Raw genomic sequence first — 57671 nt, 5'->3', positions numbered from 1 at the left:
CGAGCTGGCCGACGACGTCGAGGTGATCGACGCCGCGAAGATCCCCTACGGCCGGACCGTCACCCAGAACAAGATCAACGACTACCTCGTCGAGCACGCCAAGCAGGGCAGGTTCGTCGTCCGGCTCAAGGGCGGCGACCCGTTCGTCTTCGGCCGCGGCGGCGAGGAGGCGCTGCACTGCGCCCGCAACGGCGTCCCGGTCATGGTGGTCCCCGGGATCAGCAGCTCGGTCGCGGTGCCGTCCGCCGCCGGCATCCCGGTGACCCACCGCGGCGTCGCGCAGGAGTTCCACGTCGTCTCCGCGCACGTCCCGCCGGGGCACCCCGAGTCCACCGTCGACTGGGAGGCGCTCGGCCGCGCCCACGGGACGCTCGTACTGCTGATGGCGGTCGAGCGGATGGCGCTCATCGCGCCCGCCCTCGTGCGCTATGGTCGGTCGTCCGACACGCCGGTCGCCGTCATCCAGGACGGCACCCTCCCGGGCCAGCGGACGCTGACCGCGACGCTGGGCACCGTGGCCGACGAGATGGCCGCCGGCGGAGTCCGGCCCCCGGCGATCGTGGTCGTGGGCGACGTGGTCGACGTGGCGCGAGAGATCGACATGATTCGAGCCGACTTGGGACGGGATCCGTGACACCCCCCGCAGAGCGAAGCGCGGTCCACGACGAGGAGGCGGGCACCGGACGCGGAGGCGAGGACTCCGCGAAGCCCGCGTCCGGCGACGCCATGCCCGAAGAGCCGGACACCGACGCGTCCGCCGAGAAGGCCGCCTCCGACGGTGAGACGGCCGACGCGGCCGAGACGGCCTCGGGCGGCGAGACGGCCGAGGAGAAGGCGTCCGGCGGCAAGGCGCGCGGGGGCGGTGCGCCCCGGCCCCGGCCCGCGCCGTCCGGCGGCGCGACGGTCCGGCAGGGCGAGCTGGTCAGGGCGCTGACCGCGCTCCGCGAGCAGCTCGGCGCCTTCGACTTCCTGCTGGAGGTCCCCGGCGTCCAGGAGGCCCGCGAGGCCCGCGACGAGCTGCGCAACCAGCTCGACGACTACGTCCTGCCCCGCCTGCAGGCGGCCGGCGCGCCGATGCTGGTGGTGCTCGGCGGATCGACCGGCGCGGGCAAGTCCACGCTGGTCAACACGCTCGTCGGGGCCCGAGTGAGCGCCACCGGCGTGCTCCGCCCCACCACCAGCAGCCCGATCCTCGTCTGCCACCCCGACCACGTGCAGTGGTTCATGGAGGGGCCGATGCTGCCGGGCATGGGACGCGTCCGCGGCCCGGCGCCCGACGCCATCGCGGGCGACCAGCTGGTCATCATCGCCAGCGAGGCCCTCCCGCCCGGCCTGGCGCTGCTCGACAGCCCCGACTTCGACTCCGTCTTCGAGGACCACTACGAGTTCGCCACCAAGCTGATGGCGGCCGCCGACCTGTGGCTCTGCGTCACCACCGCCGCCCGCTACGCCGACGCGCAGGTGTGGCAGATGCTCCAGCGCGCCAAGGAGAACGGCGCCACCATCGGCGTCGTGCTCTCCCGCGTCCCGCAGGGCGACGGCCCCGGCGGGCGCGCCGGATCGGTCGGGCAGGGCAGCTCCGACGTCGTCGAGCACTTCGGCGAGATGCTCGACGAGCACGAGGTCGGCGACGCCCGCCGCTTCACGATCCCCGAGACCCGGATCGAGGAGAGCCGGCTCCCCGAGGAGACCGTCGAGGACATCCGCGCCTGGCTCACCGGCGTCGCCGAGGACGTCGAGGACCGCGAGATCGTCATCAGCGACACTCTCGCCGCCGTCCTCGACAGCTTCCGCACCCGCGTCCCCGAGCTGGCCCGCCAGGTCGAGGCGCAGGTCGAGCAGCGAGCCGAGCTCGCCCAGCAGGTCGAGGCCGCCTACGGCACCGCCCTCGCCGAACTCGACGAGGCCACCCGCAACGGCTCGCTGCTGCGCGGCGAGGTCCTCGCCCGCTGGCAGGACTTCGCCGGCACCGGCGACCTGCTGCGCGCCCTGCACGTCCAGCGCGCGCGCCGCGGCCGGGGCTCCAGCCGGCGCCGCCGCAGCCCCGCCCGTGTGCGCGCGCTCAAGGCCGCGCTGCGCAGCGGGCTCGAATCCCTGATCATGTCGTCCGCCGAGCACGGCGCCGAGCAGGTCGTCGCCCGCTGGCGCGACCACCCCGCCGGCGGCACCGTGCTCGCCGGCCGCGGCGACGAGATCGGCCACGTCTCCCCGGAACTGTCGCGCCGCGTCACCCGCGCCGTCAGCGCCTGGCAGGACCACGTCCAGGAGCTGATCCGCACAGAGGGGGTGACCAAGCGCTCGGTCGCCAAGCTCGTCTCGTTCGACACCGAGGCGGTCTCCCTCGTCCTGATGATCGGCCTGCTCGGCTACGGCACCTCCGACGTCGCCGTCGAAGGCGGCAACAGCGCCGTCCCGCAGCGGCTCCTCAAGGCGCTGTTCGGCGCCGAGTCGCTGCGCGGCATGGGCGCCAAGGCCCGCGCCGACCTGCGCAGCCGCATCGGGATGCTGTTCGACGAGGAGGCCATCCGGTTCGGGCAGGTGCTCGACGGCGCCGGCCTGCCCGACGAGACCGTCCCCGTCCAGCTGTACCAGGCCACCTACAACCTCGAGGTCGCCCGATGACCACCTCGGCCCTGCCCGCCGGCTCGCCGACGAGCCCCGGCGGCATCCCGGTCCCCGCCACGGACGTCCTCGGCGCGCACCCGGCGGCGCCCGCCGAGCGCGCCGAGCCGGCCGCCCCCACCCTCACCGACCGGCTCAACGGCCTGGACCGCCTCGTCCAGGCCGGCACCGGACGGCTGGACCGGCCCCTCCTCGAGGACGCCGACGCGCTGCTCGACCGGGCCGGCCAGCGGCTGCGGCTGTCCGGCGAGCACACCGTCGTCACCCTCGCCGGCGGCACCGGCAGCGGCAAGTCGTCCCTGTTCAACGCCATCTGCGGGCTGGAGCTGTCGCCCACCGGCATGCGCCGCCCCATGACCTCCAAGGCGCACGCCTGCGTCTGGGGCCTCGACGGCGCCGGCCCCCTGCTGGACTGGCTCGACGTCGACAAGCGGCACCGCTACGCCCGCGCCAGCGCCCTCGACCTGGAACGCGCCGACAGCTCCCTGCAGGGCCTCGTCCTGCTCGACCTGCCCGACCACGACTCCATCCAGGCCCTGCACCGCGCCGAGGTCGACCGGTTCGTCACGATCGCCGACCTGCTCGTCTGGGTCGTCGACCCGCAGAAGTACGCCGACGCCGCCCTGCACCGCAACTACATCGTCCCCTTCGCCCGGTACGCCGGTGTCACCCTGATCGTCCTGAACCAGGTCGACCGGCTCGCCCCCGACGAGATCGACGACTGCGTCGCCGACCTGCGCCGCCTCCTGGAGGCCGAGGGCCTCGCCCAGCCGCGGATCATCACCACCTCCGCCGTCGCCGAGGACGGCGTGCACGGCTTCCGCGACGTCCTCGTCGACACCGTCGCCGCCCGCCGCGCCCGCAGCGAACGCCTCGCCGCCGACGTCGACCGGGTCGCCGAGCGCTTCGCCGAGCACCGCTTCGCCGCCGAGCCCCCCACCACCGTCGACGAGGGCCGCCGCACCGAGCTCGTCCAGGCCCTCACCGACGCCGCCGGCGCGCCCGCCGTCGCCGAGGCCATGGAGAGCGCCTACGAGCTGCGCGCCGCCGACTTCGTCGGCTGGCCCGTCAGCGCCCTGATCACCCGGCTCCGCTCCGACCCGCTGCGCCGGATGCGCCTCACCGAACTCCGCGAGGAGCTCCGCAACGCCTTCACCGGCCCCATCGGCGCCCAGCAGGGCGACGTGGACAACGCCCTGGCCGGCGTCACCGACGGCATCACCGGCGAACTGCCCGTCCACTGGGCCCGCTCCGTCCGCGCCGCCGCCCGCTCGCACGCCACCGAGATCCCCGAGGCGCTCGGCGAGTCCCTCAAGGAGGCGCTGCCCACCTTCAACCAGGTGCCGCGCTGGTGGTGGCTGATCAAGACCTGGCAGTACTTCCTGGTCCTGGTCGCCGTGCTCAGCGTCGTCTGGATCGGCGTCCTCGTCGCCTACGGCGTGCTCAAGGTCGGCGGGGACGACCCGGGCGGCTTCATCGGCCAGGCCGGCCTCATCCCGTATGTCGCCGTCCTCGTCGTCTGCACCCTCGGCATGGGCTGGCTCACCGCGTCCGCCTGCCGCAACCTCGTCGCGCTGTCCTCGGCCAAGCACGGCGACAAGATGGAAGAGCACATGCGCGAGGGCATCGAGCGCGTCGCCCGCGACAAGGTCATCGAGCCCGTCGCCGCCGACCTGCGCGTCTACGCGGGCTTCCGGCACGACGTGGACATCGCCCTCGGCCGCCCGCCCGCATAGTTATCCACATTTTCCACGGAGCCGTCGCCGCGCGTGACGGGTCGGGCACCGTTGGTTCTCGTAAGCCACGAGAACCAACGGAGGACCCGTGAACGAAGCGCACGTCACCGTCATCGGCTGGACCGCCGCCGAGCCCTACTACACCGTCACCGGCAACGGCACGCCGTTCCTGTCCCTGCGGGTCGGCTGCACGCCCCGCCGCTACGACCGCGAGACCGGCTCCTGGCAGGACCTCGACACGATGTTCCTGACCGTCAACTGCTGGCGCGGCCTCGCCGACAACGTCAACGCCTCCGACTTCCGGCGCGGCACGCCCGTCCTGGTCACGGGCCGGCTCCGCGTCCGGCAGTACGAACGCGACGGGCAGTGGCGGTTCTCCGCCGAGATCGAGGCCAACACCGTCGGCCACGACCTCGGCCGCGGCACGGCCGACTTCCGCCCCGTCCAGCGGGGCGGCGCCCTCACCGACGAGGACCGCCAGGCCGCTCGCGACGCCGCCGACCAATGGGCCCTGACCGCCCCACCCGACGCCGAAGACACAACCCCTGCCGAACCCACCCCCCAAGCCGCCTAGCCCAACCCCTGCACAGGCGCACCGCTGCGAGGCCGAACGTAGGGAGGTGTCAAAGCCGAGAGCCCCGCCGAGACCGGCCCCCAGCCGCCTAACGCAACCCCTGCGCCGGCGAGCCCGCGCGCGGGCGCACCACTGCGAGAACGAACGTCGGGAGGTGCGGAAGCCGAGAGCCCCGCCGAAGCCCCCCAGCCGCCTAACTCAACCCCTGCGCGGGCGAGCCCGCGCGGGCGCACCACTGCGAGAACGAACGTCGGGAGGTGCGGAAGCCGAGAGCCCCGCCGAAGCCCCCCAGCCGCCTAACTCAACCCCTGCGCCGGCGAGCCCGCGCGGGCGCACCGCTGCGAGGCCGAACGTCGGGAGGTGGAGTGTGAGGAAAGTCGAGAGGTGGCGCTGGGTGACCGGGATGATGCGATGGGTGAGAGGTGGTGTGCATGGGGGGCGGGCGCTGGGGCGTCCGGGGCGGAAGGCGGGACTTGAGCGGACGGGGGCGTGGCCGGCAGGTCGAACGCTGCCGGTCTTCGCCCCCGCACCGTCGGGGTCCTGCGGCCTGCCTAGATCCAGGAAACGCCGCGCATGGTATTGCCCCCCTCAGGATGTGCCGAGGTCCGCGGATCCGCGGCCTCCTATGCATGGTGCCCAGAACGGTCACCAGCATGTGCCCTACCGAAGGTACCTGTTTCCCGCCCGTTCCGCACACGTTGCAACTATCGTGTTACACAACGTGATGCGTGTAAGGGGGAAGGATGACGGCAGTGCAGTCGTCCGCCGAGGACCGGGGCGGGGAACTCACCCGCGTGCCCCGCCGCCGATCGCTTCTGGGGCGCCCGTCCCTGCTCGTGGTCTATGTGCCGGCGGTCGTCGCCGTCCATCTGGGGCTGATCGTCGCCCTGCTGTTCCGCACGCCCTTCCGGCTCCACGACGTCGTGACGTTCGCGGCGCTGCTGGCGTGCGGCGCGGTCTGCATCGAGGCGTCCCGCCGCCTCGGCATGCCGGCCGGGGTGGCGCGGGACCTGCTGTCGGCCTGGTGGCTGCCGGTGGCGCTGCTGCTGCCGCCGCTGTACGCGCTGCTGATCCCGATTCCGCTGCAGGCGCTCCTGCAGTTCCGGGTGCGCCGGACCCTCGTCTACCGGCGGGGCCTGGTGGCCTCGGCGCTCGGCATCGCCGGGGCATGTGCGTCGCTGGTCTTCCATTGGGTCGTTCCAGAGCCGCTGGAGGGCGCGCCGCACTGGGTCGTGCAGGCGTATCCCGGCATCCCGGCGGCGGTGGGCTGCGCGGCGCTGTTCACCATCGTGAACACGGCGCTGGTCGCGGTCGCCGCGCACGCCGCCAACCCCGAGAGCCGGTGGCGCGACGTCCTCTGGACGCGCGAGAGCCTGCTGCTGGACGTCGTGGAGCTGTGCGTCGGCATCCTCGTCGCGATCACGAGCGCGCTGACGCTCGGGCTGCTGGTGCTGGCGCTGCCGCCGGTGATGCTGCTGCAGCGCAGCCTGATGCACCAGCAGCTGCAGGCTGCCGCGCGCACCGACGCCAAGACCGGGCTGCTGAACGCGGCGGCCTGGCAGCGGGAGGCCGACACCGAGCTGTCCCGGGCCCAGCGCACCCACGACGCCCTGGCGCTGCTGCTGATCGACATCGACCACTTCAAGCGGGTGAACGACACCCACGGCCACCTGATCGGCGACCAGGTGCTCGTCGGCGTGGCCAGCACCCTCTGCCACCAGCTGCGCGACTACGACGTGGTGGGCCGGTTCGGCGGTGAGGAGTTCGTGGTCCTGCTGCCGGGTGCCGACACCGTGGAGGCATGCCGGGTCGCCGAACGCCTGCGCGGCCGCGTCCGCCGCCTCGCCGTCCCCGCGGAGGAGGGCACCGTCACGGTCACGGTCTCGGTCGGCGTGGCGCTGTTCCGCACCCACGGTGAGGACCTCATCGAACTGCTGGCGGCCGCCGACCTCGCCCTGTACCGCGCGAAGGAGTCCGGCCGCGACCGCGTCTGCCTCCCCGCCGTAGACACCCCCCGCCCCGGCAACGACACCTGACCCACAGCACAACGTCCAATCCCTCCCCACCACCCGCCCCACACCCGCCAGCCCACCCACCCCCACCACCCCAAACCCCACCGCACGCCTCGCCCCCAGCGGCGGCCTGGCCCCGCTGTGGTTCAGACCCCCTCGTGCCTTGGTCCTTGCGGTGGGCTGGGGCCTTGTGGTGGGGCGGTTTCGTGCTGTGGGGCGGTTCGCGCTGGGTGGGTCGCTCTTTGGGGGTTTGGTTCGGGGTGGTGGGTGGGTGGGAGAGCGACGAAACGGTGGTGGCGACCCCCTAGTCTTGAAACATGGCCGAGTACATCTACACGATGCAGCGTGTGCGCAAGGCACATGGCGACAAGGTCGTCCTGGACGACGTCACCCTGCATTTCCTTCCGGGCGCCAAGATCGGCGTTCTCGGGCCGAACGGCACCGGTAAGTCGACGCTGCTGCGCATGATGGCCGGTCTGGAACAGCCGTCCAACGGTGACGCGCGCCTCATGCCGGGGTTCACCGTCGGCATGCTCCAGCAGGAGCCCCCGCTGAACGAGGAGAAGACCGTCCTCGGGAACGTGCAGGAGGGCGTCGCCGAGACCAAGGCGATGCTCGACCGGTTCAACGAGATCGCCGAGAAGATGGCGACGGACTACTCCGACGAGCTGATGGAGGAGATGGGCAAGCTGCAGGAGCAGCTCGACCATCGCAACGCCTGGGACCTCGACAGCCAGCTCGACCAGGCGATGGACGCGCTGCGCTGCCCGCCCGGCGACGCCGAGGTGTCCAAGCTGTCCGGCGGTGAGCGCCGCCGCGTGGCGCTGTGCAAGCTGCTGCTGGAGTCGCCCGACCTGCTGCTGCTGGACGAGCCCACCAACCACCTGGACGCCGAGAGCGTGCAGTGGCTGGAGCAGTTCCTCGCCAAGTACGAGGGCACCGTCCTGGCCGTCACCCACGACCGGTACTTCCTGGACAACGTGGCGACCTGGATCCTGGAACTGGACCGCGGCCGCTGCTTCCCCTACGAGGGCAACTACTCCACGTACCTGGAGAAGAAGGCCGACCGGCTGAAGGTCGAGGGCAACAAGGACGCCAAGCGCAAGAAGCGCCTGCAGGACGAGCTGGAGTGGGTCCGCTCGAACCCGAAGGCGCGGCAGACGAAGAGCAAGGCGCGTCTGGAGCGCTACGAGGAGATGGCGGCGGAGGCGGCCAAGACCCGGAAGCTGGACTTCGAGGAGATCCAGATCCCGCCGGGCCCGCGCCTCGGCAACACCGTGATCGTCGCGGACAAGCTGGGCAAGGGGTTCGGCGACCGGGCCCTGATGGACGACCTGTCGTTCAACCTGCCGCCGAACGGCATCGTCGGCGTCATCGGCCCGAACGGCGTCGGCAAGACCACCCTGTTCCGCATGATCGTGGGGGAGGAGCAGCCGGACTCCGGCGAGCTGCGGCTCGGCGAGACCGTCAAGATCTCCTACGTGGACCAGGGGCGCGGCGGCATCGACCCGAAGAAGTCGGTGTGGGAGGTCGTCTCCGACGGCCTGGACCACATCAACGTCGGGCAGGTCGAGATGCCGTCCCGCGCGTACGTGGCGGCGTTCGGGTTCAAGGGCCCCGACCAGCAGAAGCCGTCCGGGGTGCTGTCCGGCGGTGAGCGCAACCGGCTGAACCTGGCGCTGACCCTGAAGCTCGGCGGCAACGTGCTGCTGCTGGACGAGCCGACCAACGACCTCGACACCGAGACGCTGTCCAGCCTGGAGAACGCGCTGCTGGAGTTCCCCGGCTGCGCCGTGATCACCTCGCACGACCGGTGGTTCCTGGACCGCATCGCCACGCACATCCTGGCGTGGGAGGAGGGCTCGAACTGGTTCTGGTTCGAGGGCAACTTCGCCGACTACGAGAAGAACAAGATCGAGCGGCTGGGCGCGGACGCCGCCCGCCCGCACAGGGTGACGCACCGCAAGCTCACCCGCGACTGATCCGCTGACGGACGGCCGCGCCGGCACCGCACATGGGTGCCGGCGCGGCCGTTCGCTTTACAGCGGGGGCGCCTCAGGGCGGCAGTTGAGGATCATGCCGGCCCAGGTCGTGGCGACGGCGCGCAGGAGCCGGGACGACAGCAGCGCGACTCGGCCGCGTTCCGGGCGCTCACCCATCTCCGCGGGTACCGATTGATTCAGTGCGGGCATCGGACGATGCGCAAACAGTGTTGGACGGGTATCACCGCAGGCTCCTATCGTCCCTGGGGTGGGGTCGACGGGGGCAGCCGGGAGGTCGGGACGACGATGAGCACGCCGAGGATCACCGAGATGCGGGTCGTGCCGGTCGCCGGCCGCGACGCCATGCTGCTCAACCTCAGCGGGGCGCACGCGCCGTTCTTCACCCGGAACCTGCTGCTGCTCACCGACGAGTCCGGTGCGACCGGCGCCGGCGAGGTCCCGGGCGGTGAGGCCATCCGGCGGACCCTGGAGGACGCGCGGGAGCTGGTCGTGGGCCGCCGGATCGGCCGGTCCGACGAGGTGCTGAACGGGGTCCGGGCCGCGTTCGGCCACCTGGACGCGGCCGGACGCGGTCCGCAGACGCATGACACGAGGGTCGCCGTGCACGCGCTGACCGCGATCGAGTCGTGCCTGCTCGACCTGATGGGCAAGCATCTGGACGTGCCGGCGGCGGCGTTGCTCGGCGACGGCGTCCAGCGCACGCGGGTCCCGGTCCTCGGCTACCTGTTCTACGTGGGGGACCGGCGCCGCACGGACCTGCCGTACCCGGAGCCGGAGGACGGCGCGGACGGATGGCTGCGCGTCCGGCACGAGGAGGCGCTGACGGCGGACGCGATCGTCCGGCAGGCGGAGGCGGCGCGGGACCGGTACGGGTTCGCCGACTTCAAGCTGAAGGGCGGGGTGCTGCGTCCCGACGAGGAGGCGGAGGCGGTGGTGGCGCTCGCCGCGCGGTTCCCGTCCGCGCGGATCACGCTGGACCCGAACGGCGCGTGGCCGCTGGACGAGGCCGTCCGGGTCGGCCGGGACCTCGCGGGCGTGCTGGCCTACGCGGAGGACCCGTGCGGCGCCGAGCGCGGCTACTCGGGCCGCGAGACGATGGCGGAGTTCCGGCGGGCGACCGGGCTGCGGACCGCCACCAACATGATCGCGACGGACTGGCGGGAGCTCGGGCACGCGATCCGGCTCGACGCGGTGGACATCCCGCTCGCCGACCCGCACTTCTGGACGATGCGCGGGTCGGTGCGGGTGGCGCAGCTCTGCCAGGCCTGGGGGCTGACCTGGGGGTCGCACTCCAACAACCACTTCGACGTGTCGCTGGCGATGTTCACGCAGGTGGCGGCGGCCGCGCCCGGCGACATCACGGCGATCGACACGCACTGGATCTGGCAGGACGGGCAGCGCCTCACCCGGGACCCGCTGCGGATCGAGGGCGGCGAGCTGGCGCTGCCGGAGGCCCCCGGCCTCGGCGTGGAGATCGACGAGGAGCGGGTCGCGGCGGCGCACCGGCTGTACGTCGAGCACGGCCTCGGCGACCGCGACGACGCGGCGGCGATGCGGTACCTCGTACCCGGATGGACGTTCGACCCGAAGCGCCCGTCCCTGGTCCGGGACGTCCCGGTCTGACCCGGGCGTCCGGGGCGGCCGCCTGGCGCGCGGGCACCGGCCGGTACCATCGGGCCGACCGGTGGAGACCCCCGTCGCCGGACCCAGGCACCCGACCCCCAGGCGAGGACATGCAGCAGACCGACCTGCCCGCGGCCGAGTACCGGCACGTCTACGAGTTCAACATCCGGTTCGGGGACATCGACTCCCAGGGCCATGTGAACAACGTCAAGTTCCTCGGCTACCTGGAGGACGCGCGCCTGGAGATGTTCCACGGCGACCCGGTGCGCAAGGGCGAGCAGCCGGTCCGCGGCATGGTGATCTCCCGGCACGAGATCGACTACAAGCTGCCGCTGCTGCCGACCGTCTACCCGATCCGGGTCGAGACGTGGGTGACCGAGGCGCGCGCCGCGTCGTTCAAGCTGGCCTACGAGGTGCGCGACGACGAGAACGTCTACGCGACCGCCACCTCGACGCTCGTCGCGTTCGACGTGGAGGCCAACCGGCTGCGCCGCTTCACGCCGGAGGAGCGCGAGTTCATCGGCCGGTACCTCGTTCCCGCCGAGTGACCCGCGGCGCCATGCGCCGCCCGCCGCCCGTTTCATCCCCTAATAATGGCGTCTGACCTGGACGTCCTTTTCTGCTGCGCCGCCCGCCGGTCCGTCCGGGTGATGACCGCGCCGTCACGGATAAATAACAAGGGCACCAGCATTCCGCTTTCGCCGCACATATCCCTCTAGTGTCGCGTCGCGAAATGTGGCGAACCCACGTGGAAGGGATGAAATGCGGCGCATCTCACGAGGAGCGATCGCCCTGCTGCTCGCCGCGGGCATGGCCGGCACCGGCGCCACCGCGGCGCAGGCGGCGACCCCCGCGACGGCCGGCAAGGCGGCGCAGTCGGACGACATCCTCGCCCGGCTCAAGGCCATCCCCGGCATGCAGGTGACGGAGAAGGCCTCCACGATCCCCGGCTACCGCTGGTTCTGGCTCGAGTACCGGCAGCCCGTCGACCACCGCGACCCGAACGGGAAGTGGTTCGAGCAGCGGATCATGCTGCAGCACAAGTCGGCGGACCGGCCCATGGTGCTCTACACCAGCGGCTACGACACCCCCGAGACCATGTTCACCGCCGAGCCGACCGCGCTCGTCGACGGCAACCAGATCTCCGTCGAGTACCGCTACTTCACCCCGTCCCGGCCCGAGCCCGCGGACTGGAAGAAGGACACGATCTGGCAGGCCGCCACCGACGAGCACCGCATCGTCGGCGCGCTCAAGACGATCTACAAGGGCAAGTGGATCTCGACGGGCGCCAGCAAGGGCGGCATGACCGTCGTCTACCACAAGCGCTTCTACCCCCGCGACGTCGACGGCAGCGTCGTGTACGTGGCGCCCAACGACGTCGACAACAACGCCGACGGCGCCTACGACAAGTTCTTCAAGACCGTCGGCACCGACCCCGCGTGCCGCACCCACGTCGAGGCGCTCGCCCGCGAGTTCCTCAAGCGCCGTCCCGCGATGCTCGAGCGGTTCAAGGCCGCCGCCGCGCAGAACAAGTGGACGTTCGACATCCTGCGCACCCCGGACCGCGCGTTCGAGAACTCCGTCATGGACTACGTCTGGGGCTTCTGGCAGTACCACCTGCAGTCGGACTGCGCCTCGCTGCCCGCGGTGAACGCCTCGGACGACGACCTCTACAAGACCCTCGACGACATCTCCGGGCTGTCGTTCTACACCGACCAGGGTCTCGCCCCCTACATCCCGTACTACTACCAGGCGGGCACCCAGCTCGGCTGGCCGTCACCGAAGTTCAAGTACCTGCGCCCGCTGCTGCGGTACGAGAGCAGCTACCAGCCGCGCACCTACGTCCCGCGCGACATCCCGATGCGCTTCGACAACGGCAAGGCGATGCGCGACATCGACGGCTGGGTGAAGCGGCACGCCGACCACATGCTGTTCCTCTACGGCCAGAACGACCCGTGGGGAGCCGAGCCGTTCCGCCTCGGCAGCGGCAGCCGCGACTCCGCCGTCTACGTCGCCCCCGGCATGAACCACAGCGGTCGCCTCATCGCGCACCTGCCCGACGCGCAGCAGGCCGAGGCGAAGGCCGACGTGCTGCGCTGGGCCGGCATCCAGGCCCAGGCCAGGACCCTCACGACCGGCCCGTCCGCCGACGACCCGCTCGAACTCCAGCGCCCGCCCATGTAGCCCAGGGGGCGACCCCCTGGAACCCCCGTCACGGTTGGCAGGCTGTTCCCGCTCTGCTAGCGCTCCGCGCGAAACAGCCTGCCAACCGCCGGGCATGCCCGCTCCACTCGCTGGCGCTCCCTCCCCGTGCCTGCCTGTGCCGCCGGCCGAGCTTCGACCCGCCGGGACCGAGCTTCGACCCGCCGGGGCCGAGGCTCAATCAAGGGGCCGGGATTGCAATCAATACAGCCAGGCCGCCGCGTTGCCGGGGAGGAGGTCGCCGTACATCGGCATGGTCGTGAGCAGCGGGCGTCCCGGTGGGAGCCGGACGGGGTTCTCGCCGCAGTTGACCGCGCAGGTGAGCGGCCCGCGGGTGAAGAAGACGGCGGTCTCGGGGGAGTCGAGCCACTCCAGTTCCTCGGGCAGCTCGTCCAGCAGGTCGCGGCGTTGGGCCAGTGCCCGCCGGTAGAACGCCAGCATGGAGGACGGCTCGTCCGCCTGTGCCTCCGCCGTGAGCGACGCCCATCCCGCCGGCATCGGCAGCCACGGCCGGACGCCGTCCGGTGAGAAGCCGTACGGCTCCGACGTCCCTGACCAGGGGAGCGGGACCCGGCAGCCGTCCCGTCCGGGCTGGCCGCCGCCGCTGCGCTTCCAGATCGGGTCCTGGCGGGCGTCGTCCGGCAGATCCCGGACCTCCGGCAGGCCCAGTTCCTCGCCTTGGTACAGGTACGCCGACCCCGGCAGTGCCAGCAGCATCAGCAGGGCCGCCTTGGCGCGCGCGTACTCCATGCCGGGCACGCCGCCCGGCCGCTCGTACCGGGTGAGGTGGCGGACGGAGTCGTGGCTGGACAGCACCCAGGTGGGCGCGGCACCGGTCGGCGCGACGGCCTTCAGCGCCGCCTCGATCACGTCGCGGAACGCGGGGGCCGACCACGGCGCGAGCTGCAGGTCGAACTGGAACACCTGGTGGAGTTCTTCGGGGCGCAGGTAGAGCGCGAGGTCTTCGGGACCGTCCGTCCACACCTCCCCGATGGCCATGCGGTCGCCTTCGTACTCGTCGAGGATCCGGCGCCACCGCCGGTAGATCTCGTGGACCTCGGGACGGCTGTAGATCGGCCCGTTCGCGACGCGCCGGCCCCGGCCGTTCAGGTCGCCGAGCGAGGCGTCCTTGACCAGCCCGGCGGCGACGTCGATGCGGAAACCGTCCACGCCGCGGTCCAGCCAGAACCGCAGGATGTCCTCGAACTCGGCCCGGACCTCCGGGTTGCGCCAGTTGAAGTCCGGCTGCTCGGCCGCGTACAGGTGCAGGTACCACTCGCCGTCGGGGACGCGCGTCCAGGCCGGTCCGCCGAACGCGGACGGCCAGTCGTTCGGCGGATCCACCTCGCCGGGAGTTTCCCCTGCCCGCCCAGGACGGAAAATGTAGCGGTCCCGCTCCGGTGAGCCGGGCGGCGACGCCAGCGCCTCCTGGAACCACCGGTGCCGGTCGGACGAGTGGTTCGGCACGATGTCCACGATGAGCTTGAGCCCATGCGCGTGCGCGTCGGTCACCAGCGCGTCGAAGTCCGCGAGCGTCCCGAACCGGGGATCGACGTCCCGGTAGTCGGCGACGTCGTAGCCGCCGTCCGCGAGCGGCGAGGTGTAGAACGGCGTCAGCCAGAGCGCGTCCACGCCCAGGTCGCGCAGGTACGGCAGCCGGGACCGGATCCCCTGGAGATCGCCTTCGCCGTTCCCGTCGGAGTCGGCGAAGCTGCGGACGTAGACCTCGTACACGACGGCGTTGCGCCACCAGGGGGTTCGCGTCATGTACAGCGATCTACCCGCTCAGGAGGGCGCGTTCACCATGCTTCGCGCCGCCATCGTGAAGTAGTCCCAGAGCATCTTCTCCAGCTGCTCCGGCAGCTCCAGCTCGTCGACCGCGACCCGCATGTGCTTCAGCCACGCGTCACGCTCGGCCTCGCCGATGACGAACGGGACGTGCCGCATCCGCAGCCGCGGATGACCGCGCCGCTGGCTGTAGGTGTTGGGGCCGCCCCAGTACTGGATGAGGAAGAGCCGGAGCCGCTCCTCGGCGGGGCCGAGGTCCTCCTCCGGGTAGAGGGCGCGAAGGTCGGGGTCTTCAGCGACACCCTGGTAGAAGCGGTGCACCAGCCGGTGGAAGGTCTCCTCGCCGCCGACCGCTTCGTAGAAGGTCACCTGTTCAGTCATGGCGCTGCCCACCCTATGCGATCGGCGGCCCGGTGATCAGCCGCTCCGTGATCGGCCGCCCCGTGAGCAGCCGCGCCGGTGTTCAGCCGCACTGAGGGCCGCCGGGCGCCGGCGGTCAGGTCGTGGCCGGGGTGGCGACGGAGACGCCAGCGTCGTCGAACGCGTTCTTCACCCGTTCGCGCAGCTCGCGGGCGATCTCGCCCTGCTTGCCGGGCGCGGTCTTCAGCACGACGCGGATCACGAGCGCGTCGCCGGCGAGCGCCTGCACGCCCCACACCGACGGCGCCTCGAGGACCATGTCCTCCCAGCCGGGGGAGGCCGCGAGCTCGTCCGCCGTGGCCTGCAGGATCTCCTTGACCTTCTCGGTGTCCTCGCGGATGTCGACCGGGATGTCGAGGACGGCCCGGCCCCAGTTCTGCGACTCGTTCCCGACCTTCTTGATCTCGCCGTTCGGGACGTACCAGACGACGCCGTTGACGTCGCGCATCCGGGTGACCCGCAGGGTGACCGCCTCGACCGTGCCCTTGGCCGAGCCGACGTCGATGAAGTCGCCGACGCCGTACTGGTCCTCCAGCAGCATGAACAGCCCGGCGAGGAAGTCCTTGACGATGTTCTGCGCGCCGAAGCCGACCGCGACGCCGATCACGCTCGCGCTGGCGAGGATCGGCGCGAGGTTCAGCCCGAGCCGGCCGAGGATGCTGAACGCCGCCGTCCCCAGGATCACGATGGACGCGATCGAGTTCAGCACCGAGCCGAGCGTCTTGGCGCGCTGCGCCCGCCGCTGGTTCAGCAGGGCGGGGCTGCCCTCGAAGACCGTCCGGGACCGCTCCTTGACCTTCTCGGACATGGTGCCCTCGGCCATCCGCACCGTCACCTTGGTGATCATCCGGTGCGCGACGTTCCGCACGACCAGCGCGAACACGAAGGTGAGGATGATCGCCAGGACGGTGCCGAGGGGCTTGTCGAGCCACGTCGCGTAGAAGTGCGTGAAGTCGGTGCTGTGGGAGACGTTCCAGACCAGCCGGCAGCCGGTGCTCGGCGACTGGTCGCGGCACGCCGCCTCCGGCGTGCCGTCCTGCGCCCAGGGCAGCAGCGACTGAGCATCGGCCAACATCTCGGGCAGACCCTCCCCGGCCTTTGTGGGTGTCTCGACACCTCGCCGTGGACCTGCGGCGGGTACGAGCCCGATCGTAGGGGACGGTAACGACCGGTTCGTACTCCGCCTGCGACGTGTCTTGACAAGGCCGGGGAGGGGCTGTTCCGGCGAGCGTGCCCCGCGGGGTCCGCGGCTGCCGCGCCGTTCCGGCCACGGCCCCGCGGGGCACGCCCGGCTCTAGGGGCGGCCCGCCGGCCGCATCGCGCGGGCGGACCGCTGATCGAGGGGCTGCAGGACGTGCGCGAGCTTCACGGCGGCGCCGCCCACGTCGTCGACGCGGTGCATGCGCTCCCCCCAGGACCACCAGAAGTAGTGGTCGTGGCTCTCGGGGGCGGGAGCGCAGGTGACGTCCTCGGCGAGGCTCGCCGCGGCCGGGTTCACCACCCGCAGGAAGGCCGGGCCCGACCGGGTCCGGACCACGCGGGCGACCAGCCCGCGGGCGTCGAGCTCGCGCTCCAGCGCCCTGAGGTAGCCGACGCGTCTGTCGGTGACCACCTGCGTTCCCCCTCCCTCCGCCGTGCCCGGCGCCGCTGCGCCGGTCCGCTCCTGTGCCGCCGGTTCCTGCGTCGTCTGCATCGCCGATCCCTCGTCGCCGGCCCCGGCGTGCGCGGCGCGTGACCGCGCGGCCGCCGGGACGGCCGGCAATTGATCAACCCTCTGGATCCGTTCCGTTGCTCCCGGTGAGAATTGCAACTCTCACGGTGGCGGGTCAAGGGCACCCCCGTCCCGCGAAGTACCGGATTCCCCCACCTCAGGGGAAGCTTCACACCCGGCGGAGGAAGAATCTCTACCCTGGGGGGTGAGGACGCATCCGAAGCCCTTGTCTTTCCCGGGAATCGCTTGGCCCGCCCCGCCGTCAGGGTTACGCTGCGTGCGCGAGAGATTATCTGTCGTGGCCATCTATTGACCGGTCGCCGTGGCCCGGACGACCGCCCTTCCCCCGGAGGGGCGCCGCCCGGCCCGACGGTGAGGAGGCCGGAATCGATGTCGGACCCCCCTCGGAAAGAAACGGACGTGGCTCGCAGGATCCGTGCGCACGCTCTCGCCCGGGGGCGCAGCCCGCAGGAGATCGCGCACGAGATCCACGAGCAGTGCGGCCCCCTGTTCGGCACCAGCCGGGTCAAGGCGCACCGCCTGGCCCACGGGGTCGCGCTGTCCGACATCGTGGCCCAGGTCAGGGCCCTGTACGAGGTCGACGGCAAGCCGCCGCCCCGGCTCGGGGAGACGCTGCTGTCGGCCTATGAGAGCGGGTACAAAAGACCCGGACCCGAGTATCTGCACTACCTGTGCGCCGTGTACCGCGTCGAGCCCGATCAGCTCGACTACAAGAGCCCCTGCATCTGCGGACGGGGACACGCCGTGCGGCCGGGGGCCGCCACGGTGCCGCAGCCGCGGGCTCCGGAACGGCACGCGGCACAGCAGCCCGACGTAACGCTCGTCGGGTCGATCATCCCCAGGGCGGAGGACCGCCACTGGGTGGAAGTCAACGACCTACGGGGCCCTGACCGCGCCGACGGCCCCCTGTCCATTGACGTGGGAGAGGAGGACATCGTGCTTCGTAGGACCCTTCTGCAACTTCTGGCCGGAGCGGGCGTGGCGCTCGACGGTCAGTTCCTGGGTGCGGTCGACGGCATTCGACGCAAGATGGACGACACGCTGGTCGGTGCGACGGTCTCGCCGACCATGCTCGACCAATGGGAGGAGACCACCTACGGCTACGGCCAGCAGTACCAGGCGACGCCGTCGCTGCGGATGCTCTGCGATGTGCTGCTGGACTTCAGCGAGGTGCGCCGCATGTGCGACAAGCGGCAGCCGGTCGAGCTGCAGGAGCGGCTGTGCCGGATCGCGGCGCAGCTGTCCGGGCTGTCCGGGCTGATCATGATCAATCTGGGCGACCACCGGCTGGCCCGCTCGTTCTTCCGGACCGCGCGCACCGCGGCCGACGAGACCGGCGACCGGCAGCTGCGCGCCTGGGTGACCGTCCGCGAGTCGCTCGTCCCGATGTACTACGGCGACCCCCGCGAGGCGCTGCACCTGGCCCGCAAGGCGCAGGACCTGGCCGGCCGCACCCCGGGCGTGGCGGCGGCCATGGCGCCCGCGGTGGAGGCCCGCGCGCTCGGCATGCTCGCGTTGCGCGGACGCGGCGACGCCGCGCCCAGCGCCCGCCGGGCGCTCGTACGCGGGCGCTCGGTGTTCGACCAGTTGTCCAAGACCGACACGAGCGACCTGGTGTTCGGCTTCACCGACCGGCAGATGGCCTTCTATGAGGGCGACACGTTCACCAATCTCGGCGACCACAAGCACGGCGACGAGGTGCTGAGCCACGCGCTGACGCTGTACGCGCCGACCGACCGCGTCGACCTGACTCTCGTGCGCCTCGACCGGGCGATGTGCAAGCTCCACGCCGGGAACCCGGACGCGGCGCTGGCCGGCGGCCAGGAGGCGATCCTGGACCTGCCGCCCGACCACCGGTCCGACATCCTGGTGCACCGGGCCCGCCAGATCGGCGTCGCCGTGCAGGCCAAGCACGGCGAGATCGCCGGGCTGCGGGAGTTCCGCGAGGCGCTCGCGGGGCCCTGGGTCACCAGCCCCACCAAGGAGCCGTCCCCCACCGGGGAGCGGCCCCCCGTCCCCCCGACCGAGCAGGTCTGACCGGGCATGGGAACGCCTGACAGCGCCTCCTGGCAGGATCGGCCCGCGCCCGGCGCGGAACCCGCGGGCCCGGAGGCCGGGCCCGCGCCGTCCGCCGCGGATCCTCGCCCTCGCCGCCGCGCCCTCGTGCGGCTGCAGGACGATCCCCCCGTCTGGAGCTTCGGGGAGCTGCGGCTGCGCCGGTACCGGGCCCGCGACCACGCCACCGTCCTCGCGCTGCACCGCGAGGGCCTGGCGCAGGTGGGCCTGCGTCCCGGCGACGGCGTCTACTACGACCACGACTTCTTCCGGATGGAGGACATCTACCTGCGCAATGACGGCGAGTTCCTCGTCGGCGAGGTGGACGGGCAGATCGTCGCCATGGGCGGCCTGCGCCGCGCCGACCTCGTTCCCGGGGGCCGGGCACGCGCGTTCGGCGGTTACGCGCCGGGCGACCCCGTGCTCGACGCGGTGGAGATGGTGCGGCTGCGGGTGCGGCCGTCCGCGCAGCGGCGCGGTTACGGCGCCGCCGTCGTCTCCGCACTGGAGGAACGCGCCGCCGAGTACGGGTACCGGGTCCTGCGCGGCGACACGACCGAGCTGCAGGCCCCGGCGCTCGCCCTGTACCGCAAGTTCGGCTGGAGGGAGACGCGCCGCGAGGTGATCGGCGGCATCGTCAACATCTACATCGAGAAGGAACTCTGCTGACCACGGTGCCTGCGCGGGCTTAGCCCGGCGTGCTCGCCGGCTGAGCGTGCCCGGGCGCGCCCGCGAGCCGGCCGGTGGGGCGTCGCCTCCGGGGGACGTCCCGCCGGCCGGGCTGCGCGCTTCTGCGTGAGCGAGGTACCACCCGGGCCGCTGCGACCCCGGCCCACGGGGACGCGAGCAGCGCGGCGGCGAGACCTCCAGCCGACGAGACCCTCAACCCTTTCCAGGACCCCCGAGCCGCGGGACGGCGCGTCCGCGGCGCGGCGCGACGCGCGAGCGCCCGCGGCTCGGGCCGCACTCACGCGCGCCCGGGAGGCTCAGGCGTCCGGGAGGCTCAGGCGTCCGGGAGGCTCAGGCGTCCGGGAGGCTCAGGCGTCCGCGAGGCTCAGGCGTCCGGAAGGGTGCCGCCCACCAGCTGCATGAGGGGGTAGCGGCGCCGCCGGATGCCGGTGAACCCGCGGTCCGCGAGCGCCCCGGTGACCTCCCGGTCGCCGAACACCGTGAAGCCGGTGGCCCGGCGGATCAGCTCGCCACCGACCTTCGAGGCGTACAGCGGCGTCAGCCGCCGCGAGGTGAGGATGATCAGCCGGCCGCCCGGCCGCAGCACGCGGGTCATCCCGTCGACGGCCGTCCACGGGTCGTCGAACAGGTACAGGGCCCCGAAGCAGCAGACGGCGTCGAACGTCGCGTCGCGGAACGGCAGGTCGACGGCGTTGCCGCGGACATAGCAGACCTCCCCGCCGGACGGGGTGTCGGCCTCCGCGCGGGCCAGCATGGTGGCGGAGGCGTCCAGCCCGACGACGAGGCCGTCCTCGCCGACGCCCTCGGCGAGCGCGCGGGTCACGTTGCCGGGGCCGCACGCCACGTCCAGCACGGTCGCCGCCGGACGGTCCGCGTCGCCCGGCTGCCCGAGCCCGAGCCAGTCGCGGGCCGTCGCCTGCTCCGCGGCGGTGTCGGGGCCGATCGGCCAGCCCTTGGCCAGGTTGAACCCGACCGGCCGCCAGACCTTCTCGTAGATCTGCGGCAGGAACGTCGACTCCATCACGGACTGGGCGAGCGACGGCGCCCGCTCCTCATCGGGACCGAGCAGGTCGAGGTAGCCGGCGGACACGTCCGGCTCGGCGGGCGGTTCGCGAAGGAGACCGAGCACCCGGTCCACGGCGGACGGACTGCGCACCATCGACACGTTCACACCCCTTATTAGATCACCTGTCAATTCGAGCCCGCCAGCCGTGCCCCCTGTGACCCGCCCCACGCATCCCGGTCGTTCCCCCTGAAGGCCACCTCACCTCCGACGAAGGCCGCCTGGCGGGCGCCTTCGGCTCCAGGTGTCCGCTAGGCCAGATCCAGGCCGGTCTGGGCGGCGATGAAGGTGAGCGTGTCGGTCATCAGGTCCACCGACCTGCTGACCGACCGCGCCGCGTGCCCCACCTCCGCCTCGTCCCGCAGCAGGATCGGCGCGTCGGACGCCGTCGCGTGCTGGAGCGCCGCGCACAACTTGCGGGCGTGCAGCGGGTCGACGCGGGTGTCGCTGCCGAACGTGGTGAACAGCGTCGCCGGATACGCCGTCCCCGCGTGGACGTGGTGGTACGGCGAGTAGCCGATCAGCCAGCCGAACTCGACCGGGTCGTCCGCCGTGCCGTACTCGTCGTTCCAGGTCTGGCCGAGCCCGAACCGCTCGTAGCGGACCATGTCCAGCAGCGGCGCCGAGCAGACCACCGCCCGGTACAGGTCGGGACGCTGGGTGAGCGCGGCGCCGACGAGCAGCCCGCCGTTCGACCCGCCGGAGATCGCCAGCTGCGCCGGGGTCGTCAGGCCGTCCGCGACCAGCTTCTCGGCGGCGGCGTGGAAGTCGTCGAACACGTTCTGCTTGCGCTCGCGCATCCCCGCGCGGTGCCACTCCTCGCCCTCCTCGGAGCCGCCGCGCAGGTTCGCGATCGCGTAGACGCCGCCGGCCTCCACCCAGGCGAGGATGCTCGCCGAGTACGACGGGGTCAGCGAGATGTTGAACCCGCCGTAGCCGTACAGGATCGCCGGGCGCGGGCCGGACGCGCCGGGCCGGGACGCCACCAGCATCCGCACCTCGGTGCCGTCCGCGGACGCGTACGTCACCTGCCGGGTCTCGATCTCGGGGACCTCCACGGTGCCCGGCGCGTTCGCCCACAGGCTCGTCTCCCCGGTGCGCGCGTCGTAGCGCAGCACGGACGATGGCGTGACGTTGTCGGTGTAGCCGAACCACGCCTCGTGGCCGCCCTCGGGCCGCTCGACGATCCCGCCGATCGAGCCGAGCCCCGGCGTCGGGACGGTGCCGAGCCGCTCGCCGGACGCCAGGTCGTGCACCGTGATCTCGCTGATCGCGTGCCGCGTCCAGCCGGCCAGCAGTACCGGGGCTTCGAGATCGTCGAGGATCGCGTAGTCGGTGAGGACGGCCTCGGGGTCCTGCGGGACGAGGTCGCGCCACGTCGCGTACGACGGGTCGGACGGGTCGGTCACGCACAGCCGGGACCGCGGCGCGTCCCGGTCGGTGAACACGTAGGCCCGGCCGTCCCGCCCCACGTGCAGCCAGGCCTCGGCGTCGACGCCGACCTGCACCGGCCGCAGCTCGGGACGCTCCAGCGGCGAGGCCGACAGGTCCGCGAGCCACAGGTCGTTGCGCGGCGCCGTGCCCTGCGACGCGGACACGGTCAGCCACCGCCCGTCGCGGCTGACGCCGACGCTGTAGTAGTTGGTCTTGTCCATCCCGTCGCCGAAGATCAGGACGTCGTCGGTCTCCGGCTCGGCGCCGACCCGGTGCAGGTAGACGCGCCGGTGGTACTGCTCCTCGCCCTCCGGGACGGCCCGCGCGGGCAGCCGCCGGACGTAGTAGAACGCCTCCCCGCCGGGCAGCCAGGCGATGCCGGACGACCGGGTCCGGTCGATCGGCCCCTCCACCCGCTCGCCAGTGGCGACGTCGATCACGAACAGCAGCGACTCCTCGTCCCCGCCGGTCGAGATCTTGTACGCCAGCAGCCGGCCCTCCTTGTCGGGCTGCCAGCCGTCCAGCGTCGTCGTGCCGTCCGGGTCCAGCGCCATCGGGTCGACCAGGACGCGCTCGGAGCCGTCCGGGTCGACGGTGTACAGCACGGGATGCTCCTGCTCGGCGGTCCGCCGAGTGAAGAACCGCCGCTCGCCGCGCCAGATCGGCGCGCCGACGCTGCCCGCGCCGAGCAGTTCCCCGAGCCGGCGGCGGAGCCGGTCCCGGCCCGGGAGCGCGTCGGCGACCTTGTGGAACAGCTCGTCCTGCGCGGCGAGCCACTCGCGGGTCTCGTCGCTGCCCGCGTCCTCCAGCCAGCGGTACGGGTCGGCGACCCGGTGGCCGTGGATGTCCTCGACGATGTCCTGGCGCCGCGCGGGCGGATAAGGCGTTCCGGTCATGGGATGCACTGTATTCACCGGTGCGGGCCGTCCGCCCGATCAGCCCGCCCGGAGAGGTGCCCGACGCGCAATGCCTGCGTTTTTGCGTTCGATCTGGTCCTTCGATGGGGATATTTGGGGTAGCGGTCGGGCTCCCTCAGCCGCCACACTGATTCCAGGTCGGTTCGCCTCTGGGGAGGTCCTCATGGCGAGTGCGCAGGTGCCGGAGACAATATTCGGGCCTCGGTGCGAGGCGCGGTCAGCCGCGTCCGCCGAGGCGAACCCCGACACGCCGGCGGAGGCCGTCTGATGAGACAGGTCCTTCTCCTGAACGCGACGTACGAACCACTCACCACGCTCCCGCTGCGGCGGGCGGTCTGCCTCGTGCTCCGGGAGAAGGCCGAGATCGTCCACCACGACATCTCGGGGGCCACCCTGCATTCGGCGACCATGGAGATCGAGATCCCGTCGGTGATCCGGCTCCGCCGCTACGTCCGCATCCCGTTCCGGACCCGCGTCCCGCTCACCCGCGCCGCCCTCATGCGCCGCGACGGCTTCCGCTGCGTCTACTGCGGCCGCCGCGCCGAGACGATCGACCACGTGCATCCGCGCAGCCGCGGTGGCAAGCACGTGTGGGAGAACTGCGTCGCGTCCTGCATGACCTGCAACCACCGCAAGGCCGACCGGCTGCTGTCCGAGCTCGGCTGGACGCTCGGGATGACGCCCGGCGTCCCGCGCGGCGCGCACTGGCGGCTGATCGGGATCGTCCACGACGGCGACCCGCAGTGGGCGCCGTACGTCTCCGAGCCCGCCGCCTAGCGCGGGCGGGCCGTATCCTGTCCTCGTGCCACGCTATGACTACCGCTGCCGCGCGTGCGGGTCGACGTTCGAGGTCTCCCGCCCGATGATCAACGCGTCCGACCCGGCGCCCTGCCCGGACGGCCATGACGACACGGTGAAGCTGCTGTCGACGGTCGCCGTGACCGGCACGTCCCGCGGCGGCGCCCCGAAGCCCCCGCCGGCCGCCGGGGGCGGCTGCTGCGGCGGAGGCTGCTGCTCCTGACGGCTATCCCGCCTGGGCCGCGCGGAGCGCGGCGCCCAGCGCGGCGGAGTCGTGGCCGGCGCCGACGCCGTCGACCAGCATGATCACGCTCGGGATGTGGTCGGCCCGCATCGGGATGATCTCCTGGTAGGCGGGCGAGTCGTACCAGGCCCGGGCCCGGTCCATGTCCGGGAACTCGAGGATCACCACGGCCCCGTCGAACGCGCCCTCGTGGACCTCCGGCACCTTGCCGTGGGTGATGAAGCGGCCGCCGAACGGGTCCATCGTGGCCTGGATGCGCTCCATGTAGACGAAGACGTCGTCGTGCAGCGGCGGCTGGGGGTGCAGCAGGCCGATGGCGTAAGCGGTCATCGCGGTCTCCTCGGGGTCGTGGATCCTCTGGCTGACAAGATCCACTCTGCCCTGAGCAGGGAACGACGGCGATTACCCGCCGGGTAATGCCGCGACCGCCGCGCGAGCGCGTGACCTGACCGGTGGGGGCGAAGCCGGAGGCGAGCCCCCACCGGGAAGATCGCGAAGCGATGCAGCGCTCGCCCAATCACGGTCAGGGGCCGAGCCGCCAGGCGAGGCCCCTGGGCCGGGATTGCACTAGTACAGCTGCGAGACGTCGCGGGCGGCGCCGGTGGACGCGGACGTCGCCATCGCGGCGTAGGCGCGCAGCGCGGCGCTGACCTTGCGGTCGCGGTTGCGGGGGCGGTAGCCGCCGAGGTCGGCGAGCAGCTTCTCGCGGCGGGTCTCCAGCTCCTCGGCCGGGACGTCCAGCTCCAGCGCCCGGTTCGGGATGTCGATCACGATCCGGTCGCCGTCCTCGACGAGGGCGATGATCCCGCCGCCGGCGGCCTCGGGGGAGGCGTGCCCGATGGACAGCCCGGACGTGCCGCCGGAGAACCGCCCGTCGGTGATCAGCGCGCAGGCCTTGCCGAGCCCGCGGCCCTTGAGGAAGCTCGTCGGGTACAGCATCTCCTGCATGCCGGGGCCGCCCCTGGGGCCCTCGTAGCGGATCACGACGACGTCGCCGGCCTTGACCTTGCCGCCGAGGATGCCCTCGGCCGCCTGGTCCTGGCTCTCGAACACGACGGCGGGGCCGCTGAAGGTCCAGAGCTCCTCCTCGACGCCCGCGGTCTTGACGATCGCGCCGTCGGGGGCGATGTTGCCGCGCAGGACGGCGAGGCCGCCGTCGGCGGTGTAGGCGTGCTCGACGTCGCGGATGCAGCCGCTCTCGCGGTCGAGGTCGAGCTCCTCCCAGCGGGCGCTCTGCGAGAACGCGGAGGTGCTGCGGACGCCGCCGGGCGCCGCGTGGAACAGCTCGACGGCCTCGGGCAGGACGTCGGGGGAGCGGACGTCCCACTGGGCGACGAAGTCGGCGACGGACGGGCTGTGGATCGAGTGCGCGGCGGAGTTCAGCAGCCCGCCGCGGTGCAGCTCGCCGAGGAGGGCGGGGATGCCGCCGGCGCGGTGGCAGTCCTCGACGTGGTAGGTGGCGAGCGTCGGGGCCAGCTTGCAGATGCAGGGGACGCGGCGGGAGACGGCGTCGATGTCGTCGAGGCCGAAGTCGACGCCGGCCTCGGTGGCGGCGGCGAGCAGGTGCAGGATCGTGTTGGTGGAGCCGCCCATGGCGACGTCGAGCACCATCGCGTTCTCGAACGCGTCGCGCGTCGCGATGTTGAGCGGCAGGACCGAGTCGTCGTCGCCGTCGTAGTAGCGCTTCGCGATCTCGACGACGGTGCGTCCGGCCCGCTCGTAGAGGGCGCGGCGGGCGGTGTGGGTGGCGAGGACGGTGCCGTTGCCGGGCAGCGCGAGGCCGATCGCCTCGGTGAGGCAGTTCATCGAGTTGGCGGTGAACATGCCGGAGCAGGACCCGCAGGTCGGGCAGGCGCTCTCCTCCATCTCGGCGAGCTTGTCGTCGGCGACGGACTCGTCCGCGGAGGCGATCATCGGGTCGATCAGGTCGAGCTTGTTGCCGCCCATCACGCCCGCGACGGGCTTGCCGGCCTCCATCGGGCCGCCGGAGACGAAGACGGTCGGGATGTTCAGCCGCATCGCGGCCAGCAGCATGCCCGGCGTGATCTTGTCGCAGTTGGAGACGCAGACCAGGGCGTCGGCGCAGTGCGCGTTGACCATGTACTCGACGGCGTCGGCGATCAGCTCGCGGGACGGCAGCGAGTACAGCATGCCGCCGTGGCCCATCGCGATGCCGTCGTCGACCGCGATCGTGTTGAACTCGCGGGGCACGCCGCCGGCCTCGCGGACGGCGCCGGCGACGACCTTGCCGACCTCGTCGAGGTGGACGTGGCCGGGCACGAACTGGGTGAAGCTGTTGGCCACCGCGACGATCGGCTTGCCGAAGTCCTCGCGTTCGACGCCGCTGGCCCGCATGAGCGCGCGGGCGCCCGCCATGTTCCTGCCATGGGTGACCGTACGTGACCTGAGCGGGGGCATCCTGTGACCTCTCCAACCTGTGCCGTGGTGCCGTGTCGCCGGACGCGTCGCCGCGCCGGGTTCGGCGGGCGGTGAGCGAGCGGTGCGCGGTGGGAAGCTCTCAGCGGCGGATCGCGGCGCTGCCGCCGGCTCAGCGGAGGTCGCGCGCGGGCCGGCCTGTGCCATCCGATGCTACAAGGTCGGAGGCGGGGCGTGAAAAAGCCGGGCCCGCGAAGGGGCCCGGTGGCTCGGCGTCGAGCGTGCGGGCGGCCCGGGACAGGGCCGCCCGGGTGACGGAGTCCCGCGCCGTTGCGGGATCCGGTGTCGTGGCGGGACCGCCGCCGCGGGATCAGCCGTACTTGGGCGGCAGCGCCTTCTCCGCCGCCTGGAAGATCCGCTGGACGTCGGTGTCGGTGAGGATCTTGGGACGGCGGCGCAGGTACGAGCGGGCCCGGTTGCCCGCGTACACGTCCACGTCCCTGACCCGCATGACCTTCCACGGGATGGACGGCCCGTAGATGGCCACCGAGGGCTGCACGGGCACCTCGAACCCGACCTGCCCACCGATGATCTTGCTGGCCTGGTCGGCCTCCCAGCGCGCCTCGTCCAGCCGGTCCTTCTTGTTGAAGGGGCCGTGGAAGAGCTTGCGGTGGGACAGGGTGCGCACGGGGAGGCGCTTGTCCCACTTCTCGGAGTCGATGGCGTAGACGCCGCTCGGCCCGATCACCAGGTGGTCGATCCGCCCGTCGCTGACGCCCTCGTCGTCGCGCGGGACGGCCCGGGCGTGCAGCACGAGGTAGCCGTTGCGCTGCAGCGACCTCAGCTGCTTCTCGGTGCGCCGTTCGGCGGCCGAGGACTTCTGCCAGGCCGGGATGCTGGAGTCCCGGCGGGACCGGCGCACGACGTCCACGACGATCACGAGGACCGCCGCGGTGATGCCGAGCCGCCCGCCGAAGACCGCGGTGACGACGATGAGGGCGGCGAGCGCCACGCCGATCCGCCACGCCCACACGCGGACCCGGGGGCCCGTGAGCACCGCGGTGAGCGTCCGGTCGCCGGGCGGCCGCTTGTCCGGCTCCTGCACGGGGGGTTGCTCCTGCGTCTCGTCCCGCTGGTCAGGGTCGTCCCTGGGCTGGCCCCGTGCCTGCTGTGTGTTGCCCCGCTCCATGATCGCCATAGGTGACGCTCCGTATTCCTCTCCCATCGGGGGCATGATCCTCCGTGCGCAGAGTAATCATCATGCGGGGCGGCGACTAGTCATGCAGGGTTAATAGTTTTGTCGCCGCGCGTGAGTGATTGACTGCCGCGCAGGTCGGGTACGTGAGTCATCTACCACCTCTTCCCGGTAGAGAGTCTCCGCCTCTTTGATGCCCGCGCGCGAGCGGTCTAGCGTTCCGGTTCGTGACACATCTCCATGACCTCGGCGCTAGGGAGGCGGCTGACGCCGTCCGTTCGGGGCGGCTGTCCCCGGTCGAGCTGACCGACCATTACCTGGACCGCATCGGACGGCTGAACCCGCAGGTGGGGGCCTATGTGACGGTGACCGCCGAGGCGGCGCGGGAGCAGGCCGCGCGGGCCGAGAAGGCGGTGCTGGACGCGGCCGATCCGGGGGACCTGCCGCCGCTGCACGGGGTGCCGGTTCCGGTCAAGGACCTGAACATGGCGGACGGCGTTCGGATGACTTTTGGTTCATCCGTTTTTGCCGATATGACCGGTTTTACGGATGACAGCGTCGTGCGCCTGCTGCGCGAGGCGGGAACGATCATGCCCGGCAAGACCGCCGTGCCGGAATTCGGGCTGCCCTGCTACACCGAAAGCGACGTCGCGCCGCCCGCCCGCACGCCCTGGGATCTCACCAGATCGGCGGGCGGGTCGAGCGGCGGCGCCGCGGCGGCGGTCGCGTCCGGGCTGGCCCCGGTCGCCCAGGGCAGCGACGGCGGCGGCTCCATCCGCATCCCGAGCAGCGTGTGCGGCCTGTTCGGGATCAAGCCGACCCGCGGCCGGATCTCCCAGGGGCCGGTCGTCCCCGACCTGTTCGGCCTGTCCACCAACGGGCCGATCGCCCGGTCCGTCGAGGACGCCGCCCTGCTGCTGGACGCCATGGCCGGGTCGATGCCCGGCGACCTCTACGCCGCACCGCCCGTCGAGGGCTCGTTCCTGTCGTACGCCGATCGCCCGCCGGGACGGCTCCGGATCGCCCGCAGCCGGCAGCCCGCGGTCGCCGGCGCCGAGGTGCATCCGGACTGCGTCGCCGCCTACGAGGAGGCGTCCGCGCTGCTGGAGGAGCTCGGGCACGAGGTCGTGGAGCTGCCGCCGGTGTTCGGGCCCGAGATGGTCCCGCATTTCGAGCTGCTCTGGGGCGTCATGGCCACGATGACGCCCGTCCCGGAGGGGAGCGAGCACCTGCTCCAGCCGCTGACGCGCTGGCTCCGCGAGCGCGGGAACGCCACGACCGCGCCGGAGCTGTTCCGGGCGCACGCCGCCCTGCAGGGCGTGCTGCGCGCCGCGTTCCCGGTCCTGAACGAGTTCGACGCGATCCTGCATCCGACGCTCGCCCAGCCGCCCGTTCCCGTCGGCTACTTCCACGACCAGGAGCCTGAGGAGAACTTCCGCAGGCAGACGCTGTTCACGCCGTTCTGCGCCGCCTACAACATCTCCGGGCAGCCCGCCGTCAACGTCCCGCTGCACTGGAACGCCGACGGGCTGCCGATCGGGGTCATGCTCGCGGGGCGGCTCGGCGGCGAGGGGACGCTGATATCGCTGTCCGCGCAGCTCGAGGAGGCGCGCCCCTGGGCCGGCCGCAAGCCCCCCATCTGGGACGCGTGAGCCCCGTCCGGCCCGCGCTTGGCGCGGCGCCGCCGGGGCATGGGTGCAGGCGTGGCTGACGACGAACTGATCAGGCTGGCCGGGCACCACCGGGTCGCGACGCGCTACACCGACTGGCGGGGCAGGGCGGCCGACGTCCCGCCGGGCACGCTGGTCGCCGTCCTCGGCGCGCTCGGGGTGGACGCCTCGTCCCCGGCGGCCGTCCGCGCCGAGCTGGAGCGCCACGAGGAGCGCGCGCGGACGCTGCCGCCGACCATCGTCGTCCGCAGCGACGCGGGCGAGGGACGCACCGCCGACCGGATCCTCGCGATGGTGCGCCGGACCCTGCGGCCCGCCGGCGACCTGGACGTGCGGATCGAGCCCGGCGAGCCCGACGTGCTGGCGGAGCCGTCCGCCGAGCAGGCCCGCGGCGGGCCCGTCCCGCTGGACGGCAGCGAGGGCGACGTCCCGCTCGGATGGCACCGCCTCCACGTCCGGCAGGGGAGCCGGGAGGAGAGCGCGGCGCTGCTCGTGGCGCCCGCGTCCCTGCCGCGCCCGCCGCGGATGTGGGGACTGACCGTCCAGCTGTACGCGCTGCGCTCGCGCGGCTCGTGGGGGCTCGGCGACCTGCACGACCTCGCCGACCTCGCGGCCTGGGCCGGTCGCGACCTCGGCGCCGGGTTCGTCGTCGCGAACCCGCTGCACGCCGCGGAGCCGATGCCGCCCGTCAGCCCGTCGCCGTACTCGCCGATGAGCCGCCGCTTCCCCGCCCCGCTCTACCTGCGGATCGAGGACATGCCGGAGTACGCGGCGCTCCCGCCCCAGGGCCGGGAGCGGTTCGCGGCCATGGCGGCGCGGCTGCGCACGCTCGAAGGCCCGCTCGACCGGGACGCCGTGTGGACGGCGAAGCTCGAGGCGCTCGAAGCGATGTACCGGTCGTCGCCCGGCATCCGCCGCGACCCCGCCTTCGCGGCCTTCCGCAGGCGGCACGGCGCCGCGCTGCGGGACTTCACCACCTGGTGCGCGATCAGCGAGGAGCAGGGGACGACCGACTGGCGGCGATGGCCGTCCGCCCTCCGGGACGCGCACGGGCACGCGGTCCTGGACGAGCCGCGCCACGACGGGCGCGCCGAGTTCCACGCGTGGCTGCAATGGCGCCTCGACCAGCAGCTCGCCGGCGCGCAGAAGGCCGCCCGCGACGCGGGGATGCCCGCCGGGATCGTCCACGACCTGGCGGTCGGGGTGGCGCAGGGCAGCGCCGACGCCTGGATCTACCGGGACGAGCTCGCGTCCGGGATGAGCGTCGGCGCGCCCCCGGACGAGTTCAACCAGCGCGGCCAGGACTGGGGCCAGCCGCCCTGGCGGCCGACCACGCTCGCCGCGGACGCCTACGTCCCGTACCGGGAGATGCTGGCGGCGGCGCTGCGGCACGGCGGCGGGCTCCGCCTCGACCACGCGATGCAGGTGTCCCGGCTGTGGTGGATCCCCGAGGGCGCCTCGCCCGCCGACGGGACGTACGTCGGCTACGACCGGGACGCGATGCTCGGCTGCCTGGTGTGGGAGGCCCACCGGGCGGGCGCCCTCGTCGTCGGCGAGGACCTCGGCACGGTGGAACCGGAGGTCCGCGACGACCTCGCGGACCGGGGCGTCCTCGGCACGTCGCTGCTCTGGTTCGAGCGCGACGCGCAGGGCCGCCCGAAGCCGGCGGCGCAGTGGCGGGACCTGTCGCTGGCCACGGTCGGCACGCACGACATGCCGCCGATCACCGGGTTCCTGCACGGCGACCACATCGCGCTGCGCGACCGTCTCGGCCTGCTCACCCGTCCCCTCGACGAGGAGACCGCCGACCACCGGGAGCAGCTCGCCGCCTGGCTCGGCGTGCTCCACGCCGAGGGCCTGCTGCCCGATCCGCCCGACGACGTGCTGCGGGCCCTCGCGGACGGTTCGGACGCCTACGACCGGCAGGTCGTCGCCGCGCTCCACGCCTTCCTCGGCCGCACCCCCGCCCGCCTCATCGGCGTCTCGCTCGCCGACGCGGTCGGTGAGCGCCGCACCCAGAACCAGCCCGGCACCGTCGACGAGTACCCGAACTGGCGCGTCCACCTCGCCGACGCGCAGGGGCGGCCCGTCGTGCTGGACGACCTCGTCCGCGACGCGGAGGTCCGCGCCGTGCTGGAGCGGGTCAGCCGAGAGTCGTCGTGATCCGCCTGGTGACGTCGTGCAGGAGCGTGTCCGGCACGATCGGCACCGACGCGATCGCGGAGAACAGCCCCGGCAGTCCCGGCAGCGGGTAGCCGTCGTCGTCCGCGCCCTCCAAGGCCGCCTTCCCGAGCGGCTGATGGGACAGGGACTTGCGGGCCCGCGCCCAGGCCGTCTCGACCTCCCCGGGGGAGGGGACGCCGAAGCCGTGCCCGACCGGCGCGGCGTGCCGCAGCTTCACCAGCGCCCCGTCGGTGAACTCCGCCGCAAGCTTGCAGCGCTCGGTGAGGTCGGCGCGGACCAGGTCGTCGAGCCGCGTCATGACGGTGCACGGCGTGCGGCAGCGGGCCGCGCAGTCGCCCAGGGCGGACGCGACCTGGCTGTGCTGCCGGTCCAGGTAGGCGCGCCAGCCGGGCGGCGGCTCCTTGGCGACGCGGAGCGTCCGCTCGCACGCCGACCGCTCCGGGCGGGTGTGGTCGCACGCGCGCGGCGAGCCCGGCTCGATCGGCACGCCGAACCGGCTGCCCTCCCCGTTCACCGACGCGCCGATCAGCGCCGGGTCGCCCGCGTGCCCGAGGACCGGCTCCCAGGCCAGCAGCGGCAGGTACTCGCTGGCGATGTGCACGGCGGCGACCAGCGCGGCCATGTCGCGGCGGTGCCAGCGGATCGCGATGACCTCCAGCAGCAGCGCGTACGCGGGCCGCAGGCTCGCCAGCGCGCCGCGCGGCCGCTCCTTGGGCGCCTGCGGCATCCGGCTCGCGCGGGCCCGGTCGAGCAGGTCGCGGGGCACCTCCCCGGCCGCCTCCGGCATCCCGAAGTCCTCGGCGTCCAGGTCCAGGACCCGCTGCCCGAACGCGCACAGCGGCGCGACGGCCCTCGCCCGCCCGTCCGGGACGAGCGTCCCGTCGGCGATCAGCGCCTCCAGATCCCCGAACGCGTACCGCCGTGCCAGCGCCGTCAGCACGTCCCGCGCCGTCTCCACGCCACCATCCCCTCTCCGCGGACCCCCGTGACCCTGCAACGATCGCATGGTCACGGGGGTTGCGACAGGGGCAACGGCCTTACCCGGCGGCGGTACCGGACGCGGCGGGCCTCAGCTCGCGGCGGCGTCCTTCGCCCGGGCGCGCAGCGCGCGCGCGACGCCGTCACGGCCCTCCGACAGCAGCCGGGCGAGCGCCGCGGGCGGCTTCTCGTCGGCCATGTAGGACTCGGTGCGGTCGATCGTGGACTGCTCGATCACCAGGAAGGGATAGGCGACCTCCGCGAACGTCTGGGACATGTCGCTGGTCCACTCCTTCCACACCCGGCCGACCTCGGCGAAGTACTTGTCCACGTACGGGACGAGCAGCTCCGCCTGGTCCGGCTCCACGAATCCGCCGAGCGTCGCCCGGTAGACGGCGTTCGGCAGCGTCCCGCCGATGATCCGGTCCCACGCGGCGGCCTTCGCCTCGGCGGTCGGGATCGCGGCCTTGCAGCCGGCGGCGTGCCGCTCGCCCGCCGCCGTCCGGTCCCGCTCGTGCTCGGCGTCGATCTCGCCCTCGCCGGCCTTGCCGGTGACGACGAGGCGGCGCAGCAGCGCCCACCGCAGGTCGGTGTCGACCGTCAGCCCGTCGAGCGACTCCGAGCCGTCCAGCAGCGCCCGGACGTACGCCAGGTGCTCCTCGCTGACCGCCGACGCCGCGAACGCCTGCGTGTACGCCAGCTGCAGGTCCGAGCCGGGCGCGGCCTCCCGGGCCAGCTCGAAGAGCGTGTCGGCGAGCAGCGCCAGGCCCTCCTTGCGCCAGGACGGGTCGGCGTACTGCTGGACGGCCGTCCGCGCCTGCCGCAGCAGCGTCTGCGTGACCGAGATGTCGGTGACGCCGCGGATGCCCTTCGCGACGAGCCGGACATAGTCGCGCGTCGCCATCTCCGCGTCGCGCGTCATGTCCCACGCCGCCGACCAGCACAGCGCCCGCGGCAGGCTCTCCTTGATGTCGCCGATGTGCTCCACCAGCGTCTTCAGCGAGTGCTCGTCGAGCCGGACCTTGGCGTAGGTGAGGTCGTCGTCGTTGACCAGCACCAGGTCGGGACGCTTCTGCCCGACGAGCTGCGGCACCTCCGTGCGGGCGCCGACCACGTCGAGCTCGACGCGCTCGCGCCGCACGAGCCCGTCGCCGGTCCGGTCGTACAGGCCGATCGCCAGGCGGTGCGAGCGCAGCGTCGGGTAGTCGGCCTTGGCCTCCTGCAGCACGGCGAACGAGGAGAAGTTCCCGTCGGCGTCGACCTCGTACTCGGGACGCATCGTGTTGACGCCCGCGGTCTCCAGCCACTCCTTCGACCAGGACGCCAGGTCGCGGCCGGACGTCTCCTCCAGCGCGTCCAGCAGGTCGGTGAGGACGGTGTTGCCCCACGCGTGCCGGTCGAAGTACCGCCGCACGCCCTCCAGGAAGTTCTCGCGGCCGACATAGGCCACCAGCTGCTTCAGGACGGACGCGCCCTTGGCGTAGGTGATCCCGTCGAAGTTCACCTCGACGGCCCGGATGTCGGGGATGTCGGCGGAGATCGGGTGCGTGGACGGCAGCTGGTCCTGCCGGTACGCCCACGCCTTCTCCAGGTTCGCGAACGTCGTCCACGAGCCCGTCCACTTGGTGGCCTCGGACTGGCACAGCACGCTCATGTAGGTGGCGAACGACTCGTTCAGCCACAGGTCGTCCCACCAGCGCATGGTGACCAGGTCACCGAACCACATGTGCGCCATCTCGTGCAGGATCGTCTCCGCGCGCCGCTCGTAGGAGGCGTCGGTGACCCGCGACCGGAAGACGTAGTCCTCCAGGAACGTGACGGCGCCGGCGTTCTCCATCGCGCCCGCGTTGAACTCCGGCACGAACAGCTGGTCGTACTTGCTGAACGGGTACGGCCGGCCGAACACCTTCTCGAAGTAGGCGAAGCCCTGCCGCGTCACGTCGACGATCGCCTCCGCGTCGAGGTGCTCGGCGAGCGACGCCCGGCAGTACACGCCGAGCGGGATGACGGTGCCGTCGTCGCGGCGGTACTCGTCGCGGACCGCGTGGTACGGCCCGGCGATGAGCGCGGTGATGTAGGTGGAGATCTGCGGGGTGGGCAGGAAGCGCCACGTCCCGCCCTCGACGCTCTCGGGGGTCTCGTTGGTGACGACCTGCCAGTCCTGCGGCGCCTTCACCGACAGCTCGAACGTCGCCTTGAGGTCGGGCTGGTCGAAGCACGTGTACATCCGGTGCGCGTCGGCCGTCTCGAACTGCGTGTAGAGGTAGACGCTCCCGTCCACCGGGTCGACGAACCGGTGCAGGCCCTCGCCGGAGCGGGAGTAGGCGCAGTCCGCCACGACGCGGAGCTCGTTCTGCGCGGCCAGGGAGGGGAGCGGGAGGCGGCCCTTCTCCCCGTCGTAGGACGCGGGGTCCAGCGCCTCGCCGTTCAGCGTCGCCTCGCGGACGACGGCGCCGTGCAGGTCGACGAAGGACGACGCGCCCGGCTCGGCGCAGCCGAACCGGACCGCGGTGGTCGAGCCGAACCGCTCCTCGCCGGTGGTGAGGTCCAGCTCGACCGCGTACGACTCGACGGTGAGCAGCCGGGCCCGTTCCCGCGCCTCGTCGCGCGTGAGGTTGCCTGCCACATGTACTCCTTGGTCGGCTTATTTCTTTGCTGACCTCATGTCTACCAACCGGCCGGGGACGAGGTCCGCACGCCACGGCCTTTCCCCGTGCCCGCGGGCGGGAATCACGGCGGCGGGAGCCGGGTTGTCGGTGGTTGAGTCTTCATCGATGACGCTCGAGCAGCCGTAGGAGGCGACGTGCCGCAGGACGCTCCCACACCCGTGGACTTCTGGTTCGACCCGCTGTGCCCATGGGCGTGGATCACCTCGCGCTGGATCCTGGAAGTGGAGAGGCTGCGCCCGATCGAGGTGCGCTGGCACGTGATGAGCCTGGCGGTCCTCAACGAGGACAAGGACGTCCCGGAGGAGTACCGCAAGGGCCTCGCCCAGGCGTGGGGGCCGGTGCGCGTGTGCATCGCCGCCGAGCAGAAGTACGGTCCGGAGGTGCTGGGCAGGCTCTACACGGAGCTGGGCACCCGCCGCCACCACGAGAAGCAGAAGTTCACCCGCGAGTACTTCGAGGCCGCGCTGACCGCCGCAGGCCTCGCCCCGGCGCTCGCCGACGCCGCCGACTCCACGGCCTACGACGAGGCGGTGCGCGCGTCCCACAAGGACGGCATCGACCGGGTCGGCCAGGAGGTCGGTACCCCGGTGATCGAGGTCGAGGGCAGCGCGTTCTTCGGCCCGGTCGTCTCGCCGATCCCGCGCGGCGACGCGGCCGTGAAGCTGTGGGACGGCGTCGTCGCGGTGGCCTCCACCGATGGCTTCTTCGAGCTGAAGCGCACCCGCACCCGGGACCCGATCTTCGACTGAGCGGTCCTTTCCGGACCGATCGGGGCGGCTTCGGCCGTTCCGGTTGCCTCGCCGGTGCCCCTCCGCCAGACTCGGTGCTCCGAGAAAATGGCAACGGTTTTCATATCCGAAACGGGGGCATTCGTGAAGGTTGCGTTCGTCGGCAAGGGCGGCAGCGGCAAGACCACCCTCTCGTCGCTGTTCGTCCGGCACCTCGCGCTGCGCGGGCTGCCGGTGGTCGCCATCGACGCCGACATCAACCAGCACCTCGGCGCGGCGCTCGGCCTGGACGACGACCAGGCCGCCAAGATCCCGGCCCTGGGCGCCCACCTCACCGAGATCAAGGAGTACCTGCGGGGCGACAACCCGCGCATCGGCTCCGCGTCCACCATGGTCAAGACGACCCCGGCGGGCACCGGGTCGCGGCTGCTGCGGTTGCGCGGCGACGACCCGGTGCACGCCCTCGGGCAGGAGGTGAGCGGCGCGACGCTGCTGGTCACCGGCCCGTTCGAGGACGACGACCTCGGCGTCGCCTGCTACCACTCCAAGACCGGCGCGGTCGAGCTCTACCTCAACCACCTGCTCGACGGCCCCGGCGAGTACGTCGTCGTGGACATGACCGCCGGCGCCGACACGTTCGCGTCCGGGCTGTTCACCCGGTTCGACCTGATGTTCCTGGTCGCCGAGCCCACCCGGAAGGGCGTCGGCGTCTACCGCCAGTACGTCGAGTACGCCCGCGACTACGACGTCGCCATCCGGGTCGTCGGCAACAAGGTGCAGTCCGAGGACGACGTCGAGTACCTGCGCGAGCACGTCGGCGACGACCTGCTCGTCTGGCTCGGCCAGTCCGCCGCCGTCCGCGCGATGGAGCAGGGGAGGCCCGGCGCCGTCCTGGAGGACGGCAACGAGGCCGCGCTCGGCCGGATGCTCGCCGAGGTCGACGCCCGGGCCAAGGACTGGGACGCGTTCCAGCGGCAGGCCGTCGAGTTCCACCTCAAGAACGCGCGCAGCTGGGCGAACCGCGCGACCGGAGAGGACCTCGCCGCGCAGGTCGACCCCGAGTTCCGGTTCCCGGTCGCCTACGCCGGGTGACGCGGGGCCTACGCGCGGGCTGCAACGGGCCTACCGGCGGCCCATGAACCGCACTACTCTGCCCGCCATGACGACGCGGCGGATGTTCATGATGTCGGGCGGCTCGCTGGTGCCCCTCCTGGTGCTGGCCCTGCTCGTCGGCAACCAGTGGGTCATCGACGCGATCAACAAGAGCGACTTCAAGTACGACGAGGGCCTCGGCCCGCTGGTGTCGCACCTGTTCTTCGTCGCCTGGCGCTTCACCCCGCCGCGCGGGCTCGACTGGCGCTTCGTCGTGTCGGACGACCTCACCACGCTGGTGCTGTTCGCCGTGGTGGCGCTGCTCGTGCTGGCCGGGGCCCGGACGGTCGATCCCCAGCGCGGCCTGCTCGGCGCGCTGATCACCGGATGGTGGGCCGCGGTCGTCGCGAGCGGTGTCGCCGGAGGCCTGTCCGGGCTGCTGCTGAAGTGGTCGATCAAGTACTCCAGCGGGTCGGTGAGCCACAACTTCTTCCAGTCGCTCGAGGCGGGCGCGGCGTCCGGCCTGCTGTACGGGTGGCTCGCGGGGATCGGCGCGCTCGCGGGCTTCCTGCTCAGCCGCCCGCGCGGGCAGGCCGCCCCGCAGCCGCTCGGGCAGGCGGCCCCGCAGCCGTTCGGGCAGTACGCCCCGCAGCAGCCCTACGGCGGGCAGCAGCCGTACGCCCCGCAGCAGGCCGCGCCGATGCAGCAGCCGTACGCGCCGCAGCCGTACCCGTCGCAGCAGCCCTACGGGCAGCAGCCGGGCGTCCCGCAGCAGGGGATGCAGCCGGGGCTGCCTCCGGGCCCGCCGCCGCAGGGCGCGCAGCAGCCGCTGCCGGCGGCGAACGACCAGCCGGGCCTGCCGCCGCAGCACCCGGCCGCCGTGCCGTACGTCCCGCCGGCCCGCCCGTCGCAGTCGCCCGGCTGGGACGGCATGCCCGTCCCGCCGCAGGGCGGTGCTCCTGCGCCGGCGTCCGTCCCGCCGGCGCAGTCCCCGGCTCCGGCGCCGGAGGCGGCCGCGCAGGCGGCCGGGGCCGCGTCCGGTGCCGAGGCGGCCGATCCGGAGGCGGCCGGGCCGCAGGACGGCGGCGAGCCGGCCGAGCACGGCCCCGAGGACTCCGGGCCGCAGGACGCCGTCCCCGCGGGCGCGGCGCCGGAGAGGGCGGCGGCGTCCGAGGAGGACGACGACGAGGACGACGAGCTCGCCGACCGGACGATGGTCGACCGCAAGCCCGACCTGCCCCGCGACCCGGACCCGATGCCCCCGCCCCAGTGACCGCACACGCGCGCGGCACCGCCCCGGCCAGGGCGGTGCCGCCCGCGCGCATGTGAAAAGGGCCTCATGACCCCGGCGCGCGTCCGGGCCGCGGGCCTGCGAGAATCGGGCCCATGCGCGTGTTTCTGGGAACCGACCATGCCGGCTTCGAGCTCAAGGAGCACCTGGTCTCCTGGCTGAAGGCCAACGGGCACGAGCCCGTCGACTGCGGCGCGTTCGCGTACGACGCCGTGGACGACTACCCGCCGTTCGTGCTGCGGGCGGCGCAGCGGACGGCGGCGGAGCCCGGCACGCTCGGCATCGTCATCGGCGGTTCCGGCAACGGCGAGGCGATCGCGGCCAACAAGGTCAAGGGCGTGCGGGCCGCGCTGGTCTGGAACGAGGACACCGCGGCGCTCGCCCGCGAGCACAACGACGCCAACGTGATCAGCCTGGGCGCCCGGCAGCACGATGCGGACACCGCGACCCGGTTCGTCGAGCTGTTCCTGACCACGCCGTACTCCGGCGAGGAGCGGCACACCCGCCGGATCACCATGCTCGGCGACTACGAGCGGACCGGCGAGCTGCCGCCGCTGCCGGACGAGGGCTGACCTCCTCGAACACGCGTTCCCCCGCCCCGCGGGGCGGGGCCTAGAGGCCGTTCTCCGGGGCCTTCCGGGCGCCGCCGCGCTTGCCGAGGCGGCGCCGTTCGTTCTTCGCGGCCCGGGACCGCCTGGCCGGCTCGGCGCGCGGGGCCTCGCCGCGGTCGCCGGGCCCGCCTGCCGGCGCGGGCGCGTCGGCGCCGTCCGGCCATGGGCGCGAGACGTCCCGCGCCCGCATCGCCGCGGTCACGGTGATCCGCATTCCCGGCTGCCCCATATGCCGCCTCCCTCGCGTTCCCGAAACTCCGGTCCGAACGTGGTCTTACCCACAGAGAACGGAGCTGGACCGTTGCAACACGTCACCGGTCGCCCGGATGCCCGCCGGTCGTCGCGAATGCTCGATACAGTGCCCGGGACATGCTTCAACGACTGGTGCAGATGCTCCCGCCGCGGGTCCGCGCCTTCCTGCGCAGGATCCCGCCGCTGGTCGCCCTGTACCGGGCCATGCGGCAGGGGAGGCTGACCAGGGAGCGGTACGTCTTCGCCGTGCTCGCCGTGGCGGCGATCGCGATCGGCGTCGCGACGGCGGACGACACTCGCGGCCTCGCCCCGTCGGGCGCGCTGGTCCTCATCGTGCTGGGCGGTGGGCTGCTGCTGAAGGTCCGCAGCCTCATCGCGCTGCTGTGCGTCGTGGTCGCGATGGTGTCCTACGACGCCTGGCGGGACGTCGCGGCGATCGGCCCCGGCATCGTCGCGACGCTGACGATCACCGCGGTGCTCGCGCTGACCCTCGCCCGCACCCGCCAGCAGCTCGGCGTGCAGGGGCTGCGCGGCGACTCGATGCTGCTGGAGCTGCGCGACCGGCTGCGCCGCCAGGGCGAGATGCCCGAGCTGCCGGACGGCTGGGCGTCGCAGGTCGTCATGCTGCAGGCGGGCGGCTCGTCGTTCGGCGGCGACTTCGTGGTCTCCTCGCTGGAGGGCGACACGCTGGAGGTCGCGCTGGTCGACGTGTCGGGGAAGGGCACCGACGCCGGCACCCGGGCGCTGATGCTGTCGGGCGCTTTCGGGGGATTGCTTGGATCGCTCCAACCTGACCGGTTCCTGCCCGCCTGCAACGTCTACCTCCAGAAGCAGCGCTGGGACGAGGGGTTCGTCACCGCGGTGCACGTCGTCGTCGACCTGAAGACCGGCGAGTACACGGTCGGCTCGGCCGGGCACCCGCCCGCCGTCCAGTTCGACGCGGGCAGCGGCGCGTGGCAGGTCAGCCCGGCCAAGGGCGTCGTCCTCGGCGTCGTGCCCGACCTGCACTGCGTCCCCGAGCGCGGGACGCTGCGGCCCGGCGACGCGCTGATGCTCTACACCGACGGCCTGGTCGAGTCGCCCGGCAGCGACCTCGACGCCGGCATCGACCGGCTGCTCGGCGAGGCCGAACGGCTCGTCCCGCAGGGGTTCGGCACGGGCGCCCGCGAGCTGGTCGAGCGGATGGCGGCGGCCCGCGACGACGACTGCGCCCTCGTCCTCATCTGGCGCACGTAGACCGCCGCGCCCGGGCCTGTCTGGGCGGGTCAGCGCGTGCGGGTCAGTGTGACTTGCCCTTGCCCTTCCCCTTCGCGTGCTTCGCCTTGTGCTTCGGGGCCGGCTTCGGCGCCTGCGCCCGCGACGGCGCCCGCTTCGCCGGGCGGGTGACGGTCGCCCGCGCCTTCTTCGTCGCGTGGGCGGACGCCGTCGGCGACACCGGCGTCGACGCGTGCCCGTGCGGGTCGCCCTTGCCCTGCGTCAGCCCGAGGATGACCGCGCCGATCAGGACGGTGCCCGCGGCGGCCCCCGCCGCGGCGAGCACCCGGGTGCGGTTGATGGACAGCGTGCCCGCGATGCCGATCGGGTTGAACGCCCGCGTCTCGGTGGACGCGCCGTCCCCCTCCACGAGCGGGCGCGGCGGCGTTCCCCCGGACGGCGTCCCGGACGGCGTCCCGGCCGTCGGCGAGGGCGGCACCGCGGCGGCGGGCGCCCCATCCGGCGGGGCCGCCGGCCAGTCGCCCGCCTGCGGCTGCTCCACCAGCGTCAGCAGCAGGTCCGAGGCGCTCGGCCGGTCCGCCGGGTCGTGCGACAGCGCGGACCGGACGGCCGGCAGCAGCGGCTCCGGCAGCCCGGACAGGTCGGGCGCGGCGTCGGTGACCCGCAGCGCCGCCGGGTCGCCGCCGAACGGCATCCGCCCGGTGCCGGCGTGCGCGATCAGGCAGCCCCACGCGAAGATGTCGGCGGCCGGGGTCGCCGGGCCGCCGCGCAGCACCTCCGGCGCCATCCAGCCGGGCGTGCCGAGCACCTTCCCGGTCGCCGCGGTGACGCCGCCGGAGTCCTGGCTGCGCGCGATCCCGAAGTCGATGACGCGGCAGCCGGACAGCGTCAGCATCACGTTGGCGGGCTTGAGGTCGCGGTGCACCAGCCCCGCCGCGTGGATCGCCGCGAGCGCCGAGGCGACGCCGACCGCCACCCCGTGCAGGTCGGCGGGCGGCAGCGGCCCGCCGGAGCTGAGCCGCTGGTGCAGCGAGATCCCCCCGACGTAGTCGGTGACGAGGTAGGGCCGGCCGTCGTCCTCGCCGTGCGCGAGGACCCGCGCGGTGCAGAAGGAGGCGACCCGGCTCGCCAGGTACGCCTCGTCCTTGAACCGCCGGCGGTACGACTCGTCCCCGGCGAGGTGCGGGTGGATGGTCTTCACCGCGACACGCCCGCCGGACACCGGGTCGGTGCCGAGATACACGGTGCCCATGCCGCCCGAGCCGAGGCGGCCGAGCAGCGTGTGCCCGCCGACCGTGCGCGGGTCGGCCGGCTCGAGCGGCCGAATGTCTCCGTCCATGGCGGTGTTCCCGACTCCCTTGCGTCTCCTGCGTCCATCCATCCCCGTTCAACGGGAGATTATGGCGCGTTCCCCCAGGAAGAACTGGAAACGTGATCGTCACGTCGATGTAGCGTCCAGTCCACAGGGGACGGGCAGAGTGGGACTCGTTCGACAGCGAGCCCGATCCCGTCGGAAATCCTCCTCGGCGCGCGGGCGGAGGGCGAGCTGGCGGCACCGAAGGCGATGCCCGCGCGGGCGGCACCCCAGGGGTGGGAGGCGCCGTCCGCGCGGGCATCGGCCACCCGCGCGGCGCGAGGTTTCACCGGGCAACGGCCCGGTAACAACCAGTTCTGCGCACTCCTCCCGGGCGCTGGGACGCGGCGCCGTGCCGGCGTCCGCGTGACGGGGAGGGGGAGAGCGCGGGGGTGCGGGTTCCCTGGAAGAGGCTGTCGCCCTCCTGCTGGTCGGTGCGGGCCCGGGTGACCGCCGCCGCGACCCTGATGGTCGGCCTCGTCCTGGTGGCCGGCGTCGTCGTGTTCTACACGCTCGTCCAGCGCACCGTGTACGGCGGGCTGCACCAGCGCGGCGACCTGGTCGTCGGCGACCTCGCCACGCTCGTCCGCGAGACCGATCCGCACGGCCTGCTGCGGCCCAAGGACCCCGACTTCACGATCCTGCAGGTGCAGGACGACCAGGGCCACGTGCTCGCCTACAGCGACGCGCTGCGCGGGCGCGGGCCGGTGAAGGCGCCGCGTCCGCGGATCGCGGACCGCCCCGAGGACCACGTCATCCACGTGAACCGCTTCGACGTCGACATCTACATGGTCGGGGAGCGGATCCGGACCTCGTTCGGGTTCCGGACCATCTACGCCGGGGCGCCGCTCACCGAGCTGACGCGCAACAAGGGCGCGTTCATCGGCCTGCTCATCGGGGCCGCGATCACCGGCACCGCGCTGGTGGCGTGGATCGTGGCGGGCGCGGTGCGGCGGGCGCTGCGGCCGGTGCGGAAGATGAGCGACGAGCTGGCGAACATCACCGGCGGCGAGCCGGGCCGGGTGAGCGTCCCGGATCCGTCCGACGAGGTGGCGGAGCTGGCGCAGTCGGTGAACCTGACGCTGCACCGGCTCGAGGCCCTGCTCGACCGGCAGCGCGCGTTCGTCGGGGACGTCTCGCACGAGCTGCGCAGCCCGCTGACCGGGCTGCGGACGCAGCTGGAGCTGGCGCTGCAGCACCCGGAGGACGAGGACTGGCCCGCGGTGGCGCGGGCGGCGCTCGCGGACGCCGACCGGCTGCAGGGCATCGTCTCGGACCTGCTGATCCTGGCGAAGCTGGGCGCGGGCGTGCACGTCGAGCGGGAGCGGGTCGACTTCGGCGCGCTGGTGCGGGCGGAGGCGTCGCGGCGGGACCGGCGGGTCCCGGTGGAGATCGACGCGGCGGAGGGCATCGCGGTCCGGGCGACGCCGGAGCAGCTGGTCAGGCTGCTGACGAACCTGCTGGACAACGCCGAGCGGCACGCCCGGTCGCGGATCTGGGTGACCGCGGCGCGGGACGGCCCGGACGCGGTGCTGGAGGTGCGCGACGACGGGTCGGGCATCCCGCCGGAGGACCGGGAGCGGATCTTCTGGCGGTTCCAACGGCTGGCCGAGGGACGGCGCCGCGACAAGGGCGGCACCGGCCTCGGCCTGACCATTTCCCGCGACATCGCCCGCGCGCACGGCGGGACGCTGGTGGCCGCCGACGGCGACGGCGGCGCGCGGTTCGTCCTGCGGATCCCGGCGGAGGACGACTAGCCGCCCCGCCGGGCCGGTGCGGGGGGCGTCAGGCGAGCGGCGGGTGGCGCCGGGCGTGCCCGGTGGCCTGCTCGAACGCGTGCCCGATCCGCAGGACGGCGAGGTCGGCGTGGTGCGGGCCGACGATCTGCAGCCCGACGGGCAGCCCGCCGGAGGTGAACCCGGCGGGCACCGACAGCGCGGGCGAGCCGGTCGCCGAGATCAGGAAGCACGACCGCATCCACTCCAGGTAGTCGGGCATGGCGTGCCCGGCGACCTCGTCCGGGTACTCCAGGTCCGCGTCGAACGGCGGCACCTGGCTGACCGGCAGGAGCAGCGCGTCGTAGCGGCCGAAGAACTCCCGGACGCGGTGGAACAGCGCGGTGTGCAGCACCTCGGCGCGCCCGACGTCGGCGGCGGTGAGGGCGCGGCCCTCCTCGATGTTGTGGACCAGGGACGCCTTGAAGTCGGCGCGGCGCTCGTCCAGCAGCGCGCCGAGGACGATGTCCCAGTGCCAGGCGCGCAGCGTCCGGAACACCTCGTCGGCGCCGGTCAGGTCGGGGCACGCCTCCTCGACGACGCAGCCGAGGCCGGTGAAGGCCTTCACGGCCGGTTCGAGGACGGCGGTGACGGCCGGGTCGACCGGGACCGTGCCGCCGAGGTCGGGCGACCACGCGAGCCGCACGCCCGACATGTCCCGTTCGAGGGGGACGTCGAACGCGGCGCCGGGCGTCTCCAGCGCGATGGGGCTGCGCGGGTCCGGGCCGGCGAGCACCGACAGCAGCAGCGCCGCGTCCGCGACCGACCGGGCCATCGGCCCCTGCACGCCCATCGTCGACCAGCCCGCCGCGGCCGGCCACGACGGCACCCGGCCGGGCGACGGCCGGAACCCGACGACGTTGCAGAACGACGCGGGGTTGCGCAGCGAGCCGCCCATGTCGCTGCCGTCGGCGAGCGGATGCATCCCGCACGCGAGCGCCGCCGCCGCGCCGCCGCTGCTGCCGCCCGCCGACCGCGACGGGTCGTAGGGGTTGCGGGTCAGCCCGAACAGCGGGTTGAAGGTGTGCGACCCGGCCGCGAACTCCGGCACGTTCGTCTTGCCGAGCGTGATGACGCCGGCCGCCCGCATCCGCTCGACGACCAGCTCGTCGGTGTCCGGGACGTGGTCGGCGAAGATCGGCGAGCCGGACGTCGTGCGGATCCCGGCGGTGGCGTGGGTGTCCTTGTGCGCGACGGGCAGCCCGTGCAGCGGCCCGACGTCCGCGCCGGACGCGAGCCGCTCGTCGGCGGCGCGGGCCTCGTCCGCCGCCCGCTCGGCCGCGAGCGTCACGATGGCGTTGACGTGCGGGTTCGTCCGTTCGATCTGGTCGAGGTGGGCCTGCAGGACCTCCCGCGCGGACAGGTCGCGGTCGCGGAGGCGGCGGGCGAGGTCGCGGGCGGAGGAGAAGCAGATCTCGTCGGCTTCGGGGGGCAACGGCGTTTCCCTTCCCTGAGCTGTGTGCGCTCCCAGTGTCCACCCCGGGTGACCGCCCGGCCGCGTTCGCGGTCATGATTCTGGGAAGGCGGTCATCATCCTGGAGGCTCAGGGGAGGTGCGGTGACGGGACGGGTCGGCGCTCGGGAACTGCTGCGGCGCGTGCTCGATGCGGACGGCTGGACGTCCTGGGACGTCCCGCCCACCGGGGAGCCCGCGCCCGGCACGCCGTACGGCGACGACCTCGCCGCCGCCCGCGAGCGCGCCGGCACCGACGAGGCGGTCGTGACCGGGGAGGGGCGGCTGCGGGGCCGCCGGGTCGCGTTCGTCGTATCGGAGTTCCGGTTCCTGGCCGGGTCGATCGGGTCGGCGACCGCGGACCGGATCGTCGCGGCCGTCGAGCGCGCCACCGCCGAGCGGCTGCCGCTGCTCGCCGCGCCGTCCTCGGGCGGGACGCGGATGCAGGAGGGGACCGCCGCGTTCGTGCAGATGGCCCGCATCACCGCGGCCGTGATGGCGCACCGCGCCGCCGGGCTGCCCTACCTCGTCTACCTGCGGCATCCGACGACGGGCGGCGTGTTCGCGTCGTGGGGGTCGCTCGGGCACGTGACGGCCGCCGAGCCCGGCGCGCTGATCGGGTTCCTGGGGCCGCGCGTCTACGAGGGCCTGTACGGGGAGCCGTTCCCGCCCGGCGTCCAGGTCGCCGAGAACCTGGCGGCCAAGGGGCTCGTGGACGCGGTCGTGGGTCTCGACGACCTCGCGGAGGTGGCGTCGCGGGCCCTGTCCGTCCTGTGCGCGCGCCCGCCGCAGGACGGAGCGCCGGCGCCTGCCGGAGAGCCCGCCGGGGACGGCGACGCGTGGGAGTCGATCGAGCGGTCCCGCCGGCCGGACCGTCCCGGCGTGCGGGAACTGCTCCGGTACGGCGCCGTCGACGTCACGCCACTGTCGGGCACCGGGCAGGGCGAGGCCGGGCGGGGGCTGACGCTCGCGCTGGCCCGGTTCGGCGGCGCGCCGTGCGTGCTCGTCGGGCAGGACCGGCACAGCCAGCGCGCCGGGCACCCGCTCGGCCCGGACGGCCTGCGCGTGGCGCGGCGCGGCATGGGGCTGGCCGCCGAACTCGGGCTCCCGCTCGTCACCGTGGTGGACACGCCGGGCGCGGTGCTGTCGGCCGAGGCGGAGGAGGGCGGGCTCGCGGGCGAGATCGCCCGCTGCCTCGCCGACCTGATGACGCTCGCGGCGCCGACGCTGTGCCTGCTGATGGGCGAGGGGACGGGCGGCGCCGCGCTGGCGCTGCTGCCCGCCGACCGGGTGCTCGCGGCCCGGCACGGCTGGCTCGCGCCGCTGCCGCCCGAGGGCGCCTCGGTGATCGTCCACCGGACGCCGTCGCGGGCCGCCGAGATGGCCGCGGCCCAGGGCGTCCGGTCGGCCGACCTGCTGCGCGACGGCCTGGTCGACGCCGTGGTCGACGAGCGTCCCGACGCCGCCGACGAGCCGGAGGAGTTCTGCCGGCGGGCCGCCGCCGCGATCGAGCGGGAGCTGTCCGGGCTCGTCGCGGGCACCGCCGCGTCCCGGCAGGCCCGCTACCGGCCGTCCCGTTGACCCCATTTCATTTGGGTACGTACGATTTGCGGGACGGCAAGGAGGTCCCGTGCGCGCCCTGCTCATCCAGCACGACCACGTCTCGCCCGCCGGCCCGGTCACCGACCGGCTCGCCGCGCGCGGCTACGACGTCGAGGAACTGACGGTCGTGCCCGCCGAACGGCACCGCACGCCGGACGTGCGCGTGGAGTACCCCGACCCCCTCGACTGGGACCTCATCGTTCCCATGGGCGCGCCGTGGTCGGTGAACGATCCCGGCGTCGCGTCCTGGGTCGTCCCGGAACTGGCGATGCTCGCCAAGGCGCACGCCGCCGGCCTGCCGCTGCTGGGCGTCTGCTTCGGCGGCCAGGCCCTCGCCGCCGCGCTCGGCGGCCGCGTCGAGCGCGCGCCCCGTCCCGAGATGGGCTGGGTGGAGGTGCGGACCGACGACCCGTCGCTCGTCGGCCCGGGCCCGTGGTTCCAGTTCCACTACGACCGCTGGGTCCTGCCGCCCGGCGCCGTGGAGATCGCCCGCAGCGAGGTCTGCTCGCAGGCGTTCGTGCTCGGCCGCACGATGGCGCTGCAGTTCCATCCCGAGATCACCGTTGCCGAGTTCGATCTCTGGCTGGCCTACGGCGGTGACGCGGAGATGCGCGCCGCGGGCGCCGACCCGGCCGCGATCATGGCCGAGCTGCGCCGCACCGAGGCCGCCTCGATCGCCCGCACGACCGCCCTCCTCGACTCCTACCTCGCCCGCGTGGCCACCGCCTGAGCCGGCTCAGTGGCGCGGGTCCTGCCCGGCGTGGGGCGCCTCGTCCTCGTCGGGGTCGTCGTCCAAATACTGAAGGGTCTCGGCTGAGGTGCGGCGGCGGTGCCATGGTCGGGTGCGCGGCAGGTGGCGGGTGCCCCGGCGGCGCCGCGGGACGGACGAGGCCAGGATCGCGGCGAGCGCGGCCAGGGCGGCGAGCGCCACGAGGCTCCACGCGACGAGCCTGTGGGCCTTGCAGTTCCGTGCGGAGACCAGGTCCGGGACGGCCGGGCGGCCGGGCTCGGTGTTGTCCGGCATGTCGATCGCTTTCCTGTCCTGAGGGATCCCCCTGACACCCTCTTTGGCAACAGCATGTCATGAGACGACCACGCTGCGCATCGGGGTGAACCCTTACAGGGGCCCGGCGTGCGGAGCGTCACACCGGGCGTTCCCCGCGGTGGTCAGGGCCGCGCGGACGCCTGGACCAGTGCGGTGAACAGGGCCTGCTGCGCCGGGTCGGACGCCGCGGTGTCCTCGGGGTGCCATTGGACGGCGAGGAACCAGCCGCGCGGGTCGGCGAGCTCGGCGGCCTCGATCGTGCCATCGGCGGCGCGTGCGGTCGGGGTGAGTCCGGTGGCGAGGGTCGCGACGGCCTGGTGGTGGTAGCAGGACGCGGTGATCCGATCGGTCTCCAGGACCTTGGCGAGCAGCGTGCCGGGGGTGACCTCCACCGGGTGGACCTTGTGCCGGTGGTCGGGGTTAATGTGCTGGTCGAGGGTGCCGCCGAGGACGGCGTTCACGACCTGGAGGCCGCGGCAGACGGCGAGGGTGGGCAGGCCGGTCTCCAGGGCGCGGGCGGCGACGGCGAGGTCGAACTCGTCCTGCGCGTCGTCCACGTCGTAGAGGGCCTCGTGCTCGGTGGCGTCGCCGTAGTGGCGCGGGTGCAGGTCGCCGCCGCCCGGCAGCAGCAGGCCGTCGCAGCGGTCCAGGCGGGACGGGTCGAACGGTGCGGCGGGATGCATGACGAACGGTTCGCCTCCCGCGCGGTAGACGGCCTCCACGAGGGCTCGGGCGGCCACCTCCGCCTTGTAGCGCAGGGCGGACGCGCTCGCCGAGAAGCGGGCGGGCAGGGCGATGAGGGGGCGGTGCGTCACAGTTCGATCCAGGTCGTCTTGAGATCGGTGTACTTGTCGAGGGCGTGCAGGGACTTGTCGCGGCCGTGCCCGGACTGCTTCACGCCGCCGAACGGGACGCTCATGTCGCCCTCCTCGTAGCAGTTGACCCAGACCGTCCCGGCGCGCAGTGCGCGGGACACGCGGTGCGCGGTGGACAGGTCGGACGTCCAGACGGCGGCGGCGAGGCCGTGGTCGGTGCCGTTGGCCAGCGCGATCGCCTCGTCCAGGCCGTCGAACTCCAGGACGGCGAGGACGGGCCCGAAGACCTCCTCGCGGGCGATCGGCATGTCCGGCGTGACCTGGTCGAAGACGGTGGGGGAGAGGTACGGGCCGTCCGCGCGGCCGCCGGTGCGCAGCCGGGCGCCGGACGCGCGGGCGGCGTCGACGTGGCCGAGGACGCGGGCGTGGTGCGCGGCGGAGACCAGCGGCCCCATCTCGGTGGCGGGGTCGAGCGGGTCGCCGACGCGCAGGGACTCGGCGCGGGCGACGACGCGGTCCACGACGCGGGCGGCGATCGAGCGGTGCACGAGCAGCCGCGACGGCGCGGTGCACATCTCGCCCGCGTTGAAGAAGATCCCCCACGCGGCGGTGTCGGCGGCGGCGTCGAGGTCGGGCGCGTCGGGAAGGATGATGTTCGGCGACTTGCCGCCGAGTTCGAGCCAGACGCGCTTGAGGTTGGACGCGGCGGCGTAGCGCAGGAAGTGGCGGCCGACCTCGGTGGAGCCGGTGAAGGCGAGGACGTCCACGTCCGGGTGCTCGCCGAGCGCGCGCCCGGCGACCTCGCCGGGCCCGTTGACGACGTTGAACGCGCCGGGCGGCAGGCCCGCCTCGGCGGCGAGCGCGGCGAGGTGCAGCGCGGACAGCGGCGACTCCTCGGCGGGCTTCAGCACGACCGTGCAGCCGGCGGCGAGCGCCGGGGCGATCTTCCATGCCGCCATCGTCAGCGGGAAGTTCCACGGGACGACGGCCGCGACGACGCCGGCGGGCTCGCGGGTCACCAGCGCCAGCGAGCCCTGCGCGGTGCGGGGCGCCTCGTCCAGCTGCTTGTCGGCGGCCTCGGCGTACCAGCGCAGGCAGCCGGCGATCGCACGCAGCTCGATCCCGTACGCCTCGGTGATCGGCTTGCCCATCTCGAGGCTGATCAGCAGCGCGAGCGTCTCGCGGTCGCGTTCGACCAGGCCGGCCCAGCGCAGGAGTGCGGCCTTGCGCTCGGCGGGGGCGAGGCGGGGCCAGGGGCCGGTGTCGAAGGCGCGGCGGGCGGCGGCGACCGCGTCGTCCACCTCGGCGGTCCCGGCGGACGCGACGCGGGCGATGGCAGCGCCGTCGCGCGGCGAGACCACCGGGACGGTCGCGCCGCCGTCCCGGAACGCGCCGTCGATGTGGTGGCCGGTGTGCGGGGCGAGCACGGCGGCCCGGTCGAGCCACTCCCGGTACGGGACGTCGGTCACGGATGGCCCTCCTGCGAGCACGGTCCTGCGAAAATCGTTTGGGACCGAACATTAACCCGGCCGGGTTGACCTCCGCCATCCCGGCTTCCTAGATTATTTGGGACCAAACAAACTGGAGGTGCAGCGATGGCAACAGTCGCCGGCGTCGCCGTCGAGCCCGGCCACTGGATCGGCGGCGAGCGGGTCGGCGCGGCGGACGCGTTCGAGGACGTCTCGCCGATCGGCGAGCGGCCGATCGCCGAGATCGCCCGGGGCGGCCCGGACGCGGTGGACACGGCGGTGGCCGCCGCCCGCGCCGCGTTCCCCGCCTGGTCCCGCACGTCGCGGGAGGAGCGGGCGCGGCTGCTGCACGCGATCGCCGACGGCGTCGACAAGCGCGTCGAGGAGCTCGCGCAGGTCGAGACCGCCGACAACGGCGCGCTGATCCGCTCGCACCGGCGCGGCGTGATGCCGCGCGTCGCGCACAACTTCCGGTTCTTCGCCGACTGGCTGCTGAACCTCGGGCACGACGACTTCGACACCCGCGGCCACGCCAACCACGTGAGCTGGGACCCGGCCGGCGTCTGCGCGCTCATCACCCCGTGGAACGCGCCGCTGATGCTGGCCACGTGGAAGATCGCGCCCGCGCTCGCGGCCGGGAACACCGTCGTGCTGAAGCCCGCCGAGTGGACGCCGCTGACCGCGTCGCTGCTGGCCGGCATCACCGCCGAGGCCGGGCTGCCGGACGGGGTGTTCAACGTCGTCCAGGGCTACGGCGCCGAGGTCGGCGGCCCGCTCACCGCGCATCCGGACGTCAGGCGGATCAGCTTCACCGGCTCGGTGCCGACCGCGAAGGCGATCGCCGCGGCCGCCGCGCCGAACCTGACGCCGCTGTCGCTGGAACTGGGCGGCAAGTCGCCGCTGCTGGTGTTCGCCGACGCCGACCTCGACCTGGCCGTCGACCTCGCCGTCGAGCAGTACGACAACGCGGGGCAGGTCTGCCTCGCCGCGACGCGGCTGCTCGTCGAGTCGTCCGTCGCCGAAGAGTTCACCGAGCGGTTCCTGGCGAAGGCCGCCGCGCTGAAACAGGGCGACCCGCGCGACGAGGCGACCGACATCGGCCCGCAGATCCACCGCCGCCACCTCGAACGCGTCGACGGGTTCGTGCGGCGCGCAAAGGACGCCGGCGCGCGCGCTCTCCTCGGCGGTGGGCCGAACGAGGAACTGGGCGGGCTCTACTACCGCCCCACACTGCTCACCGGGGCACCCGAAGGCGCCGAGATCCTCACCGAGGAGGTGTTCGGGCCGGTGCTGACGCTCCAGACGTTCGACACCGAAGAACAGGCCATCGCCATGGCCAACGGCACCCGGTTCGGCCTCGCCGCCACCCTCGCCACGGGCGACCCGGAGCGCGCGCGGCGCGTCACCTCGCGACTCGTCGCCGGGACCGTCTGGGTGAACTGCTTCTTCGTCCGCGACCTGCGCGCGCCGTTCGGCGGGGCCCGCGAATCCGGCATGGGACGCGAAGGCGGAGACTGGAGCTTCGACTTCTACTGCGACGTGAAGAACACGGTGACGGCCCCATGGGCGAGGTAGTCGGCGCGGGACTCCTCGCGCACGTCCCCACGATCGTCCTGCCCGAGGTCACCCGCCGCGAGCTCAACCACGGCGAGGACACCACGCTCGTCTCGGGTCTGAGGAACCTGCGCGCGGACGTCTTCGAACGCGACGACTACGACACCGTCGTCGTCCTCGACTCGCACTGGGCCACCACCGTCGAGTTCGTCACGACCGCGCAGGAGCGCCGCGCCGGGCTGTACACGTCCGAGGAGCTCCCGCGCGGCATGTGCCGGATGCCGTACGACTTTCCAGGCGACCCGGAGCTCGCGCGGGCGGTGGCGGGCTTCGCCGACAAGCACGGCACGTGGATCACCCCGATCGACGACCCGTACCTGCCGATCTTCTACGCCACCGTCAACCTGTGGACGCACCTCGGCGTGCGCGACGACCCGTACCTCGGCCTCCCCGGCAAGCGGTGGATGTCGATCGGGGTGTGCCAGACCGCCGACACCGAGGACTTCCTGCGCCTCGGCCGCGCCCTCGGCGACGCCGTCGCCGCGACCGACCGGCGCGTGCTGCTGATCGCGTCCGGCGCGCTGTCGCACACGTTCTGGCCGCTGCGGGCCATCCGCGACCACGAGGCGTCCGGCCCCGAGCACATCTTCACCCCCGAGGCGCGCGCCGCCGACGAGCAGCGGATCGCCTGGCTGCGCGACGGCGACCACGCCCGCGTGCTCGACACCATGCCGGACTTCCTCACCTTCAAGCCCGAGGCCCGCTTCGGCCACTACCTGATGATGATCGGCGCCCTCGGCGAGCACGCGTGCCGCGCCCCCGGACGCCTCTACAGCCGGTACGAGAACTCCGTCGGAACGGGCCAGGTGCACATCTGGTTCGACCGCCCCGAGAACGGATGGACCTCCTGATGCCCGACAGCGCCCGCCCAGGGGACGCCCCGCAGACCCGCGAGTACCGACGGATACTGCTGGACGGCGCCGCCACGCAGGTGATCCGGGACGGCGACGAGCTGGTGAGCGCGGACGGCCGCCGGGTGCGCGCCGCCGACGCCGTCCACCTGCCGCCCTGCGAGCCGTCCAAGGTGATCGCGGTGCACCTCAACCACCGCAGCCGGGTCGAGGAGTTCCAGACGAAGCTGCCGCCCGCGCCGACCTACTTCCACAAGCCGGTCTCGGCGCTGAACGCGCACGGCGGCGCCGTCGTCCGTCCGGAGCGCTGCGAGTACCTCAACTACGAGGGCGAGATCGCCATCGTCATCGGCCGGACGGCCCGCAACATCGCGCCCGCCGACGCGGGCGCGTACATCGCGGGGTACACCGTCGCCAACGACTACGGCCTGCACGACTTCCGCGACACCGACGCCGGGTCGATGCTGCGCGTCAAGGGCTCCGACACGCTGTGCCCGCTCGGCCCCGGGCTCGTCACCGGCTGGGACTTCCACGGCAAGTACCTGCGCACCTACGTCAACGGGGAGCTGGTGCAGGACGGCAACACCGACGAGATGGAGTGGGACATGCACTACCTCGTCGCCGACATCGCCCGCACCATCACGCTCTGCCCCGGGGACGTGCTGCTGTCCGGCACGCCGGCGAACTCGCGCCCCGTCCGGCCGGGCGACGTCGTGGAGGTCGAGGCCGAAGGGCTCGGACGCCTCCGCAACCACATCGTCGCCGGGCCCGTGCCGATCCGCGACGACTGCGGCGCGCAGCCGACCGCGTCCGAAGAGGTCGTCTCCACCGCGTTCGGCGGCGACTGGGAGTTCCGCGGGATCCGCAAACCGCGCCGCTGAAGGGTGGTCGGGGTGGTCCGGGCCTGCGCCGCGCGCGCAGGCCCGGACGTCTCTTCAGGGCGGCGTCTCTGTCGGGGCGGCGTCTCTGTCGGGGCGGCGGCGTTTTTCAGGCCAGCAGGGCCTCGGTGCGCTTGACGACCTCGCGGCAGAACGCGCCGACGCCGTCCGGGTCGTCGGTGAACTGCGACGGCTTGATGCAGAACGTCGTGAAGCCCTGCGCGAGCTGCTCCGGGATGCTCTCCAGGGCGGGCTCCAGCGGCGAGACGGAGTCGTCGTCGGGGAACACCGGGCGGCAGCCGCCGATCATCTCCAGGTTCGCCGCGTCCCGTCCCGCCGCCGCCATCCCGGCCCGCAGCCGCTCCAGCTCGTCCGGCGTCGGGCGGCCCAGCGGGTGGAAGCCGTGCCCGTACCGGACGAGCCGGTCGAGGAGCCGGGCGTGCAGGTGCTGCCCGCCGAACCACATCCGCGGGCCGTCGGGACGGTACGCGCGAGGCTCGAAGTACACGTCCTCGAACGCGAAGTGCCTCCCGCGGTAGGAGACGGGCGAGCCGCGCCACAGCAGGTCCCAGATCTCCAGTTGCTCGTCGAGGATCGCACCGCGCTCGGCGAACGGGACGCCGAGCGCGGCGTACTCGTCGCGGCTCCAGCTCACCGTCGGCTGCACGACCAGGCGCCCCTCCGACAGCAGGTCGAGCGTGCCGATGTCGCGGGCGAGGGCGAGCGGGTGCTTCAGCGGCGCGAGGACCGCCGCGGCCGCGAGCCGGATCCGGGTGGTGACGGACGCGATCGCGCCCAGCAGCATCAGCGAGCCGGGCCACGGGGTGAACGGGTCCTGGTTGCCGGGCAGCGCGTACTCGCGGGGATTGCCCATCACGCCGTCCGCGCCCGCGTCGGGGCCGAGCACGACGTGCTCGCTGACCATCACCGCGTCGAAGCCGGCGTCCTCGGCCTCGCGCGCCCAGCGGACGAGCACGGGCAGGTCGCGGCCGGTGGTCAGAGTCCAGTTCTCGCTGAGCACGAGCACGAAGCGGGGAGTCATGGGCGCATCGTAAGGGCCCAAACGATCGCGGGCAAGGGGCGCCGGCGCGCCGCGGGCCGGGGCGAGTACGGAGGCCGGTCGGGTGCGGGAGCTGGTCGGGTGCGGGAGCTGGTCGGGTGCGGAGGCCGGTCGGGTGGGGAGACTCCTCAGGCAGGGAGGCTCGTCGGGTGCGAGGGCTGGTCAGGTGCGGGGGCGGCGGCCCGAGCGGCGCGGCGGGAACGGCGACTCGGCCCGCAGCACCTCCCGGCGCGCGTCGCCCTCCTCCTCCAGGTGCTCGACCACGGAGCGCAGCGTCTGCGCCAGCGCGCGGTTCTCGTCCCCGCTCAGCCGCTCCACCACGAACGCCTCCTCGGCGTTGAACGCCGGGAACAGCCCGCGCATCAGCTCCTGCCCCTTGTCGGTCAGCCGCAGCAGGACGAGCCGCCCGTCCGTCGCGTGCGAGCCGCGCTCGATCAGCCCGCGCCCCTCCAGCGTCTTGACCACGCCGGTGAGCGTGCCCTTGGAGATGCCGGCCTCCTCGGCGACGTGCCGGGTCTCCATCTCGTTCCAGATCCACACGACCCACAGCACGACGAACGCCGTCCACGTCAGGTCCGCGCCGCGCAGCACCGAGCTCTCGAAGTGCTGCCGGATCGCGGCCGCGGCGCGGTAGATGTTCGAGACCGCCATCATCGCGTCGTGGCGCAGCGGCACGTCGCCGAGCCGCCGCTGGATCGCCTGCTCGGTCTCTTGCAGTGTGTGATGGCCGGTCACGCGCGTCCTCCCCGGGTGCGGCCCGGCGCCTTCGCGCGGGCCGACTGCGAATCTACCCTTGTCGGGGCTCGTTTGAGCCCGTACGATCCACGGCAGCGAAATCGTGCGGGCCCAAACGATCTAGGGCCCGCCGTCCCGGCACTGGAGCCGCACATGGCGATCCCCGAAGTCGTGTCCCCCTCGTCCTCCGGCACCGGACGCCGCCGCATCGGCGTCCCCGAGATCGTGTTCTTCGTCGTCGCCGCATCCGCGCCGCTGACCGTCGCCGCCGGCGGCCTGCCGACCTCCTTCGCCGTCACCGGCGTCGTCGGCATCCCGCTGCTGTACGTGATCCTCGCGGTGCTCCTCGCCGTCTTCACCGGCGGATACGCCGCGATGAGCCGTTCCATCACCAACGCCGGCGCCTTCTACGCCTACATCACCCACGGACTCGGCCGCGCCGCCGGCGTCGGCGCCGCCTTCGTCGCGCTCATCTCCTACAACACCATGCAGATCGGCCTGTACGGGCTGTTCGGCTTCACCACTGCCGACCTCCTGAAGGCCAAGACCGGCCTCGACCTGCCCTGGTGGACGGTCGCGCTGCTCGGCGTCGCCGTCGTCGCCGTCCTCGGATTCCGGCGCGTCGACCTCAACGCCCGCGTCCTCGGCGTGCTCCTCGCCGTCGAGTTCCTCACCGTCCTCGTCTTCGACCTCGCCCAGCTCGCGGACGCCCCGTCCGGCGTGTCCCTCGGCCCGCTCGGGTTCCACGCCGCGAGCGACGGCGCCGTCGGTGCCGCCTTCTGCTTCGCCATGGCCAGCTTCATGGGATTCGAGGCCGCCGCCCTCTACAGCGAGGAATGCCGCGACCCGCGCCGGACCATCAGCCGCGCCACCTACATCGCCGTCGCCGTCATCGGCGTCTTCTACGCGTTCACCGCCTGGGCGATGACCGTCGGCACCGGCACGGCCGGCATCATCGGACGCGCCCAGAAGGACGGGCCCGGCCTCGTCTTCGCCCTCGCCGCCGAGCACGTCGGGAAGCCGTTCGCCGACCTCGCCCAGCTCTTCCTCGTCACCAGCCTGTTCGCGGCGCTGCTGTCCTTCCATAACGCCGTGGCCCGCTACTTCTTCTCCCTCGGCCGCGAAGGCGTCCTGCCCGCCCCGCTGAGCCGTACCCACGACCGGCACGGCTCACCGCACATCGGATCGCTGACGCAGACCGTGCTCGCCGCGGTCGTGGTGGCGGTCTTCGCCTTCTCCGGCAAGGACCCCGTCCTCACCCTCTTCAACTGGTTCACCAACCTGGGCGCGCTCGGAGTCATCCTCCTGCTGGCCCTGACGTCCGCGGCCGTCGTGGCCTACTTCGCGCACGACCACCGCGGCGAGAACGCCTGGAACCGCCTCATCGCCCCCGCCGTCGCCTGCGCCGGGCTGGGCGCCGTCTTCGTCGCGAGCCTGCTCAACTTCGACGCGCTGCTCGGCGCCGAGAAGGGCTCCGCGCTCACGTGGGCGCTGCCGGGGCTCATCTTCGCCGCCGCCGTCCTGGGCGTGGCCTTCGCGCTCTACCTCCGCCTGAGCCGTCCCGCCTCCTACGCCCGCATCGGAACCTCGTCCTAGAAACCTGACTACTTGTCTCAACGCGTGGGCGCGGATGGCCGTCACCGCAGGCGCCAGAACCAACGCAGGTCGGCTGCCTTTCCTTTAAACCTCATGGCGGCCTCATTTATTGGGAGCGCCGAGAGATGGACTCATAGTCCAGCCATGCGTCCTGAAGGAACTCTTCGCGATGGCGTGCATGGTCGACACCGCTGAGCCGAAAATACAGCGCGCGGCGTGTCCGCTCGGACTCGTAGTTGCCGCCGATATTATGCCCGAGCAGATAATGCGCGAGCAGTAGATCGCCGGCGCGTCCAGTGATCTGCAAGGGCTCGGGAAGGTCGATCGGAGGGTAGGCACAGAACATCTGAGGGCCATGCCGGCGAAAATAGTCGGCGTGGGTCAGATGCGTCCCCGGCCAGACCCAAAGGTTGCCGGAGTTCTCGGCGAGCTGGTCGGTCATCAAAATCCCGGCCAGCATGGTGAAGGTGCCACGGACCGGCCCACCGGTCGGCTCGGCATTGGCCGCATCGATATGAGGCGCACCGGGCCGATGCGAGTACGGCGGGATGTTCAACGAGATCTGAACCTGGCCGGGAGTCTCCAACGTGCCGCGACCGGCCAGCTCCTCGGCGAGGCCGAATGCCGCGCTGCGCGTCAGGGGCGCGATCAGGGTCGGCTCGTCCTTCGTGTCGAGGAAGTAGAAGTGGGCCCCATGCTTGTCCCCGGCGGGCGGCTCGGCGGCGATGACCTCGTCGATCCGCTGGATCGCGCTGTTGAGGATGTCGCCGGTGACCACCTGCGGAACTACAAGGTAGCCGCGCTCGGCGAACTCATCGATCTGCGCATCGCTCAACATCCGGTCGACCATAGATAGTCCGGCTGGCGAGGTCGACCGAATATCCCTCGACGGGAGGGAGGTGGGGGGAGAGAGGGGGTGGGTGGGTGATGGTGTGTCTGGGGCTGGGGCTGGGGTTGGGGCTGGTCCGAGGAGGGTGCTGCGCGGATGTGGTTGAAGTGGGCGGTGCGAAGTTTTTTTGGAGGTCGGGTCAGGTGCGGCGGGCGCTGATCGGGCAACGATCTTCAGGGTGGTGCCGTGTGGTGTCGTGGGGATCTTCTGTGGAGTTCGGCGAAGGTGTTCGGGGATCTTGAATAAGGGTGTTTGAGGGCATCGGCGAGAGGGGTGTTCGGGTGGTGGGGTGGCGCTTGCGTACGGGGCCGCCCCTCCAAAGTCAAGGGCGCCTTCGGCGTCGCTTCGCGATGGACTTCGTC

At 73.0% G+C, this 57671-nt stretch carries 47 protein-coding genes (1 of these 47 running past the window's edge); 27 read left to right on the top strand and 20 right to left on the bottom strand.

The genetic code is table 11. The annotated features are described in order from the left end of the window. The 9 genes from cobA to AB0C78_RS33680 all read left to right on the top strand — a co-directional run. Positions 1-634, top strand: partial view of a uroporphyrinogen-III C-methyltransferase gene (gene cobA / locus AB0C78_RS33720; RefSeq protein ID WP_360755906.1) — the 3' portion only. It extends 605 nt beyond the left edge of the window; 634 of the gene's 1239 nt are visible here — the last part of the coding sequence; its start codon lies beyond the left edge, outside the window; it ends in the stop codon at positions 632-634. Next, positions 631-2622: an AAA family ATPase gene (locus AB0C78_RS33715; protein WP_360755904.1), complete on the top strand. Its 1992-nt coding sequence runs from the start codon at positions 631-633 to the stop codon at positions 2620-2622. Before cobA ends, AB0C78_RS33715 begins: the two co-directional genes overlap by 4 nt. Next, entirely contained in the window at positions 2619-4358 is a 1740-nt protein-coding gene (locus AB0C78_RS33710) for an ABC transporter (RefSeq protein ID WP_360755902.1), read from the top strand. Before AB0C78_RS33715 ends, AB0C78_RS33710 begins: the two co-directional genes overlap by 4 nt. 88 nt (positions 4359-4446) lie before the next feature. After that, entirely contained in the window at positions 4447-4932 is a 486-nt protein-coding gene (locus AB0C78_RS33705; protein WP_360755899.1) for a single-stranded DNA-binding protein, read from the top strand. Between the two features lie 743 nt (positions 4933-5675). After that, a complete protein-coding gene (locus AB0C78_RS33700; protein ID WP_360755896.1) occupies positions 5676-6968 on the top strand; it encodes a GGDEF domain-containing protein in 1293 nt (430 codons plus the stop codon). A 293-nt stretch (positions 6969-7261) separates the two neighbouring features. Next, entirely contained in the window at positions 7262-8926 is a 1665-nt protein-coding gene (gene ettA / locus AB0C78_RS33695; RefSeq protein WP_151541441.1) for an energy-dependent translational throttle protein EttA, read from the top strand. A 306-nt stretch (positions 8927-9232) separates the two neighbouring features. Beyond that, on the top strand, positions 9233-10570 hold the full coding sequence (locus AB0C78_RS33690; RefSeq protein ID WP_360755892.1) for an enolase C-terminal domain-like protein: 1338 nt from the start codon (positions 9233-9235) through the stop codon (positions 10568-10570). Between the two features lie 110 nt (positions 10571-10680). After that, positions 10681-11118, top strand: coding sequence for a thioesterase family protein (locus tag AB0C78_RS33685; protein ID WP_360755890.1), 438 nt, complete (start codon positions 10681-10683; stop codon positions 11116-11118). 214 nt (positions 11119-11332) lie between these two features. Continuing rightward, positions 11333-12754 carry a S28 family serine protease gene (locus AB0C78_RS33680; RefSeq protein WP_360755887.1) on the top strand — a complete coding sequence of 474 codons (1422 nt, stop codon included), beginning with the start codon at positions 11333-11335 and terminating at the stop codon, positions 12752-12754. A gap of 219 nt (positions 12755-12973) precedes the next feature. On the opposite strand, the gene AB0C78_RS33675 is transcribed toward AB0C78_RS33680, so the two are convergent. From AB0C78_RS33675 to AB0C78_RS33660, 4 genes are all read right to left on the bottom strand, one after another. Beyond that, positions 12974-14539 (bottom strand): glycoside hydrolase family 13 protein, encoded by a 1566-nt coding sequence (locus tag AB0C78_RS33675; RefSeq protein ID WP_360755885.1) that lies wholly within the window; start codon positions 14537-14539, stop codon positions 12974-12976. A gap of 18 nt (positions 14540-14557) precedes the next feature. Beyond that, positions 14558-14941 carry a globin gene (locus AB0C78_RS33670; RefSeq protein ID WP_151541436.1) on the bottom strand — a complete coding sequence of 128 codons (384 nt, stop codon included), beginning with the start codon at positions 14939-14941 and terminating at the stop codon, positions 14558-14560. Positions 14942-15056: 115 nt separating this feature from the next. Then, positions 15057-16055 (bottom strand): mechanosensitive ion channel family protein, encoded by a 999-nt coding sequence (locus AB0C78_RS33665; protein WP_151541435.1) that lies wholly within the window; start codon positions 16053-16055, stop codon positions 15057-15059. Between the two features lie 219 nt (positions 16056-16274). After that, positions 16275-16673, bottom strand: a complete 399-nt coding sequence (locus AB0C78_RS33660; RefSeq protein ID WP_225991756.1) for a hypothetical protein — start codon at positions 16671-16673, stop codon at positions 16275-16277. 438 nt (positions 16674-17111) lie between these two features. Here AB0C78_RS33660 and AB0C78_RS33655 point away from each other — a divergent pair, with 438 nt between their 5' ends. Next, positions 17112-18749, top strand: a complete 1638-nt coding sequence (locus AB0C78_RS33655) for an XRE family transcriptional regulator (protein WP_360755880.1) — start codon at positions 17112-17114, stop codon at positions 18747-18749. A gap of 6 nt (positions 18750-18755) precedes the next feature. Next, positions 18756-19436 (top strand): GNAT family N-acetyltransferase, encoded by a 681-nt coding sequence (locus AB0C78_RS33650; RefSeq protein ID WP_360755878.1) that lies wholly within the window; start codon positions 18756-18758, stop codon positions 19434-19436. Between the two features lie 385 nt (positions 19437-19821). On the opposite strand, the gene AB0C78_RS33645 is transcribed toward AB0C78_RS33650, so the two are convergent. After that, positions 19822-20628, bottom strand: coding sequence for a methyltransferase domain-containing protein (locus AB0C78_RS33645; protein WP_360755875.1), 807 nt, complete (start codon positions 20626-20628; stop codon positions 19822-19824). A 143-nt stretch (positions 20629-20771) separates the two neighbouring features. Continuing rightward, complete coding sequence (locus AB0C78_RS33640) at positions 20772-22850, bottom strand: prolyl oligopeptidase family serine peptidase (protein WP_360755873.1); 2079 nt, start codon at positions 22848-22850, stop codon at positions 20772-20774. Between the two features lie 288 nt (positions 22851-23138). Between AB0C78_RS33640 and AB0C78_RS33635 the strand changes: the two genes are divergently transcribed. Continuing rightward, positions 23139-23648 (top strand): HNH endonuclease, encoded by a 510-nt coding sequence (locus AB0C78_RS33635; protein ID WP_151541432.1) that lies wholly within the window; start codon positions 23139-23141, stop codon positions 23646-23648. Positions 23649-23673: 25 nt separating this feature from the next. Next, positions 23674-23892, top strand: a complete 219-nt coding sequence (locus AB0C78_RS33630; protein WP_173095743.1) for a zinc ribbon domain-containing protein — start codon at positions 23674-23676, stop codon at positions 23890-23892. Between the two features lie 3 nt (positions 23893-23895). Here the strand turns inward: AB0C78_RS33630 and AB0C78_RS33625 are convergent, their stop codons facing one another. The 3 genes from AB0C78_RS33625 to AB0C78_RS33615 form a co-directional block, all read right to left on the bottom strand. After that, positions 23896-24243, bottom strand: a complete 348-nt coding sequence (locus AB0C78_RS33625; RefSeq protein WP_360755871.1) for a DUF1330 domain-containing protein — start codon at positions 24241-24243, stop codon at positions 23896-23898. A 237-nt stretch (positions 24244-24480) separates the two neighbouring features. Further along, entirely contained in the window at positions 24481-26331 is a 1851-nt protein-coding gene (ilvD, locus tag AB0C78_RS33620; protein WP_360755868.1) for a dihydroxy-acid dehydratase, read from the bottom strand. Positions 26332-26659: 328 nt separating this feature from the next. Further along, positions 26660-27487, bottom strand: a complete 828-nt coding sequence (locus AB0C78_RS33615) for a nuclease-related domain-containing protein (RefSeq protein ID WP_360755866.1) — start codon at positions 27485-27487, stop codon at positions 26660-26662. Between the two features lie 224 nt (positions 27488-27711). Here AB0C78_RS33615 and AB0C78_RS33610 point away from each other — a divergent pair, with 224 nt between their 5' ends. Both AB0C78_RS33610 and malQ read left to right on the top strand, forming a co-directional pair. After that, on the top strand, positions 27712-29136 hold the full coding sequence (locus AB0C78_RS33610; RefSeq protein ID WP_360755864.1) for an amidase: 1425 nt from the start codon (positions 27712-27714) through the stop codon (positions 29134-29136). Between the two features lie 51 nt (positions 29137-29187). Continuing rightward, positions 29188-31317, top strand: a complete 2130-nt coding sequence (gene malQ / locus AB0C78_RS33605; RefSeq protein WP_360755862.1) for a 4-alpha-glucanotransferase — start codon at positions 29188-29190, stop codon at positions 31315-31317. Here malQ and AB0C78_RS33600 read toward each other — a convergent pair. Beyond that, complete coding sequence (locus AB0C78_RS33600; RefSeq protein ID WP_360755860.1) at positions 31298-32296, bottom strand: hypothetical protein; 999 nt, start codon at positions 32294-32296, stop codon at positions 31298-31300. The two genes, malQ and AB0C78_RS33600, sit on opposite strands and share 20 nt — an antisense overlap. A gap of 111 nt (positions 32297-32407) precedes the next feature. Further along, entirely contained in the window at positions 32408-34942 is a 2535-nt protein-coding gene (pepN, locus tag AB0C78_RS33595) for an aminopeptidase N (RefSeq protein ID WP_360755858.1), read from the bottom strand. A gap of 177 nt (positions 34943-35119) precedes the next feature. Here pepN and AB0C78_RS33590 point away from each other — a divergent pair, with 177 nt between their 5' ends. The 4 genes from AB0C78_RS33590 (at position 35120) to AB0C78_RS33575 (ending at position 38668) form a co-directional block, all read left to right on the top strand. Beyond that, positions 35120-35734, top strand: coding sequence for a DsbA family protein (locus AB0C78_RS33590; RefSeq protein ID WP_360755856.1), 615 nt, complete (start codon positions 35120-35122; stop codon positions 35732-35734). Between the two features lie 123 nt (positions 35735-35857). Further along, positions 35858-36805: an ATP-binding protein gene (locus AB0C78_RS33585; protein WP_360755854.1), complete on the top strand. Its 948-nt coding sequence runs from the start codon at positions 35858-35860 to the stop codon at positions 36803-36805. Positions 36806-36872: 67 nt separating this feature from the next. Then, positions 36873-38078, top strand: coding sequence for a hypothetical protein (locus tag AB0C78_RS33580; protein ID WP_360755851.1), 1206 nt, complete (start codon positions 36873-36875; stop codon positions 38076-38078). Between the two features lie 113 nt (positions 38079-38191). Beyond that, on the top strand, positions 38192-38668 hold the full coding sequence (locus AB0C78_RS33575; RefSeq protein WP_360755848.1) for a ribose-5-phosphate isomerase: 477 nt from the start codon (positions 38192-38194) through the stop codon (positions 38666-38668). A 40-nt stretch (positions 38669-38708) separates the two neighbouring features. Here AB0C78_RS33575 and AB0C78_RS33570 read toward each other — a convergent pair whose 3' ends face one another. Continuing rightward, a complete protein-coding gene (locus AB0C78_RS33570; protein WP_360755845.1) occupies positions 38709-38936 on the bottom strand; it encodes a hypothetical protein in 228 nt (75 codons plus the stop codon). Between the two features lie 140 nt (positions 38937-39076). Here AB0C78_RS33570 and AB0C78_RS33565 point away from each other — a divergent pair, with 140 nt between their 5' ends. Further along, complete coding sequence (locus tag AB0C78_RS33565) at positions 39077-40195, top strand: PP2C family protein-serine/threonine phosphatase (protein ID WP_151545213.1); 1119 nt, start codon at positions 39077-39079, stop codon at positions 40193-40195. Positions 40196-40238: 43 nt separating this feature from the next. On the opposite strand, the gene AB0C78_RS33560 is transcribed toward AB0C78_RS33565, so the two are convergent. After that, positions 40239-41513, bottom strand: a complete 1275-nt coding sequence (locus AB0C78_RS33560) for a serine/threonine-protein kinase (protein ID WP_360755842.1) — start codon at positions 41511-41513, stop codon at positions 40239-40241. A 407-nt stretch (positions 41514-41920) separates the two neighbouring features. Here AB0C78_RS33560 and AB0C78_RS33555 point away from each other — a divergent pair, with 407 nt between their 5' ends. Further along, a complete protein-coding gene (locus AB0C78_RS33555; RefSeq protein WP_360755839.1) occupies positions 41921-43285 on the top strand; it encodes a HAMP domain-containing sensor histidine kinase in 1365 nt (454 codons plus the stop codon). Between the two features lie 28 nt (positions 43286-43313). On the opposite strand, the gene AB0C78_RS33550 is transcribed toward AB0C78_RS33555, so the two are convergent. After that, positions 43314-44738, bottom strand: a complete 1425-nt coding sequence (locus AB0C78_RS33550; protein WP_360755837.1) for an amidase — start codon at positions 44736-44738, stop codon at positions 43314-43316. A gap of 74 nt (positions 44739-44812) precedes the next feature. Here AB0C78_RS33550 and AB0C78_RS33545 point away from each other — a divergent pair, with 74 nt between their 5' ends. Both AB0C78_RS33545 and AB0C78_RS33540 read left to right on the top strand, forming a co-directional pair. Beyond that, positions 44813-46336, top strand: a complete 1524-nt coding sequence (locus tag AB0C78_RS33545) for a carboxyl transferase domain-containing protein (RefSeq protein ID WP_360755835.1) — start codon at positions 44813-44815, stop codon at positions 46334-46336. A gap of 49 nt (positions 46337-46385) precedes the next feature. After that, positions 46386-47087, top strand: a complete 702-nt coding sequence (locus tag AB0C78_RS33540) for a type 1 glutamine amidotransferase (RefSeq protein ID WP_360755832.1) — start codon at positions 46386-46388, stop codon at positions 47085-47087. 6 nt (positions 47088-47093) lie between these two features. On the opposite strand, the gene AB0C78_RS33535 is transcribed toward AB0C78_RS33540, so the two are convergent. From AB0C78_RS33535 to AB0C78_RS33525, 3 genes are all read right to left on the bottom strand, one after another. Beyond that, positions 47094-47381 carry a hypothetical protein gene (locus AB0C78_RS33535; protein WP_360755829.1) on the bottom strand — a complete coding sequence of 96 codons (288 nt, stop codon included), beginning with the start codon at positions 47379-47381 and terminating at the stop codon, positions 47094-47096. A 143-nt stretch (positions 47382-47524) separates the two neighbouring features. Continuing rightward, positions 47525-48217 carry a gamma-glutamyl-gamma-aminobutyrate hydrolase family protein gene (locus AB0C78_RS33530; protein ID WP_360755826.1) on the bottom strand — a complete coding sequence of 231 codons (693 nt, stop codon included), beginning with the start codon at positions 48215-48217 and terminating at the stop codon, positions 47525-47527. Beyond that, positions 48214-49686: an aldehyde dehydrogenase family protein gene (locus AB0C78_RS33525; RefSeq protein ID WP_360755823.1), complete on the bottom strand. Its 1473-nt coding sequence runs from the start codon at positions 49684-49686 to the stop codon at positions 48214-48216. Before AB0C78_RS33525 ends, AB0C78_RS33530 begins: the two co-directional genes overlap by 4 nt. Positions 49687-49812: 126 nt before the next feature. On the opposite strand from AB0C78_RS33525, the gene AB0C78_RS33520 reads away from it, so the two are divergent. From AB0C78_RS33520 to AB0C78_RS33510, 3 genes are read left to right on the top strand one after another with little or no spacing between them, the layout of a single operon-like run. Beyond that, the gene (locus tag AB0C78_RS33520; RefSeq protein ID WP_360755820.1) at positions 49813-51261 is read left to right on the top strand and encodes an aldehyde dehydrogenase; all 1449 of its coding nucleotides are present in this window, start codon (positions 49813-49815) and stop codon (positions 51259-51261) included. Continuing rightward, positions 51249-52151: a catechol 1,2-dioxygenase gene (locus tag AB0C78_RS33515; protein WP_360755817.1), complete on the top strand. Its 903-nt coding sequence runs from the start codon at positions 51249-51251 to the stop codon at positions 52149-52151. The genes AB0C78_RS33520 and AB0C78_RS33515 overlap by 13 nt, the downstream gene beginning before the upstream one ends. Beyond that, a complete protein-coding gene (locus AB0C78_RS33510; protein WP_360755814.1) occupies positions 52151-53032 on the top strand; it encodes a fumarylacetoacetate hydrolase family protein in 882 nt (293 codons plus the stop codon). The genes AB0C78_RS33515 and AB0C78_RS33510 overlap by 1 nt, the downstream gene beginning before the upstream one ends. Positions 53033-53138: 106 nt before the next feature. On the opposite strand, the gene AB0C78_RS33505 is transcribed toward AB0C78_RS33510, so the two are convergent. Beyond that, positions 53139-54071, bottom strand: a complete 933-nt coding sequence (locus AB0C78_RS33505; RefSeq protein ID WP_360755812.1) for a TIGR03619 family F420-dependent LLM class oxidoreductase — start codon at positions 54069-54071, stop codon at positions 53139-53141. A gap of 180 nt (positions 54072-54251) precedes the next feature. Then, positions 54252-54824 carry a MarR family transcriptional regulator gene (locus tag AB0C78_RS33500; protein WP_360755810.1) on the bottom strand — a complete coding sequence of 191 codons (573 nt, stop codon included), beginning with the start codon at positions 54822-54824 and terminating at the stop codon, positions 54252-54254. A gap of 153 nt (positions 54825-54977) precedes the next feature. Between AB0C78_RS33500 and AB0C78_RS33495 the strand changes: the two genes are divergently transcribed. Beyond that, positions 54978-56420: an APC family permease gene (locus tag AB0C78_RS33495; RefSeq protein WP_360755807.1), complete on the top strand. Its 1443-nt coding sequence runs from the start codon at positions 54978-54980 to the stop codon at positions 56418-56420. A 106-nt stretch (positions 56421-56526) separates the two neighbouring features. Here the strand turns inward: AB0C78_RS33495 and AB0C78_RS33490 are convergent, their stop codons facing one another. After that, a complete protein-coding gene (locus tag AB0C78_RS33490; RefSeq protein ID WP_360755804.1) occupies positions 56527-57258 on the bottom strand; it encodes a phytanoyl-CoA dioxygenase family protein in 732 nt (243 codons plus the stop codon). Positions 57259-57671: the final 413 nt, after the last annotated feature.

It is taken from the genome of Actinomadura sp. NPDC048394 (assembly GCF_040651755.1).
GTDB lineage: Bacteria > Actinomycetota > Actinomycetes > Streptosporangiales > Streptosporangiaceae > Spirillospora > Spirillospora montaniterrae.
The sequence above is the reverse complement of the archived record's forward strand: the minus strand, read 5'-3'. Positions and strand labels throughout refer to the sequence as shown.

What these genes read in the sequence shown, in the direction of transcription:
- AB0C78_RS33495 (WP_360755807.1), top strand. Translation starts at nt 54,978, where the DNA reads ATGGCGATCCCCGAAGTCGTGTCCCCCTCGTCCTCCGGCACCGGACGC.
- AB0C78_RS33665 (WP_151541435.1), bottom strand. Translation starts at nt 16,055, where the DNA reads ATGTTGGCCGATGCTCAGTCGCTGCTGCCCTGGGCGCAGGACGGCACG.
- AB0C78_RS33510 (WP_360755814.1), top strand. Translation starts at nt 52,151, where the DNA reads ATGCCCGACAGCGCCCGCCCAGGGGACGCCCCGCAGACCCGCGAGTAC.
- AB0C78_RS33565 (WP_151545213.1), top strand. Translation starts at nt 39,077, where the DNA reads ATGCTTCAACGACTGGTGCAGATGCTCCCGCCGCGGGTCCGCGCCTTC.
- AB0C78_RS33640 (WP_360755873.1), bottom strand. Translation starts at nt 22,850, where the DNA reads ATGACCGGAACGCCTTATCCGCCCGCGCGGCGCCAGGACATCGTCGAG.
- AB0C78_RS33520 (WP_360755820.1), top strand. Translation starts at nt 49,813, where the DNA reads ATGGCAACAGTCGCCGGCGTCGCCGTCGAGCCCGGCCACTGGATCGGC.
- AB0C78_RS33545 (WP_360755835.1), top strand. Translation starts at nt 44,813, where the DNA reads ATGATTCTGGGAAGGCGGTCATCATCCTGGAGGCTCAGGGGAGGTGCG.
- AB0C78_RS33560 (WP_360755842.1), bottom strand. Translation starts at nt 41,513, where the DNA reads ATGGACGGAGACATTCGGCCGCTCGAGCCGGCCGACCCGCGCACGGTC.
- AB0C78_RS33490 (WP_360755804.1), bottom strand. Translation starts at nt 57,258, where the DNA reads ATGTTGAGCGATGCGCAGATCGATGAGTTCGCCGAGCGCGGCTACCTT.
- AB0C78_RS33710 (WP_360755902.1), top strand. Translation starts at nt 2,619, where the DNA reads ATGACCACCTCGGCCCTGCCCGCCGGCTCGCCGACGAGCCCCGGCGGC.
- AB0C78_RS33680 (WP_360755887.1), top strand. Translation starts at nt 11,333, where the DNA reads ATGCGGCGCATCTCACGAGGAGCGATCGCCCTGCTGCTCGCCGCGGGC.
- AB0C78_RS33660 (WP_225991756.1), bottom strand. Translation starts at nt 16,673, where the DNA reads ATGCAGACGACGCAGGAACCGGCGGCACAGGAGCGGACCGGCGCAGCG.
- AB0C78_RS33625 (WP_360755871.1), bottom strand. Translation starts at nt 24,243, where the DNA reads ATGACCGCTTACGCCATCGGCCTGCTGCACCCCCAGCCGCCGCTGCAC.
- AB0C78_RS33685 (WP_360755890.1), top strand. Translation starts at nt 10,681, where the DNA reads ATGCAGCAGACCGACCTGCCCGCGGCCGAGTACCGGCACGTCTACGAG.
- AB0C78_RS33580 (WP_360755851.1), top strand. Translation starts at nt 36,873, where the DNA reads ATGACGACGCGGCGGATGTTCATGATGTCGGGCGGCTCGCTGGTGCCC.
- AB0C78_RS33515 (WP_360755817.1), top strand. Translation starts at nt 51,249, where the DNA reads ATGGGCGAGGTAGTCGGCGCGGGACTCCTCGCGCACGTCCCCACGATC.
- AB0C78_RS33650 (WP_360755878.1), top strand. Translation starts at nt 18,756, where the DNA reads ATGGGAACGCCTGACAGCGCCTCCTGGCAGGATCGGCCCGCGCCCGGC.
- AB0C78_RS33615 (WP_360755866.1), bottom strand. Translation starts at nt 27,487, where the DNA reads ATGGCGATCATGGAGCGGGGCAACACACAGCAGGCACGGGGCCAGCCC.
- AB0C78_RS33670 (WP_151541436.1), bottom strand. Translation starts at nt 14,941, where the DNA reads ATGACTGAACAGGTGACCTTCTACGAAGCGGTCGGCGGCGAGGAGACC.
- ilvD (WP_360755868.1), bottom strand. Translation starts at nt 26,331, where the DNA reads ATGCCCCCGCTCAGGTCACGTACGGTCACCCATGGCAGGAACATGGCG.
- AB0C78_RS33505 (WP_360755812.1), bottom strand. Translation starts at nt 54,071, where the DNA reads ATGACTCCCCGCTTCGTGCTCGTGCTCAGCGAGAACTGGACTCTGACC.
- AB0C78_RS33535 (WP_360755829.1), bottom strand. Translation starts at nt 47,381, where the DNA reads ATGCCGGACAACACCGAGCCCGGCCGCCCGGCCGTCCCGGACCTGGTC.
- AB0C78_RS33570 (WP_360755845.1), bottom strand. Translation starts at nt 38,936, where the DNA reads ATGGGGCAGCCGGGAATGCGGATCACCGTGACCGCGGCGATGCGGGCG.
- AB0C78_RS33675 (WP_360755885.1), bottom strand. Translation starts at nt 14,539, where the DNA reads ATGACGCGAACCCCCTGGTGGCGCAACGCCGTCGTGTACGAGGTCTAC.
- ettA (WP_151541441.1), top strand. Translation starts at nt 7,262, where the DNA reads ATGGCCGAGTACATCTACACGATGCAGCGTGTGCGCAAGGCACATGGC.
- AB0C78_RS33700 (WP_360755896.1), top strand. Translation starts at nt 5,676, where the DNA reads ATGACGGCAGTGCAGTCGTCCGCCGAGGACCGGGGCGGGGAACTCACC.
- AB0C78_RS33635 (WP_151541432.1), top strand. Translation starts at nt 23,139, where the DNA reads ATGAGACAGGTCCTTCTCCTGAACGCGACGTACGAACCACTCACCACG.
- AB0C78_RS33575 (WP_360755848.1), top strand. Translation starts at nt 38,192, where the DNA reads ATGCGCGTGTTTCTGGGAACCGACCATGCCGGCTTCGAGCTCAAGGAG.
- AB0C78_RS33690 (WP_360755892.1), top strand. Translation starts at nt 9,233, where the DNA reads ATGAGCACGCCGAGGATCACCGAGATGCGGGTCGTGCCGGTCGCCGGC.